A 55662-nucleotide genomic window follows, 5' to 3' on the forward strand; every position below is an offset into this window, starting at 1 on the left:
CGCAAGCGTAGCGCAGACGAGTGGCGCTTTACCAGTCGAGTTCCGTGCCGTCGTACTGGAAGAAGCGGCCGTTGAAGACTTCGCGCGCGGCGGCCGCCTCGGCCACCACTTCGCGCATGCCGGCCACGCTCACGGCCGGGTCGATCGCCGCCTGCGCGCCGCCCATGTCCGTGCGCACCCAGCCGGGATTGAGCGCCACGCAAGTGGCGCGGCGCGTTTGCAGCGAGGTGATCTTGAGCACGTCGTTGAGCGCGGCCTTGCTCGCGCGATAGAGCCAACCGGTCGTGCCCGTGGTCTCCGCGATGCTGCCCATGCGGCTCGACAGCACGCCGAGCACGCCATGAGCCTCGTCGACGAGCGGCAGCAGGATCGGGATCAGCTGCATCGGGCCCCGCACGTTGGTGTTCATCACGTATTCGAAGTCTTCGGCGGAGATGGTTTCCACGCCCTCGGTGCGCGGACCGTACACGCCGGAGACGACGAGCGCGACGTCGAGGCGCCCACCGTCGAGCTTCCAGCCCAGCGCGGCAATGTCCTCGGGCCGTGTGATGTCGAGCTCGAAGGTCTGCGCGCCGATCTCACGCAAGACTTCGAGCGCTTCGGGGTCGCGCGCCGTGGCCAGCACGCGCCAGCCGGCCTTCACATATTGCCGCACGAACTCGAGACCCAGGCCCCGCGACGCGCCCACGATCAACGCTGTTTTCATCCCGTCACCCTTGCCATGTGTGCCTGAAACCGCTGGAGCGCGCCGCTGCCCCGTCGTGCAAAGCGGCGCGCTGTTTCAGGCGCTAGCCTACAGCAGTTCGATGCCCATCGCCGTGGCCTCTCCGCCGCCGATGCACAGCGTCGCCACGCCGCGCTTGCCCCCGCGCGCACGCAGTGCGCCGATCAGCGTGACGAGGATACGCGCGCCCGACGCGCCGATCGGATGGCCGAGCGCACACGCGCCGCCGTTCACGTTGACCTTCTCGTGCGGCAGGTCGTGCTCCTTCATCGCGGCCATCGTGACCACGGCGAAGGCCTCGTTGATCTCGTAGAGGTCGACGTCGCTCGCCTTCCAGCCCGTCTTCGCGAACAGCTTCGCGATTGCGCCCACCGGCGCCGTCGTGAACTTTGCCGGCTCCTGCGCGAAGGTGGAATGGCCCGTGACGCGCGCCAGCGGCGTGATGCCGAGTCGTTGCGCCGTCGATTCGCGCATCATCACGAGCGCCGCCGCGCCGTCCGAAATCGACGACGAGTTCGCCGCCGTCACCGTGCCGGTCTTGCTGAACGCGGGCTTGAGCGCGGGAATCTTGTCGAGGTTGGCCTTGAACGGCTGCTCGTCGCGATCGATGGTCGTCTCGCCCGCGCGCGAGGCCACCTTCACCGGCGCGATCTCCCACGCGAACGAGCCGTCTTCGTTGGCGCGCTTCGCGCGCTTGAGCGACTCGATTGCGAATGCGTCCTGGCGCTCGCGCGAGAAGCCGAACTCGCCCGCGCATTCCTCCGCGAACGTGCCCATCAGACGGCCCTTGTCGTAGGCATCTTCGAGGCCGTCGAGGAACATGTGATCGAGCACCTGGCCGTGACCCATGCGCATGCCGGCGCGCGCCTTGGGCAGCAGATAAGGCGCGTTCGACATGCTCTCCATGCCGCCCGCCACGATCACATCGGCCGATCCCGCCAGCAGCATGTCGTGGGCGAACATCGCCGCGCGCATGCCCGAGCCGCACATCTTGTTGACGGTCGTCGCGCCCGCGGCGAGCGGCAGCCCCGCGCCGAGCGCCGCCTGGCGCGCGGGCGCCTGCCCCTGCCCGGCGGGCAGCACGCAGCCCATCACGACCTCGTCGATCTGCCCGGGCGTCAGGCCTGCGCGCTCGACCGCCGCCGCGATCGCAACCGCGCCGAGCTGCGGCGCCGTGAGCGTCGCGAAGTCGCCCTGGAAGCCCGCCATCGGCGTGCGCGCCGCCGAAACGATCACGATGGCGTCCTGCTTTTGTGTCTCACTCATGTTTGTGCTCCTTGATGAATCCGGGTTGAACGTGTTTGCCGCGCTCATGCGACGCGCACGGCCGGCGCCTCGTCGCGCGCGAAGCGTTCGGGGTAGCGCACGCTAAAGCGTATGGATGTGTCGTAGGGAAAGCAGTCCGGCACCTCGCCCGCGATGAGCCGCGCGCGGCATTCCTGCCAGAGCGCGGGTTCGAAGAAGTCCGCGTGCTGCGCGAGAAATGCACGCTTCACGCGCGGATCGCCTAGCAGGAAGGTGCGGTAGGTTTCGGGAAAGATGTCGTGCGTGCCGACGGGGTACCACGGCTCGCCAGATAGTTCGTCTTCCTCATGACGCGCGGTCGGCACGGCACGTACGTTGCAATCGGTCAGGTACTCGATTTCGTCGTAGTCGTAAAACACGACGCGGCCGTTGCGCGTCACGCCGAAGTTCTTGTAGAGCATGTCGCCCGGGAAAATGTTCGCGCGCAGCAGGTCTTTGACCGCGTTGCCGTATTCGCGTATGCCGTGCTCGATCTCCTCGTCGCTGCCGTTCTGCAGATAGAGGTTGAGCGGCACCATACGCCGCTCGATGTACACATGCCGGATCACGAGGTTGTCGCCCTCGAATTCGATCATCGAGGGCGCGAGCGTTCGCAGCTCGCGCACGAGCGCCTCGTCGAGCCGCGCGAGGGGCAGCGCCACGCTCGAATATTCGAGCGTATCGGCGAGCCGCCCCAGACGGTCGTGGCGCTTCACGAGCTGGTATTTGGCCACCACCTGGTCGCGCGTGGTCTCCTTCGGCGCGGGAAAGCTGTCCTTGATGACCTTGAACACATAGGGATACGAGGGCAGCGTGAACACGATCATCACCATGCCGCGGATGCCCGGCGCGACGATGAACCGGTCGCTCGAATGCGAGAGGTGGTGCAGCAAGTCGCGATAGAACAGGTTCTTGCCCTGCTTCTGCAAGCCGAGCGACGTGTAGATCTCGCCCTTTGCCTTGCGCGGCATGATGGTGCGCAGAAACTCCACGTAGGCGGATGGGACCTCCATATCCACCAGGAAGTACGAGTGCGAGAAGCTGAACAGGATGAGCAGCTGCTCGGTGCCCAGCAGCACCGTGTCCAGCGCAAGCCTGCCCGCGTCCACGTGACGGATCGGCACGACGAACGGCGCGAGCAGATCGCCGTTGATGATGCGCCCGACGATATACGCGCCCTTGTGGCGAAAGAACAGGGACGAGAGGACGTGGATCTGGAAGTTCGGCTTGGGCTCCACCACGCCGAAGTTATCGAGCATCGTCTGCATGATGCAGTCGACGTCGCGCCCGAGATCCTCGAAAGGCGTTTCGAGCTGGAAGTTCGTGACGATGCGTTCGAGCGTCGCCGCGAGACCGTCCTTGCCCGGATAGTAGGCCCGATAGGTGGGCTTCGCGGCGGGCTCGTCGTTCTCGATGTATTCCGTCGAGATGGCGGGCCGCACGAAGATGAAATCGTTGTTGAAGTACGAGCGGTGCAGGATCTTGCAGCACACGGAGTTGAAGAACGTCTCCGCGCATTCGGGCTGTCTGTGCGTCGTGAGCAGGCCGATGTAATGGAGCTTGATCTGCTGCCAGACTTCGTCGTCGATGGATTCAGCGTCGTATTCGTCTTCGAGCGCGGCTACGCACTCCTTCACTCGGTCGTCATAGGAGGCGATGCGCTCGCGCGCGAGCTGCTGCAGGGCGTGCCAGTCGGCCGCCTCGAAGAACGTCCTCGCCCTCACCGCCGCGTCGCAGAAGTTGCGGTAATGGCGGTTGAAGCCGTCGAGCATGGTCTGCGCGACATCGAAACCGATTTGCGACGAAAGCAGTTTCGGAAAGTGTTTCATGGCGGCCATGCCCGTTTCCCACGCGCGAGCGTCAGGTTTTCGCGCGCGCGGCCGGCGCACCACCGTCGTGCTCCGCCGTCTCTCCCGCCGCGCTCCTGTCGAGCAGCGTGCGCGCCTGGGCCTCGTACTGCGCGAGATCTTCGAGCGTCGCATCCAGGTCGGCGCGCTGACGCTCGAGGATCTCGCGGTGGTGCACGACCGTGTCGAGGAAGGCCTGGAGCTGCGGGAGCGTGTCGGTGGGCGACTCGTAGAGGTCGAGCAGCGTGCGGATCTCCGAGAGCGTGAAGCCGAGGCGCTTGCCCCGCAGCGTCAACTTCAGGCGCGTGCGATCGCGCCCCGAAAACACGCGTTTCAACCCGCCCGCGCCTTCGCGGCTCGGCGCCAGCAGGCCCTGGTCTTCGTAGAAGCGGATCGCGCGCGGCGTTACGTCGAATTCCCGGGCAAGTTCGGTAATCGTGTACTGGGTCGTCATGATGAGCGAAGAGCGGCTGGCCCGGCGTTGTCTGCACGACGACGCGAGGGGCGATAGAATCGACGTTTACGTTATCGTCAAGTGCGCGGTTGCGCAACCGGCGACGAAAACGCAGGAGACTCGCTTTGCATGGGGCCGGAGCGCGCTGCGTGAGACCGGAGTAGGCGCCAAAGCGCCAACTCCGCATCGCAAAGTGCTGAAGCACCCACTCCGGCCGACCGTTTTACGTGGGACCAGAGGAAGCGCCTAACTCTGGTCGACAGGAGAAGACACCACCGATGAACGCACTCGAACACCAGCTCGACTACCCCTACGCCGACACCTTGCCGGAGCCCGGCGTCGCCTTCGACGTCGCGCCCGGCGTGAAATGGCTGCGCATGCCGCTGCCGTTCGCGCTCGACCACATCAACCTCTGGCTGCTGCGCGACGAAATCGACGGCCGGCAAGGCTGGACGGTGGTGGACTGCGGCATCACCAACGACACCATCAAGGCCCGCTGGGAAGAGGTGTTCGAGAATCAGCTGGAAGGCCTGCCGGTGCTGCGCGTGCTCGTCACGCACTGCCACCCGGACCACATCGGGCTCGCGCACTGGATCTGCTCGGGCGGCGAAAAGAAGCGCTGGGACGTGCGCCTGTGGACGACGCTCGGCGAATACATGCAGGCGCGCGTCATGGCGGCCGGCGACGGCTCGAACGCGGGCGGCGAAGGTGCCGCGCGCCATTTCGCGCGCCATGGTCTGCGCGATGAAACGTCGCTCGACAAACTGCGCAATCGCCGCGACTACTATGGCAGCCTCGTGCCGGCGCTCCCCCCGCAGTACCGCCGCCTGCGCGAAGCCGATACGGTGGCGATCGGCGGGCGCGACTGGCGCGTCATCACGGGCTACGGCCATTCGCCGGAGCACTGCGCGCTCCATTGCGAAGCGACCGGCGTGCTGATCTCAGGCGACATGGTGCTGCCGCGCATTTCGACCAACGTCTCGGTATTCGACATGGAGCCCGAAGGCAATCCGCTGGCCCTTTACCTCGAATCGCTCGGCCGCTATGAAGCGCTACCCGAAGACACGCTCGTGCTGCCCTCGCACGGCAGGCCGTTTCGCGGCGTGCGCACGCGCATCGCGCAGCTGCGCGCACACCACGACGCACGCCTCGCCGAAGTGATGGAGGCATGCGAGCGGGCGCCGCAAAGTGCCGCCGACATCGTGCCGATGATGTTCAAGCGCGAACTCGACATCCACCAGATGACCTTCGCGATGGGCGAGGCGCTCGCGCATCTGCATCTGCTGTGGCTTGCGGGCAAGGTCAAGCGCGCGAGCGGCGCGGACGGCGTACTGCGGTTCGCGGCCTGATATCGCGACTTGAAAAACGCGTGCGCAGGAAGAAAAACGGGCGGCTCCTTTCGGGGCCGCCCGTTTTCACCTGGCTCGAGGCATGAGAAGTGTCAGTTGCCGCCGCCGGTGATCAAATCAGCGCCCTTGGGTCGCACGAACTTGAAGGTCGAAGCCGGCAGCGACGGGTTCTTTTCAATGTTGGAGAACGTGAGCAGTGTCACGTTGCCGAACACATCGTGCAGCTCCATGGCTTCGAGACTGCCGTCGCGAAAGCCGATGCCCACGCTCTTGAACTGCGTGTCCTTCGACTTCGGAATCAGCTCCAGCCAGTCGATGCCGTTCTTCACGCCCGCATCGGAGAGCGTGAAGTTCTTCTCGAGATCGTTGCTGCCGAACAGGATCGCCGCCGGGCTCGCGCCGAGCGCGCCGCCAAGCTTGCGTTCGGTCACCTGGTTCAGGTCCTTGTCATAGACGTAGAGATTGTCGCCGTCCGACTGCAGCAGTTGCTGATACGGCTTCTCATACGACCAGATGAACTTGCCGGGCCGCGCGAACACGAACGTGCCGCTCGAAGTCTTGGCGTTCAACGTGGCCGTGGCGATGGCGTCGCTGGCGTTCTTCGCACCCGAAGGCGCCTTCAGTTCGCGCTGCACGAAGCTGCCGCGCGCGGAGTGGACCTGCGAGACGAACTGCTTGAGTTGATCGGTGCCGCTCGCATAGGCCTGCGAGACCATCAGGACCGACGCGCCGAGTGTGGCAAAAACGGTGGCGAAAAACGCGCGGCGCGCCATGCGCGCAAAGCGGGTCGGTTGTCCAGCGGGATACTGCATCTATCGTTCTCCAGGAGGGGGCGTTGGCCTTCACGAAGCCGGGCAGGCCAGCAAAGCCAGCGACGCGCAGGCCCGGCGAGGCTTATTCGGCCTCGCCGCGATTGGGCACGAGAATCTCGCGGTTGCCGCTCGACGACATCGCCGAAACGAGCCCGGACTGCTCCATCTGCTCGAGCAGCCGCGCCGCGCGGTTGTAGCCGATGCGCAAGTGCCGCTGCACGAGCGAAATCGACGCACGGCGATTCTTGATCACCACTTCGACGGCCTGATCGTACAGCGGATCGGACTCGTCGCCGGTGCCACTGGTTCCCGCAGCCGTGCCCTCGTCGCCCTCGCCCCCGACGCCGCCTTCGAGTATGCCCTCGATATAGTTCGGCTCGCCCTGTTCCTTGAGCTTGTCGACCACGCGATGCACCTCGTCGTCGCCGACGAATGCGCCGTGCACGCGCACGGGCAAGCCCGTGCCCGGCGGCAGGTAGAGCATGTCGCCCATGCCTAGCAGCGACTCGGCGCCCATCTGGTCGAGAATCGTGCGCGAATCGATCTTCGATGAAACCTGGAACGCGATACGCGTGGGCACGTTGGCCTTGATGAGGCCAGTGATGACGTCCACCGAGGGGCGCTGCGTGGCGAGGATCAGGTGGATGCCCGCCGCGCGCGCCTTCTGCGCGATACGTGCGATGAGCTCTTCCACCTTCTTGCCGACCACCATCATGAGATCGGCGAGTTCGTCGATCACGACGACGATGTGCGGCAGTTTCTGGCACGGCTCGGGATCGTCCGGCGTGAGGCTGAACGGATTCGGGATCTTCTCCTCGCGCTTGTTCGCCTCTTCGATCTTGTTGTTGTAGCCCGCGAGATTGCGCACGCCCAGCTTGCTCATGAGCTTGTAGCGGCGCTCCATCTCGGCCACGGTCCAGTTCAGCGCATTGCCGGCCTGGCGCATGTCGGTCACGACCGGGCAAAGCAGATGCGGAATGCCCTCGTAGACGCTCATTTCGAGCATCTTCGGATCGATCAGGATCATGCGGACCTGCTCGGCGCTCGCCTTGTAGAGGAGCGACAGGATCATCGCGTTGATCCCCACCGACTTGCCCGAGCCCGTGGTGCCGGCCACGAGCAGGTGGGGCATCTTCGCGAGATCGGCGCACACCGGCTTGCCGCCGATGTCCTTGCCGAGGCCCATGGTGAGCGCCGAGGGCGCGTCGGCGTAAACCGCGGAGCCGAGGATCTCGGAAAGGCGTACGGTCTGGCGGCGCTGGTTCGGCAGCTCCAGCGCCATGAAATTCTTGCCCGGAATCGTTTCCACCACGCGGATCGAGACGAGCGAGAGCGAACGCGCGAGATCCTTCGCGAGGTTCACGATCTGGCTGCCCTTCACGCCCGTGGCCGGCTCGATTTCGTAGCGCGTGACGACCGGGCCCGGATAGGCGGCCACCACGGCGACGTCCACGCCGAAGTCCTTGAGCTTTTTCTCGATGAGGCGCGAGGTGAATTCGAGCGTCTCGTCGGAGATGGTTTCCTGCGTGGCCGCTGCCGGGTCGAGCAGCGAGATAGCGGGCAGCGTGGAGTCGCCCGGCAGATCCTTGAAGAGCGGCACCTGGCGCTCCTTCTCCACACGCTCGGAACGCTGCGGCGTGACCACGGGCGGCACGATCGTGACCGGCTCGTGTTCCTCGATCTTCACGCGGCCGCGCTCGACCTTGCCTTCGCGCTTCACGGCCGCGGCTTCGCCGAGCTTGCGGTCGCGGCCCGCCTCGCGGCGCAGCCTCGCCATGGTCACGGCGTTGATGATGTATTCGCCGACCTTTTCCGAGAGCGAGAGCCACGAGAAGCGAAAGTACAGCGAGAGGCCGATGGCGAGCGCGAGCAGCAGCGCGAGCGTGCCGCCCGTGAAACCGAGCGCGTGCGAAACGCCGCGTGCAACGGCCCCGCCCAGCACGCCGCCGGGCGCCTGGGGCAGTTGCACCTTGAGCGACCACATGCGCAGCGCTTCGATGCCGCAGCTCGAAAGCATGACGAGCACGAACGACAGGGCTTCGGCGACCCAGCCGATGTCGCGCGGCGGGTCCTCGTCGTCGGCGTCGATCGCCTCGTGGCGCGTGATGCGCTGGTAGTTCGCGGAAATGAGGCGACCGAGCAGCACGATCCACCAGTACGCAGAAAGGCCGAACAGCAGCAGCAGGATGTCCGAGACGCGCGCGCCGACGCGCCCCGCCCAGTTCGAGATGTGGTCGACCTGGGCCGCGTGCGTCCAGCTCGGGTCATGGCGGCTGTAGCTGATCAGCGCCATCAGCAGGAACACGCCGAGCGCGACCTGCAGAATCCAGCGGATCTCGGTGAAAAGGCGCGACATGCGGTGAGGCAATGCCTGCGCCTGCGCGGAATAGGGAGCTTTGGCCATTGAATCCTGGGCTGATTCTTGATGCGTTCGCGGTCCGCCAGTCCACTCGCCTGCCCGGCAGCGCGGGGCAGACGGACGCGCGGCCGCCTTCGTCAGATCGGGCCTATTGTAAACGCGTTGTTTCGGCCCCGGCGGCCCCTCGCTGTAAATGACGGTAACTGACAACGCCTCGGCGCGCGGCGAGATCGGCCCGCGCCGGGCTCGTCGAGCCGCCGCGCGCACCCGTCCTTGCGGGGCCGAGACTATCGCGCCGATCAGTAAGCTTCATCGAGCGCCCGGTCCCCCCGGCCTTTATAATTGCGGGCTGATGCCCAATTACCTGCGTGAGGCCCGCCGCACGCGCGGCCCGCGCCAAGCAGCGCCTTTCTACGGAATTCGATCATGTCTGCAACCAAACACGCCAAAGTCCTGATTCTCGGTTCCGGCCCCGCCGGCTACACGGCTGCCGTCTACGCGGCGCGCGCGAACCTCTCGCCGCTGCTCGTCACGGGTCTGGCCCAGGGCGGCCAGCTCATGACCACGACCGATGTCGAGAACTGGCCCGCAGACCCGAATGGCGTGCAAGGCCCCGAACTGATGCAGCGATTCCTCGAGCACGCCGAGCGCTTCAACACGGAAATCGTGTTCGATCACATCCATACGGCGAAGCTCAACGAAAAACCCATCCGCCTGATCGGCGACTCGGGCGAGTACACCTGCGACTCACTCATCATCGCGACCGGCGCGTCGGCGCAATACCTCGGCCTGCCGAGCGAAGAGCTGTACATGGGCCGCGGCGTCTCGGCCTGCGCGACCTGCGACGGCTTCTTCTACCGCAACCAGCACGTCGCCGTGGTCGGCGGCGGGAACACGGCCGTGGAAGAAGCGCTGTACCTCTCCGGCATTGCGAAGAAGGTCACGGTCATTCACCGCCGCGACAAGTTCCGCGCCGAGCCGATCCTGATCGACCGCCTGCTCGAGAAGGAAAAGGAAGGCGTGGTCGAGATCAAATGGGAACACGTGCTCGACGAAGTCAAGGGCAATGAAGGCGGCGTGAACGGCCTGCGTATCAAGAACGTGAAGACCGGCGAAACCACCGAGATCGACCTGCAAGGCCTCTTCGTCGCGATCGGCCACAAGCCGAACACCGACATCTTCGAAGGCCAGCTCGAGATGAAGAACGGCTACATCATCACGAACGGCGGCCTGAACGGCAATGCCACCGGCACCAGCGTGCCGGGCGTGTTCGCGGCCGGCGACGTGCAGGATCATGTGTACCGCCAGGCGATCACGAGCGCGGGCACGGGCTGCATGGCCGCGCTCGACGCGCAGCGCTACCTCGAGACCGTGAACGAGCTTGGCCAGGCGCACGTGATGAGCGCCGAAGCCGAACGTTAAAGCGATGCGGGAGCGCCGCCTGCGAGGGCGGCCGATCCCACGCATCGAGCCTTGGGCGTCGCTCCGCTAAAATGGAGGCCTCACGCCCGACGGCACAGTAGCAACGAGGGCCGCGGCCAGCCAGCCTGCGGCCCTTCGTTTTGGTCGTTCGTAGCGGCGCATGCGAGCCGCGCAGCATCCCGCTCACGTGCGTAGCCAAACGATTTACCAGCGTCTTTCGTCATGCCCAAGAACGTGCCCCACCCGGGCGAGCCCAAGCGCCCCACGCCCGCGCGCCCTGCTCCGGCGCCCGCCGCTGCTCCGGTGGCCGAAGAAGCCGCCACCGGCAAGACAGCTTCCGGCTTTGCCGGTCTCGGCAGCCTGCGCGACGCGCTCAAGGTGCAGACGCGCCAGCGCGAGCGCGAACGCGCGGCCGCGCAAGCCGCCCGCGTCGAGGCCGCCGCCGACAGCGACCTCTTTCGCCGCGAGATCGGCCAGGTCGCGCCGCTCAAGCAGCCGCCGCGCGCGCAGCCGCGCCGCGAAACGCCCGTGCCGCTGCCGCTGCAAACGCGGCTCGACGAGCAGGCCGTGCTCCACGAAGCGATCTCCGACGAATTCGACCCCGAAGCGTATCTCGACACCGACGATTCGCTGTACTACCACCGCCCCGGCATCAGCGAAGAAGTCGTGAAGAAGCTTCGGCGCGGCACGTGGATCGTGCAGGCGCAGCTCGATTTGCACGGCATGCGCCGCGAAGAAGCACGAGAGGCGCTGCAAAACTTCATCCGCGAGGCGGGCAAGCGCGGGCTGCGCTGCGTGCGCGTGATTCACGGCAAGGGCCTCGGGTCCGTCGGCAAGGAGCCGGTGCTCAAGGGCAAGGTGCGCGCGTGGCTCGTGCAGAAGGAAGAAGTCATCGCGTTCTGCCAGGCGCGGCCGCACGACGGCGGCGCGGGTGCGGTGCTCGTGTTGTTGCAGCCGCATCCGGTCGGGCACGGGCAGCATCGCGTGCCCTGAGCGCCGCGGTCTTTGCGCCTCGCGACGTAAAAAACCCCGCACGCTGCTCACGCAGCGCACGGGGTTTTTCGCATCGGGCGATGCGCGCGACGATCAGGCGACGCGCTCTTCCGTCTTCGGGTCGAACAGTACGGCCTTCGAAACGTCGAACAGCAGGTCCATGTTGTTGAGCGGTTGCGGATTCGCGCCCGGGTGCACGCGGCTCACGATACGCTTGCCGTTGACCTGCGCGAATACGAGCGTGTCCGGACCGGTCGGCTCGATCACGTCGACCTTCACCGCGTGGCGCTGCAGTTCGTGGCCATGGCCGTCGTGCGAGCTGCGCGCGTCGGTGATGCGTTCCGGACGCAGGCCCAGCACCACTTCCTGGCCAATATGGCCGCGCACCTTGTTCGCCTCGAACGGCAGGTTCAGGACGCTGCGCGCGATACCCGTATCGAGCTCGATGCCGATGCCCGAACCCTGCTCCACCAGCTTGCCTTCGATGAAGTTCATCGGCGGCGCGCCGATGAAGCCCGCGACGAAGAGATTCGACGGCGAATCGTAGATCTCCTGCGGTGCGCCGAACTGCTGGACGATGCCGTCCTTCATCACCGCGATGCGGTCGCCGAGCGTCATCGCTTCGATCTGGTCGTGCGTCACGTAGACGATCGTCGTGCCCACGCGCTGATGCAGCAGCTTGATTTCCGAGCGCATCTCGATGCGCAGCTTCGCGTCGAGGTTCGAGAGCGGCTCGTCGAACAGGAACATCACGGGATCGCGCGCGAGCGCCCGGCCCATCGCCACGCGCTGGCGCTGGCCGCCCGAGAGCTGGCCCGGCTTGCGGTCGAGCAGGTGCTCGATCTGCAGCAGCTTCGACACGCGGCCGACGATCTCCGTCTGCTCGTTCTTCGGCACCTTGCGGATGTTCAGGCCGAACGAGATGTTCTCGCGCACCGTCATCGACGGATACAGCGCGTACGACTGGAACACCATCGCAATGTCGCGGTCCTTCGGCGAGAGGTTGTTCACCACCTTGCCGTCGATGGCGATCTCGCCCTTGGTCACGGTTTCGAGACCCGCGATCATGTTGAGCAACGTCGACTTCCCGCAGCCCGAGCCGCCGACCAGAATCAGGAACTGGCCGTCTTCGATGTCGATGTTCACGCCCTTGAGGACGGGCACCCCGTTCGGGTAGGTCTTGTAGACGTCGCGAATGGAAAGGCTTGCCATGCTATGAATCCTTTAATCGAATGCGCGCACTATCGCGCGGTTAGCCCCGCAGTTAGCCCCGCGGTTAGCCCTTCACCGCGCCCGCCGTGAGGCCGCGCACGAAGTAGCGGCCGGCGATCACGTAGACGAGCAGCGTGGGCAGCGCGGCGATGATCGCGCCGGCCATGTCGACGTTGTATTCCTTCACGCCCGTGGACGTGTTCACGAGATTGTTCAGCGCCACCGTGATCGGCATCGAATCGACGCCCGAGAACACGATACCGAACAGGAAGTCATTCCAGATCTGCGTGAATTGCCAGATCAGGCACACCATGAAGATGGGCAGCGAGATCGGCAGCATGATGCGCGTGAAGATCATGAAGAAGCCGGCGCCGTCGATGCGCGCGGCCTTCACGAGCTCGGCGGGCACGCTCACGTAGAAGTTGCGGAAGAACATCGTGGTGAACGCGATGCCGTACACGACGTGCACCAGCACGAGGCCGCCGATCGTGTTCGAAAGGCCGAAATAGCCCTGCAGACGCGCCATCGGCAGCAGGATGGCCTGGAACGGAATGAAGCAGCCGACCAGCAGCATCGTGAAGAGCGCGTCCGCGCCGCGAAAACGCCAGTGCGTGAGCACGTAGCCGTTGAACGCGCCGATGATCGACGAGATCAGCACGGCCGGGATCACCATCTTCACCGAGTTCATGAAGAACGGCTGCATGCCGTCGCAGCGCACGCCGGTGCAGGCTTCGCTCCACGCCTTGACCCACGGCGCGAAGGTCGGGCTCGTGGGCAGCGAGAGCATGGTGCCCGTGTGGATCTGGTCGAGCGACTTGAACGACGTCGACAGCATCACGTAGAGCGGAAACAGGAAGTACAACGCGAACAGGATCAGCGCCGCATAGATGACCACGCGGCTCACGTTCATCTTAGGCTGCATTGCGCGTGCTCCTCGATTCCAGATACATGAGCGGCACGAGCACGGCCACGACAGTGGCAAGCATCATCATCGACGAAGCTGCGCCGACACCGAGCTGCCCGCGGTTGAACGAAAACGTGTACATGAAGATGGCCGGCAGCGACGACGAGGTGCCCGGGCCGCCCGCGGTCAGCGCGACGACGAGGTCAAACGTCTTGATCGTGATGTGGCAGAGGATCAGCAGCACCGAGAAAAAGACCGGACGCATGCTCGGAATCACGATCTTGCGGTAGATCGTGGGCAGCGTCGCGCCATCCACCTGGGCGGCCTTGAAAATCTCGCTGTCCACGCCGCGCAGGCCTGCCAGGAAGAGCGCCATGCAAAAGCCGGTGGACTGCCAGACGGCGGCGACCACGATACAGAAAATGGCCTTGTCCGGGTTGTTCAGCCAGTCGAGCTGAAAGCTCGTCCAGCCGATGCTGTGCATCACCTGCTGAATGCCGAGGTCGGGATTGAAGATCCACTGCCAGGCCGTGCCCGTCACGATGTACGAAAGCGCCATCGGATAGAGGAACACGGCGCGCAGCGCGCCTTCCTGGCGAATCTGCTGGTCGAGCAGGATCGCGAGGAACAGCCCGAGTGCCACGCAAATCGCGATGAACGGGATGCCGAACCAGCCGAGGTTCTGCGCCGACGTCCACCAGACGTCGTTGGCGAACAGCTCGCGATAACGGTCGAGACCCGCGAATTCATAGCGCGGCATCAGTCGCGAAGTCGAGAGCGACAGGTAGCCGGTAATGAGTATGAAACCGTAGACGAATATGAGGCTGATCAGAATGCTGGGCGAAAGCACCAGCTTCGGGATCCAGCGGTCTGCGAGCGCCGCCATCGGCGACGCGCGGCGTGTAGCAGGCGTCGCCGCCTTGCCTTTGCCGCTAAGAGAAGCAGTCACTGCGCAACTCCTGGTACGGTGCGAAAGGACGCATATGGCCCAAAGCGTCCTTACGCACGATGATGGGGCTCAGAGGTGAACCGTCATGCCCGGGGCGCGCCGCGAGCGGCACACCCCGTCTTGCTTCACAACATTACTTCGCTCACTTCGTCTTCGCAGCCTTCGCGAGCGCTTCCACCGCGCTCTTCGAATCCTGGTTCGAGTTCATGAACTTCGTCACGACGTCGGTGATCGCACCCGCCGCGGCGTCGGGCTGAGCCATGCCGTGCGCGAGCGACGGCACATAGCCGCCGGCCTTGATCGCGATTTGCTCATCCGCGTACGACTTCTTGGCGCACGCGTCGAACTTGCTCATGTCCACGCCGAGGCGCACCGGAATCGAGCCCTTGTACAGGCTGAACTGCTCCTGGAACGACGGGCTCATGATCGTCTTCGCGAGTGCGATCTGGCCAGGCGTCGCGGCCTTTTGGCCCTTCTGCTGGAAGAACACGAACGAGTCGACGTTAAAAGTGTAGGCCTTCGCGGTGCCCGGCACAGCCGCGCAAACGTAGTCCGTATCCGGCTGCTTGCCCGCGTTCGCGAACTCGCCCTTGGCCCAGTCGCCCATGAACTGCATGCCGGCCTTGCCATTGATGACCATGGCCGTGGCGAGGTTCCAGTCGCGGCCCGTGCGGCCGTTATCCATGTACGACTCGATCTTGCGGACCGTGTCGAACACGTTGACCATCTGCTGCGACGTGAGCGTCTTCTGGTCGAGGTCGACGAGCGCCTTCTTGTAGAAGTCCGCGCCCTGCGAGAGGACCACGTCTTCCCACAGCGTCAGGTCCTGCCACGGCTGGCCGCCCGCTGCCACCGGCTGGATGCCTGCGGCCTTCATCTTGTCGGCCAGCGCGAAGAATTCCGGCCACGTGGTCGGCGCCTTGCCGCCCACCTTGTCGAGCGCTGCCTTGTTGATCCACACCCAGTTCACGCGGTGCACCGAGAACGGCGCGGCGACGTAGTGGCCGTCGGCGTGCATGATCTTGTCGATTTGCGGCGGGAGGTTGGCCTTCCAGTCGGTTGCGGCGGAGTCGACGTTGACCAGCACGCCCTGCTCGGCCCATTCCTGGATCAGCGGACCCTTGATCTGGGCGGCCGTCGGCGCGTTGCCCGAGATCACCTGGGTCTTCAGCGCGGTCATGGCCGCCGCGCCCGCGCCACCGGCGACCGCGAAGTCCTTCCACACGTAGCCCTGCTTCTGCATGTCGTCCTTGAGGACGCCGACGGCCTTCGACTCGCCGCCCGAAGTCCACCAGTGCAGGACTTCGAGTGACTCTGCTGCTTGCGCCGTAGCGACGCCGCCCATCAGACCTGCGGCGCACAGGGCGCCCATGATCGCGCGGAATTTCATTGCTTATCTCCTCCAGACACCTGAACAAAAAACGATTGGCCCCTGATCGCCAGGGTGCGGTGGTTGGTCAAACAGGCAAAAAACAGGCAAAACACTGGACGGACGGGAGCCGGAGTGCCGCGCGCGTGCTTTTTCATTAGATGCGCGCGGGCCGCGTGCCGGTTACCGGCCGCAGGACGCTCAAGAGATGAGTGGTTCGGAATGCAACTTGACTGTCTCCTCTTTTGATTTTCACCGGCCATCTGGCCGGCCGAGGTGCCGCTTGCGTCACGCGGCGTTGAAGCCCCATCACGTGGCGAACCGGGCGCACGACTCAGTATCTAGCCGGGCTTTGTCCCGCGATGTTCTCCATTACCATGAGGGGGCATTCCGTCCGCTCGGGAAACCGCACCAGACCGCCTTGAAGGCCGCGCCTCACGCTTTTTTCATCGATTGAACGTTACCTCTTGATTTGGATTGTAGTTAAACTACAATTCAGTGTCAAAAAAAATTTTATCGGACTACGGCCGCCCGATCGCCCCCATCGCGCCCACTCTCAGGGCAACCGATGTACCCTGCTGCGGCCCCTCAGGACAGTGACGGAGACTCATGCAAAACACCGATTCAGGTTTCACGTTCGTGCTCTTCGGCGCCACCGGCGATCTGTCGATGCGCAAGATTCTCCCGGCCCTGTATGAAGCGCACCGTTCAGGCATGCTCGCGGAAACCGGCAAGATCGTGGGCGTTGCGCGTCACGAAGAAGATCGTGCCGAATACGTCCAGTGGGTCGACGATCACGTCAAGCCGCACGTCGCCAAAAACGGCGGCTACGACGACAAGGCGTGGGCCAGCTTTCTCGAGCGCATTGTCTATGTGAAGCTCGATCTCTCGCGCGCCGAAGACTTCACGCACCTGCGCGACGGCATCGCGGCCCTGCCCGGCATCCGCGTGTTCTATCTGGCCACGGGCCCCTCGCTCTTCGTGCCGATCTGCCGCGCGCTCGCCGCCGTGGGTCTGAACGAGAACGCGCGCATCGTGCTGGAAAAACCGCTCGGCTACGACCTCAAGTCGTCGAATGCCATCAACGACGCCGTGGGTGAGATCTTCGCCGAAGGCCAGATCTACCGGATCGACCACTACCTCGGCAAGGAGCCGGTGCAGAACCTGCTCGCGCTGCGCTTCGGCAACGCGCTCTTCGAGCCGCTGTGGCGCCGCGAATGGGTGGAGAGCATCCAGATCACGATTGCCGAGGAACTGGGCGTCGAAGCGCGCGGCGATTTTTATGACAACACTGGCGCGCTGCGCGACATGGTGCAAAATCACCTGTTGCAGTTGCTCTCGATCGTCGCCATGGAGCCACCGCATTCGATGGATTCGGATTCGGTGCGCGACGAAAAGCTTCGCGTGCTGCGCGCGCTCAAACCGGTCAACCCGCTCGATATCGGCAAGGTCGCGGTGCGCGGGCAGTATCACGCGGGCGTGATCCGCGGCCAGTCGGTGCCGGCCTATGCGACCGAGCAAGGCGTGAAGCCCGACAGCCACACCGAGACCTTCGTCGCGCTCAAGGTGGAGATCGAGAACTGGCGCTGGGCGGGCGTGCCCTTCTTCCTGCGCACCGGCAAGCGGCTTGCCGACCGCGTGGCCGAGATCGTCGTGAACTTCCGCCCCGTGCCGCATTCGGCGCTCGGCGCGCCGGCGCTGCGCCCGGGCGCGAACCGCCTCGTGATCCGTCTGCAGCCGAACGAGAACATCCGCCTCTACTGCCTCGCGAAGCAGCCCGGCGAAGGCATGAATCTCGCGAGCGTGCATCTGGATCTCGCGTTCGACCGGTTCTTCCGCGAAGGCCAGATGGAGGCCTACCAGCGCCTGCTGCTCGACGTGATCAACGGCCGCCTCGCGCTTTTCGTGCGCCGCGACGAGCAGGAAGCGGCGTGGAGGTGGGTCGAGCCGATCCTGAACGAATGGGCCGCAACGCCCCGCGCGCCCAAGCCGTACGCGGCGGGCACGTGGGGACCGGCGGCTTCGAGCGCGATGCTCGCGCAGCACGGCACCTGCTGGCTCGAAGAAGAGAACTGATGGAATGACATGGCGGCGCGCCCGGTTCGCGCGACGCCGGAACGCAAAGATGAACGACCCCGTAGACCTACAAGAAAGCAGCATGGAGGAGAAGTGATCGAGCTTCACGTATTCGACGACCCGCGCGTCCAGTCCGACGCGCTGGCGCGAGCCGTGGGCGACGCGCTACAGGCGTCGCTCGCCGCCCAGCAAGCCGCGCCCGGCGCGACGGCGCGCCGGGCAACGCTCGCTGTCTCCGGCGGGACGAGCCCGCGCCCCTTCCTCGAGGCCCTTTCGACGCATCGCTTCGACTGGGCGCACATCGACGTCACGCTGGTCGACGACCGCTGGGTGCCCGAAACCGATCCCGCGAGCAACGCGCGCCTCGCGCGCGAGACGCTGCTCACGCACGAAGCGGCCCACGCGCGCTTCCTGCCGCTCGTGGACGTGGCGCACGATCTCGACGCGCACGTCGCCGCGCTCAACGCCGATCCGGCCCGCATGCTGCCGAACGTCGCCGTGCTCGGCATGGGCGAGGACGGCCACACGGCCTCGATCTTCGCCGACGCCCCCGAATGGCACGAGGCCATCACGACCGCGCGCCCGTTCGTCGCCGTGCATCCGCAGGCGGCGCCGCACGCGCGCGTCTCGTGGTCGATGCAGGCGCTGCGCCAGGTCGATCGCCTGTTCCTCTTGATCGCCGGACAGCGCAAGCTCGAAGTGCTGCAACAGGCCGCCGCGGCCGAACAAAACAACGCCATCTCGAAGCTGGCGAACGACAAGGGAGTGAGACTCGATGTCTACTGGTGCGCCTAATAAAAACGCCCCTGGCGCAGGCCAGCACGCGGACGGACCGAGGCTGCTCGCCGACATCGGCGGAACCAACGCGCGCTTCGCGCTGGAAACGGGCCCGGGCGAAATCGGCCAGGTGCGCGTGTATCCGTGCGCGCAGTATCCGGGCGTCGCGGACGTGATCCAGCAATACCTGAAAGACAACAAGATCGGCCGCGTGAATCATGCGGCCATCGCGATTGCGAATCCGGTCGACGGCGACCAGGTGCGCATGACCAATCACGACTGGACCTTCTCGATCGAAGCGACGCGCCGCGCGCTCGGCTTCGATACGCTGCTCGTCGTGAACGACTTCACCGCGCTCGCCATGGCGCTGCCGGGCCTCACCGATTCGCAGCGCGTGCAGGTGGGCGGCGGCCAGCGCCGCCAGAACAGCGTGATCGGCCTGCTCGGGCCGGGCACGGGTCTCGGCGTATCGGGCCTCATTCCCGCCGACGACCGCTGGATCGCGCTCGGCAGCGAAGGCGGCCACGCGAGCTTCTCGCCGCAGGACGAGCGCGAAGACATCGTGCTGCAGTTCGCGCGCAAGAAGTGGCCGCACGTGTCGTTCGAGCGCGTGTGCGCGGGACCGGGCGTGGAGCTCATCTATCGCGCGCTGGCCGCGCGCGACAAAAAGAAACTGCCCGCGGATATCGACCCGGCCGAGGTCGTGAAGCGCGCCCATGGTGGCGAGCCGCTCGCGCTCGAGACCGTCGAATGCTTCTGCGGCATTCTCGGCAGCTTCGCGGGCAACATCGCGATGACGCTCGGCTCGCTCGGCGGCATCTATATCGGCGGCGGCGTGGTGCCGCGTCTGGGCGAACTCTTCATGCGCTCGTCGTTCCGCCAGCGCTTCGAGGCGAAGGGCCGTTTCGACACCTATCTCTCGAACGTGCCCACCTACGTCATCACGGCCGAGTATCCGGCGTTCCTCGGCGTCTCGGCCATTCTCGCGGAGCAGCTTTCGAACCGCGCGGGCGGCGGTTCGTCGGCCGTGTTCGAGCGCATCCGCCAGATGCGCGACGCGCTCACGCCCGCCGAGCGCCGCGTGGCCGACCTCGCGCTCAACCATCCGCGCTCGATCATCAACGATCCGATCGTCGACATCGCGCGCAAGGCCGACGTGAGCCAGCCCACCGTCATCCGCTTCTGCCGTTCGCTCGGCTGCCAGGGCCTTTCCGACTTCAAGCTCAAGCTCGCCACGGGCCTGACGGGCACGATTCCGGTGAGCCACAGCCAGGTGCACCTGGGCGATACGGCCACCGACTTCGGCGCGAAGGTGCTCGACAACACCGTCTCGGCGATTTTGCAGCTGCGCGAACACCTGAACTTCGAGCACGTCGAGCAGGCCATCTCGCTGCTCAACGGCGCGCGCCGCATCGAGTTCTACGGGCTCGGCAACTCGCACATCGTCGCGCAGGACGCGCACTACAAGTTCTTCCGTTTCGGCATCCCGACGATCGCCTATGGCGACCTGTACATGCAGGCGGCCTCCGCCGCGCTGCTCGGCAAGGGCGACGTGATCGTGGCCATCTCGAAGTCGGGCCGTGCGCCGGAACTGCTGCGCGTGCTCGACGTCGCCATGCAGGCGGGCGCGAAGGTGATCGCCATCACCTCGAGCAACACGCCGCTCGCCAAGCGCGCGACCGTGGCGCTCGAAACCGATCACATCGAAATGCGCGAATCGCAGCTTTCGATGATCTCGCGCATCCTCCATCTGCTGATGATCGACATCCTCGCGGTGGGCGTCGCGATCCGCCGCGCGTCGCCCGAGGCGGACCTGAGCAACGCCGTCGAAAAGGCCCGCGAGCATGCCGACGACGACGCCTCGGCCGTGCTCGACTGGCTGAGCCACGGCGCGTCGTCCACGGCGCGCGACTAAGGCCGGCTCGATCGGGCAATAAAAAATGGGACGCCTCGGCGTCCCATTTTTCTTAGGCGATCCGTCCGACTCAGGATGCTGCCGTTTGCGCGGCGCCCGGGGCCGGCGTGCCATGCCACTTCACGACGAGGGCGCGCCCGAACCATGTCAGCACGCCGCACGCGCCGATCGTCACCCCCATGCCGAACGGCGATACCCCCGGAAACCACCCCACCACGGCGCTGGCGAGCGCGCCGAGGCCGAGCTGCGTCGCGCCGAACACGGCCGCCGCCGCGCCCGCGTTCTTCGGGTAGCGATACATGAGATCGGTCGCGCAGTTGGCACCGAGCAGACCCACCACGCCCACGACGAAGAACAGCCCCGCCACGATCGACCACAGGCCGCCCCAACCGGTCACGCACATCAACGCGACGAAGAGCGACGCGCCCGCGCTCACCGCCGCCGCATGCGAAATCATGCGCAAGGTGCCGAGACGCCCGATCAAGCGCGTGTTGAGGAAGTTGCCGAGCATGATGCCGAACACGTTAGCGCCGAAGAAGAACCCGTAATGCTGCGGCGAAACGTGGAAATACTCGATGTAGACGAACGGCGTGGCCGAAATATAGGTGAACATCGCGGCGAACGCCATGCCGCCGCAGAGCATATGCCCCCAGACGAGCGGATCGCGCAGCAATCGCCCGTAGGCCGCAAACGAGCGCAGCACGGCCGCGCTCTCGCGCTTTTCGGACGGCCAGGTCTCGGGCACGCGCAGGTAGGCTGCCACGCCGCACGCGAGGCCGAACAGGGTGAGCGCCCCGAACACCACACGCCAGCCGCCGATCAGCAGCAACTGTCCGCCGATGAGCGGCGCGAGCAGCGGCCCTATCGCCGTGACGATCGCGACCATCGAGAGCACCTTGGCCGCATCGGATGGCTCATGGGCATCGCGCGCGATGGCCCGCGCGAGCACGGAGGCCGCCCCCGCGCCGAGCGCCTGCAGGAAGCGCACGATCACGAGTTCGCCGACCGAGAACGAGAACCAGCAGCCGACGCTGGCCACCGTGAAGAGCGCGATGCCGCCCAGCAGCACGGGGCGGCGGCCGTAGGCATCGGACATGGGACCGTAGAGCAGCATGCCGATCGAAAAGCCGGCCATGAAGCTCGTGAGCGTCGAAGCTGCTGCGGCGGCACTCACGCCGAATGACTGCGCGATGGCCGGCAGGCTCGGCAGGTACATGTCGGTGGCGAGCGGGCCGCAGGCGGCGAGCGCGCCCAGCAGCAGGATCAGCCGGCCATCGGGCCGGCGGCGCGGGGAATGGGACATGGTGTAGGTGGCGGCGGACGGTGCTCGGCTCGCGCGCGCTCTTGAGGTCGTGGGCCGATTTGTGGCCGATTCTTTGCCGATTCATGGCAGATTCTTTGCCGCCCCGGCACCAGGCGGCGCAAAGCGGCGCGAGGCTGAACGAGAGGCGGCGAAAAAGCGGCAACGGTGCCGCCGAATTGTACCTGACGACTATCGGCTCTCAGACTCCAGTCAACAAGCGGCATCTTCGCAGCTTGCGCCAACCCTTGCCCCGCCCGATCGGCGTGACTCCGGTACAATTTCGTGAGATCGGCCCCGTCGCGCGGGCCCTGGCGCCGCGGCACGGGTTCGTCCCCCCGCGCACTGCAGGCGCGAACGTCGGCGCACCCCGGATGCACAGCGCTCGCTCGCCGGCCACGTCCGCGCGTGCCTGCCCAGCACTCGCCACACCACTTTCGCAGGTCCAGCACTCATGTCCAACACCCAGTCCAGCACGCACAACCGCAACGAAGCCCTCTTCGAACGCGCCCAGCGCACCATTCCGGGCGGCGTGAATTCGCCCGTGCGCGCGTTCCGCTCGGTCGGCGGCACGCCGCGCTTCATCGAGCGCGCCCAGGGCCCGTACTTCTGGGACGCCGAAGGCAAGCGCTACATCGACTACATCGGCTCGTGGGGCCCGATGATCGTCGGCCACGTGCATCCGGAAGTGCTCGAAGCCGTGCAGCGCGTGCTTGCCAATGGCTTCTCGTTCGGCGCGCCCACCGAGGCCGAGATCGAGATCGCCGAGGAAATCTGCAAGATCGTGCCGTCGATGGAGCAGGTGCGCATGGTGTCGAGCGGCACCGAGGCGACCATGAGCGCGCTGCGTCTCGCACGCGGTTTTACGAAGCGCGACCGCATCGTGAAGTTCGAGGGCTGCTATCACGGCCACGCCGACAGCCTGCTCGTGAAGGCCGGCTCGGGCCTGCTCACGTTCGGCAACCCGACCTCGGCGGGCGTGCCCGTCGATATCGCGAAGCACACCACGGTGCTCGAATACAACAACGTCGCGGCGCTCGAAGAAGCGTTCAAGGCGTTCGGCGACGAAATCGCTGCCGTGATCGTCGAGCCGGTCGCGGGCAACATGAACCTCGTGAAGGCCACGCCGGAGTTCATCGGCGCATTGCGCAGCCTCACCGCGAAGCACGGCAGCGTGCTGATCTTCGACGAAGTGATGTGCGGCTTCCGCGTCGGGCTGCGCGGCGCGCAGGCGCTCTATGGCGTCGAGGCGGACTTGGTTTGCCTCGGCAAGGTGATCGGCGGCGGCATGCCGGCGGCGGCGTTCGGCGGCCGTCGCGAAATCATGGATCACCTCGCGCCCAACGGCTCGGTGTACCAGGCGGGCACGCTCTCGGGCAACCCGATCGCCGTCGCGGCGGGCCTGAAGACTCTCCAGCTCATTCAGGCCCCCGGCTTCTACGAGCAGCTCACGGCGAAGACCGCGCGTCTCGCGAAAGGCCTCTCCGAAGCCGCGCAAGAAGCGAAAGTCCCGTTCGTCGCGGATTCGGTGGGCGGCATGTTCGGCCTCTATTTCGCCGACTCGGTGCCGGGCAGCTTCGCCGAAGTCACGAGGAGCGACATCGCACGCTTCAACCGCTTCTTCCATCGCATGCTCGATGCGGGTGTCTACTTCGCGCCCTCGGCCTACGAGGCGGGCTTCGTGTCGAGCGCGCACGACGAGGCGCTCCTCGACGAGACGATCGATGCCGCGCGCCGCGCGTTCGCTGCGGAAGCCGCGGCTGAAAATGTGACGCAATGAAGTGCAGCAAGGCGCGCCACGCCATCGCCGGAAGGCGAGGTGACGCGCCCCGCCGCCCCCCACCCTGACCGCCGCCCGGGAGAAAGCCCGACGATGTTTTCGCAATCCGATTTCGTCCACATGGAGCGCGCGCTCGCCCTCGCGCAGCGCGGCCTTTACACGACTGACCCGAACCCGCGCGTGGGCTGCGTGCTGGTGAGGGATGGCGTGGCGATCGGCGAAGGCTTCACGCAGCCTGCCGGCCAGGATCATGCCGAAATCCAGGCGATGAAGGACGCCCGGGCGCGCGGCCACGACCTGCGCGGCGCGACCGCGTACGTCACGCTCGAACCGTGCAGCCACTTCGGCCGCACGCCGCCCTGCGCGAACGCGCTGATCGAGGCGAAGGTCGCTCGCGTGATCGCGGCGATGGAGGACCCGAACCCGCTCGTGTCCGGGCGCGGACTGGCGATGTTACGCGACGCGGGCATCGACGTGCGCTGCGGGCTGCTCGCCAACGAGGCGCGCGAGCTCAACATCGGTTTCGTTTCGCGCATGACGCGCAAGCGTCCGTGGGTGCGCATGAAGGTCGCCGCATCGCTCGACGGCCGCACTGGCCTGCCCTCTGGCGAGAGCCAATGGATCACGGGCGAAGCGGCGCGCGCCGACGGCCACGCCTGGCGCGCGCGGGCCTCGGCCATCCTCACGGGTATCGGCACGGTGAAGGAAGACGACCCGCGCATGACCGTGCGCGCCGTCGACACGCCGCGCCAGCCGAGGCGCGTGCTGATCGACAGTCGGCTCGACGTCTCACCGCTCGCGCAGATCTTTGTGGGCGCGCCTACGCTAGTGTTTTGCGCCTCGCTCGACGCGAGCAACGAAGAACGCGCCGATGCGTTGCGCGCACGCGGCGCCGAAATCGTCGCGCTCGGCAACGAGCACGGCAAGGTCGATCTGCCCGCCATGCTCGGCGAGCTGGGGGCGCGCGGCGTGAACGAGCTGCACGTGGAGGCCGGCTACAAGCTCAACGGCTCACTGCTGCGCGAAGGCTGCGTGGACGAGCTGCTGGTCTATGTGGCGCCGTCGCTGCTCGGCACGAACTCGCTCGGCATGATCGACGTCGCCGCGCCCGCGACACTCGACGAGCGCACGCGCCTCGCCTTCCATGCCGTCGACCGCATCGGCAACGACCTGCGCATTCTGGCGCGCGTCGTCACGACGCAGGACGCCTGACCTCACAGATGCACTAAACACAAGGAACAGCACGATGTTTACCGGAATCGTCGCGGCAGTGGGCCGCATCGAATCGATCCGCCCGCTCGGCACGGATGCCGACGCCGGCGTGCGCCTCACCGTCAACGCGGGCAGCCTCGGCCTCGACGACGTGCAGCTCGGCGACAGCATCGCGATCCAGGGCGCATGCATGACCGTCATCGAGAAGTCGGCGGTGAGCTTCGACGTCGACGTCTCGCGTGAAAGCCTGAACCGCACCGTGGGCCTCGCGGCAACGGGCGAAGTGAATCTCGAAAAGGCGCTGCGCGCGCACGACCGCCTGGGCGGCCACATCGTCTCGGGCCACGTGGACGGCCTCGGCACGGTCACGCGCTTCGCCCCTGTCGGCGAGTCGCACGAACTGCGCATTCTCGCGCCGGCCGATATCGGCCGCTATCTCGCCTACAAGGGCTCGATCACCGTGAACGGCGTGAGCCTGACCGTCAATTCGGTCGACGACCGCGCCGACGGCTGCGAATTCTCGATCAACCTGATTCCGCACACCGTGGAAGTGACCACGCTGAAGCATCTTCAGGCCGGCACGAAGGTGAATCTCGAGATCGATCTGATCGCGCGGTATGTGGAGCGGATGCTCTCAGCCGAGAAAGCCGCCAACGCGGCCGCGCAAGACTGACGAACCGCGGGCCCAGCGCCACGCATGCCCTGGGCGAGTGCAAGCAGGCTCGCCTGGGCGCTGATAGAATCTAGCCTTTCTCACGCGCTCGCCGCACGGCGCGCCGCGTTCCACTCACCACCCGCATCGAACAAGGAGGCCCAGTTGGCAACAATTGAAACGAGCGCCGCCATGCCGATGGTCCGGGTGATGTTGCATGTCGCGTCTTGCAACGCGACCTTCCCGCTCCCAGCGCTGCCATAGCGCGCGCGGCGCGGCATGTTTTCGAACGCCGCGCGCCGCAGTTCCACGAATTTATCCGCGACTTCGAGGTTGGGCCGCCGGGCAATGGCCTGGGCGCGCGAATCCGTTTTTCGCGTTTTTTCACGTTAACCGCTTCATTCCGTTCAGGAGAGTCCTCGGGCGTCACGTCCGGGACACGCTGTCCATGACAGAACCAGACAATCAACCCGATTCCGGCGGACAAACGTTCCGCAAGGTCCTCGGCTTTACCTTCCGGCACTGGTCCCGCCAGCCGGTGCGCGTCGCGGCTGTGGCCCTCGCCTCGCTGTTCGGCGCGCTCGCCGATGTGCTCACGCCGCACTACGCGGGCCAGCTGGTCGACGCCCTGAGCCGGGACGGCGCGGCCGGCAACGCCGCCGCGTGGCATGCGGCCGTCGTCGCGTTCTGGGCGCTCACGGCGCTGGGGCTCGGCGGCACGATCATGCGCCAGGCGGCCTACCGCAACATCATCGCGCTCACGCTGCGCATGATGAGCGAGATCGCCACGCACGCGTTCCACCGCGTGCAGCGCTTCTCGACCGACTGGCATGCGAACAGCTTCGCCGGCTCGACCGTGCGCAAGGTCACGCGCGGCATGTGGGCGCTCGATCTGCTCAACGACACGCTGCTCGTCGCCCTCTTCCCCTCGCTCATCATGCTGGTCGGCTCGACGGTCCTGCTCGCCCTGCAATGGCACGTGATGGGCCTCGTGGTCGGGCTCGGCTCCGCAATGTATCTGGGGATCACGGTCTCGCTCTCGCTCTTCTACGTCGCGCCCTCGGCACGCCTGGCGAACCAGTGGGACACGAGGATGGGCGGCGCGCTCGCCGACGCCATTTCGTGCAATGCCGTCGTCAAGGCCTTCGGTGCGGAGGCGCGCGAAGAGGCGCGGCTCGCGCGCGTCGTGTCGAAGTGGAGCAGCCGCACGCGGCGCACCTGGCGGCGCGGCACGCTCAACGGCGGCGTGCAGGGCGCGTTGCTCGTCGGCATGCAGGCGGCCATCCTCGGGGCCGCGCTCCTGCTGTGGGCGCGGGGCCTGGCGAGCGTCGGCGATATCACGTTCGCGCTGACGCTGTTCTTCCTGCTCAAGGGGTATCTGCGCGACGTCGGCATGCACGTGCGCAACCTGCAGCGCTCGGTCAACGACATGGAGGAACTCGTCACGCTCGACGCGGCGCCGCTCGGCATCGAAGACGAGCCCGACGCGCCGCCCATCGTGATCGATCAGGGCGACATCCGCTTCGAGAACATGACGTTCCGCTACGGCGCGGACGAAAGGGCGCTCTATGAAAACCTGACGCTACGCATCGCGCCGGGCGAGCGCGTGGGACTGGTGGGGCATTCCGGCTCCGGCAAGACCACGCTGATCAAGCTGATCCAGCGCCTCTACGACGTTACCGGCGGCCGCATCACGATCGACGGACAGGACATCGCGCGCGTCCAGCAGGCGTCGCTGCGCTCGCAGATCGCCATCGTTCAGCAGGAACCCGTGCTGTTCCACCGTTCGCTCGCCGAAAACATCGCTTACGCGCGGCCGGGCGCGACGCATGCCGAAATCGAGCGCGCGGCGAGACTGGCGAGCGCCCACGATTTCATCATGGCGCTGCCGCACGGCTACGACACGCTCGTGGGCGAGCGCGGCGTGAAGCTCTCGGGCGGCGAGCGCCAGCGCGTGGCGATCGCGCGCGCATTCCTCGCGAATGCGCCGATCCTGATTTTCGACGAAGCGACCTCCAGCCTCGACAGCGAAAGCGAAGTGCTGATCCAGCAAGCCATGGAGCGGCTCATGGAGGGGCGTACGACCGTGGTGGTCGCCCACCGGCTCTCGACCGTGCGCGCGCTCGACCGGCTGCTCGTGCTCGAGCGCGGGCGGGTGGCGGAGGAAGGCACCCACGACGCGCTCGTGCGCCGCGAAAACGGCTTGTACCGGCGACTGTTCGAGCGCCAGGCGCTGGAACTGACCAAGGGGCTGGCCGACGACGTGATCCTGCGCTGAAGCGGCGCGTTCTGGGCGACGCGCCCGTCCGCGTGGCGTAAAATGTGGCCTTTCAGTCAGAATCGCAGCCAGAATCCCAACATGACGCTCGCCTCCACCCCTGAGATCATCGCCGAACTCAAAGCCGGCAAGATGGTCATCCTCGTCGACGAAGAAGACCGGGAAAACGAGGGCGACCTCGTCATCGCTGCAGAGTTCGTGACGCCCGAGGCCATCAACTTCATGGCGAAGTACGGCCGCGGGCTGGTCTGCCTCACGCTCACGCAGGAGCGCTGCAAGCTGCTCAACCTGCCGCTCATGACCTACCGCAACGGCACGCAGTACGGCACCGCGTTCACGGTCAGCATCGAGGCCGCGGAAGGCGTGACGACCGGCATTTCCGCCGCCGACCGCGCCCGCACGATCCAGACGGCCGTCGCGCACGACGCGCGCGCCGAGCACATCGTGCAGCCGGGCCACGTGTTCCCGATCATGGCGCAGCCCGGCGGCGTGCTCGTGCGCGCGGGCCACACCGAGGCGGGCTGCGACTTCACCGCGCTCGCGGGCCTGACGCCGGCCGCGGTGATCTGCGAAGTCATCAAGGACGACGGCACGATGGCGCGCCTGCCCGACCTCATGGAGTTCGCGCAGGAGCACGGTCTGAAGATCGGCACCATCGCCGACCTGATCCACTACCGCAGCCGCACCGAATCGATCGTCGAGCGCGTGGCCGAGCGCACCATGCAAACCGCGCACGGCGCGTTTCGCGCGATCATGTACGTCGACCATCCCACGCGCACGCCGCATATCGCGCTCGTGCGCGGCACGCCCAAGCCGGGCGTCGACACGCCCGTGCGCGTGCACGAGCCGCTCTCGGTGCTGGATCTGCTCGAAACGGGCGCATCCACGCACTCGTGGACGCTCGACGCCGCCATGCGCGAGATCGCCGCGCGCGACCTGGGCGTGATCGTCATGCTCAACTGCGGCGATACCAAAGAACACCTGATCGACGTCTTCAAGGCGTTCGACCAGAAAGAGCGCGCGGAGGCGCTCGCACGCCGGCCCGTGGACTTCAAGACCTACGGCATCGGTGCGCAGATCCTCCGCGAACTCGGCGTGGGCCGCATGCAGGTGCTCTCGAAGCCGCGCCGCCTCGGCAGCATGTCGGGCTACGGTCTCGAAGTCACCGGCTTCGTGCCGATGCCAGGCAGCGAAGCGCAAGCACCCTGCCTGCCGGAAGCCGCTGATCCTGCTTCGTCGCGCGCCTGAAGTCGCGTCGCGCTCCTTTTACGCGTCACCACGCTCAACCGAACCTACGGACACCACATGGAAATCGGACAATACCAACCGAACCTCGACGGCGACGGACTGCGCATCGGCATCGTCCAGTCGCGCTTTAACGAACCCGTCTGCAACGGCCTCGCCGACGCCTGCATCGAAGAGCTCGAGCGCCTCGGCGTGACGGGCGAGGACGTGCTGCTCGTCACCGTGCCGGGCGCACTCGAGATTCCGCTCGCGCTGCAAAAGCTCGCCGAAAGCGGCCAGTTCGACGCCCTGATCGCGCTCGGCGCGGTCGTGCGCGGCGAAACGTACCACTTCGAACTCGTCTCGAACGAAAGCGGCGCCGGCATCTCGCGCGTTTCGCTCGACTTCAACGTGCCCATCGCGAACGCCGTGCTCACCACCGAGAACGACGAGCAGGCCGTGGCGCGCATGACCGAGAAGGGTCGTGACGCCGCGCGCGTGGCCGTCGAAATGGCCAACCTGACGGTGGCGCTGGAGCAGCTCGACGGCGGCGACGACGACGAGGAAGACGAGGAAGACGAAGAGGAACAGCAATGAAGAGCGCGCGCCGCCGCTCCCGCGAACTGGCCACGCAGGGGTTGTATCAGTGGCTGCTGTCGGGTGTGCCCGCCGGCGAGATCGACGCGCAGCTGCGCGGTTCGCAGGGCTACGACAAGGCCGACCACGAGCATCTGGATGCGATCCTGCACGGCGTGATCCGCGAGTCGGACGAACTGTCCGCCGCCATCGCACCGTGCCTCGACCGTCCGATCGAGCAGCTTTCGCCCGTCGAACGGGCGGTGCTGCTCGTCGCGACCTACGAGTTCAAGCATCACGTCGACATTCCGTACCGCGTCGTGATCAACGAGGCGGTCGAGCTCACCAAGACCTTCGGCGGCTCGGACGGCTACAAGTACGTCAACGGCGTGCTCGACAAGCTCGCGGCGCAACTGCGGGCCACCGAAGCGCAAAACGCCCGCAAGTCGTAACAACGCGAGCAGCCGGGGCAACAAGGGGGCGCTAAAAAGCACTGAGCGCCCCGCCCCGCGCGTCGCGTGATCTGTCAGTACTGGAAACACCCGCATGAACACCGTTGCCGAACCGCTCCTGCGGCTAGCCGCGCGCGTCGACGAAATCCAGCCTTTCTACGTCATGGAACTGGCGAAGGAAGCCGCGAAGCTCGAACGCGCAGGACGCGACATCATCCACATGGGCATTGGCGAGCCGGATTTCACGGCGCCCGAGCCCGTGGTCGAGGCCGCGGCCGCGGCGCTGCGCCGCGGCGTCACGCAATACACGAACGCCCTCGGTATCCACGCGCTGCGCGAGGCGATTGCCGCGCACTACCAGTACGCGTATGGCCTTACGGTCGACCCGGCGCGCATCGTCGTGACGGCGGGCGCCTCGGCGGCGCTTCTGCTCGCCTGCACGGCGCTCGTGGACCGCGACGACGAAGTGCTGATGCCCGACCCCTGCTATCCCTGCAACCGGCACTTCGTGGCCGCCGCGGAAGGCAAGCCGGTGCTCGTGCCGAGCGGCCCGGAGGCGCGCTTCCAGCTCACCGCCGCCGACGTCGAGCGCTTGTGGGCGCCGCGCACGCGTGGCGTGCTGCTGGCTTCGCCGTCGAACCCCACGGGGACTTCGATCGAGCCCGACGAGCTCAAGCGCATCGTGCAAAGCGTGCGTGCGCGCGGCGGCTTCACGATCGTCGACGAGATCTATCAAGGGCTCTCGTACGATGCGCCGCCCGTCTCCGCGCTCTCGTTCGGCGACGACGTCGTGACCGTCAACAGCTTCTCGAAGTACTTCAACATGACCGGCTGGCGGCTGGGCTGGCTCGTGGTGCCACCCTCGCTCGTGGGCGCCTTCGAAAAGCTCGCACAGAACCTTTTCATCTGCGCCTCGGCGCTCGCGCAGCATGCCGCGCTCGCCTGCTTCGAGCCGGAGACCTTGAAGATCTACGAAGCGCGCCGGCTCGAATTCAAGCGGCGCCGCGACTTCATCGCGCCCGCGCTCGAATCGCTCGGCTTCACGGTGCCCGTAATGCCCGACGGCGCGTTCTACGTCTACGCCGACTGCTCGAACGTCGCGCACCCCGCCGCCGGCGACAGCGACGCGCTCACCCGCGCGATGCTGCACGACGCAGGCACCGTAATGGTGCCGGGCATGGACTTCGGCCTGGCCGCGCCGCGCCAGTATGTGCGCCTCTCCTATGCCACGGCATACGAGCGCCTGGAAGAAGCGGTCGGCCGGCTGCGTACCTTCTTCGGACGCTGATCCGCACCGATCGGAACTGGTCAAGCAATAGAAAAAGGCACCCTCGGGTGCCTTTTTCATGCTTTTTCGTTTGACCGCTCTTTCAGCCAGACGCCCGCGACGCTCACGCGCCCATTTCGGACGAACCGTGCTTCTGGGCCGCCGTGCTCGCGCTGGCGTCGTCCTGACCGGACGCGCTCTTCGGCGACGACGTCTTGTCATCCAGCGCGTGAGCGCTGTCGAGCGTCACGTGCACGCGCTTGTCGCCTGTGATGCTGGCCACTTTCTGCGGCGCGGGCGCGCTGGCCGTGCTGGTGACCGGCGCCTGCGGTGCGTTGACCGGCACATTGCGGCCGCGTGCGACGTCGCGCAGACGGCCGCGCTCGGCCATCACCTTGGCGCCATAACCACCGTCGTCCTGCGAGGTCGATCCGACGTACAGGCGCAGACCGCCCGGCAGCGAGCCGCCGCGCGCGATGCAATCCTTCAGCACCAGGGCGCCAACCTTGATGTTCGCGAGCGGATCGAGCGCCGCGCGCTGCCCGCCGAAGTACTGGAACTTGTCCGAGTGGACCTTCGACATGACCTGCATGAGGCCCTTCGCGCCCACACCGCTTTCGGCGAACGGGTTGAAGCCCGATTCGATCGCCATCACGGCGAGGATCAGGAGCGGATCGATCCCGACTTCGCGGCCGGTGTCGAACGCCGCCTTCACGAGCTCGCCCACTGGCTCCTGCGCCACGCGGTAGCGTCGCGCCAGATACGTGGCGACGAGCGCCTGCTCGCGCGCCGAAACGAGCGCGCGGTCGTCGCGTGCGTCGGCCGCGATGCGCTGGGGCGGAATCATGCGCGCGAGCGAACCCACACTCGGCAGCGCGCGCGGATCGAGGCCGTTGAGCGTCACGGCGTCGAGCGTGGCGATACCGCCGTTCGACACCGAGGTCGCAACCTTCGCGACAGTGCTGTCCGAACCCGCGGACGAAACGCCTGCATTAGCCGCCACATTGACCGCGTTGGGCAGATTGCGCGTATCGGGCACGAGCGCCGTCGGCAGCATCGCGCCATCGGCGTTGTCCTCGTGAGTGGCTACGCCCGGGGGCGCGAATGAGGGCAGCGGATTGCCTTGCAGCAGACGTGCCGGACCGGCCTGCACCGCCGCCGAGACGAACGGCATCAGGCGCGCGGCCAGCGTGCCGCGCCACGTGGGTAGCAGCCACAGGGCAAGCGCGAGCAGAACGGCACAACCGCCAACAATGCTGAACAGGTGGTGGCTCAAGCGGGTGCCACGACGCAGCAGCGCACGGAATCCAAGAGCTACACGCTCATCGGCGCGCCACCACGATAACCAGGTATTCATCTACAGATCTCCCATGTTGCATGATCCGGCAGATGGGTCGGCAGAAGCAGACGGCCAATCGCAGGATCAAGACACCGCGCGCCCTGGCTGGTGCGGCAGCGGCGTCGGGAAAACGGCAAGAATGCCGTGGGTGGAACTCCTCTCGACAATCAGGCACGCAATGTGCGCGCAGCGGGAGTTCTCACGCGAACAGCCAGCGCATGAGGAGCGCTGACGAGGAAAACCAATCTAGACCGTATGCAAGCCGTGCAGGGATTCGGCAAAACGGCGACGCGTTGCGTCTGAAGGACCGGGAAGGTGGCTAAAAATTTCAAACCCTGCAACCAATGTGGACGGATTCTAGCAGCCTGTTATAGATCGTCAATACTATAGAAATTCAAATCTATAACTATTTGTTATGATAAACGGTGTTCATCGGGCTCCAAACCGCGCGCCAGGCGCCGCAGCGCCCGGTTATGCGGACTCGCCGCGAACGAGCGCCACCCGACACAGGTAAAATCGACAATCGTAACCTTCTGTTACGGTCGCCCTTGTTGCTGGCCGTAATGCGCAGCCACCGATACGGCCCCGGAATCCTGCCGTGCGAATGGGCCTGCCGGTTGCCCACCGAGTTACAGTTGCCACGACCGACCCCGATGAAATACAAAGACCTGCGCGACTTCGTTGGTCGCCTGGAGACGCTCGGCGAATTGCGCCGCGTCCCGCAAGCTGTCTCCCCGGTGCTGGAGATGACCGAACTGTGCGACCGCGTCCTGCGCGCCGGCGGTCCCGCCCTCCTTTTCGAGAACCGTTCGACCCACGCGTTCCCCGTGCTCGGCAATCTGTTCGGCACACCTCGGCGCGTCGCGCTCGGCATGGGCATCGACACGCCCGACACCGCCAAAGAGGGCGACGGTGCCGCGCTCGAATCGCTGCGCGACGTCGGACGCCTGCTCTCGGCGCTGAAAGAGCCCGAACCGCCGCGCGGCCTGAAGGATGCGGGCAAGCTCCTCACCCTTGCCAAGGCCGTCTGGGACATGGCGCCGAAGACCGTGAGCGCGCCGCCCTGCCAGGAGATCGTCTGGGAGGGCGACGACGTCGATCTCGCGAAGCTGCCCATCCAGACCTGCTGGCCAGGCGACGCCGGCCCGCTCGTCACCTGGGGCCTGACGGTGACGCGCGGGCCCAACAAGACGCGCCAGAACCTCGGCATTTACCGCCAGCAGCTGATTGGCCGCAACAAGCTGATCATGCGCTGGCTCGCTCACCGGGGCGGCGCACTCGATTTCCGCGAGTTCGCGCTGAAGCACCCCGGCAAGCCCTATCCCGTCGCGGTCGTGCTCGGCGCCGACCCGGCGACGATCCTCGGCGCCGTTACGCCGGTGCCGGACACGCTTTCCGAATACCAGTTCGCGGGCCTGTTGCGCGGTGCCCGCACGGAACTGGCGAAATGCCTCACGCCCGGCGTCGACACGCTCCAGATTCCCGCACGCGCCGAGATCGTGCTCGAAGGATTCATCTACCCGCAGGCGGGCGAGCCCGGCCCGGCGCCCGCCGGCGCACCGCCGCGCCCCGCCAGAGGCGCGAGCGCCGCCTACGAGCACGCGCTCGAAGGCCCCTACGGCGACCACACGGGCTACTACAACGAACAGGAATGGTTCCCCGTGTTCACGGTCGAACGCATCACCATGCGCCGCGACGCGATCTACCATTCGACGTACACGGGCAAACCGCCCGACGAGCCCGCGGTGCTCGGCGTGGCGTTGAACGAAGTGTTCGTGCCGCTCTTGCAGAAGCAGTTTCCCGAGATCACCGACTTCTATTTGCCGCCCGAGGGATGCAGCTACCGCATGGCGATCGTGCAGATGAAGAAGAGCTACCCCGGGCACGCAAAACGCGTGATGTTCGGTGTGTGGAGCTTCCTGCGCCAGTTCATGTATACGAAGTTCATCGTCGTGGTCGACGATGATGTCGATATCCGCGACTGGAAGGAGGTGATCTGGGCGATCACCACGCGTATCGATCCGGCGCGCGACACGGTGCTCGTCGAGAATACGCCGATCGACTACCTCGACTTCGCGTCGCCGGTGGCGGGCCTCGGTTCGAAGATGGGGCTCGATGCAACCAACAAGTGGCCCGGCGAAACGGACCGCGAATGGGGCCGGGCAATCGAGATGGACCCGGCCGTGAAAACCCGCGTCGACCGTCTCTACGACGAGTTGGGCTTGAGCCGCGGCTAGCGCTCAGGCGCCGCGCGACCGGGCATGATCCGGCGCGGCGCCCCACCCGAGGGGCCGGCCGATTCATCCGCGACGCCTGTTTCGCGACGCCGCGCTTACCGCATCGCGCCTCGCACACGGCAAGAGCCGCGACGCCAGGTGAACCTGAGGAGAGACGATGATGATGTTGTCCGCATCGGAGCGCCTGACGCAACTGAATGATCCCGCGCTCTTCAAGACCCGCGCGTACATTGACGGCGAGTGGAGCGGTGGTGCGGCGACGTTCGCCGTGCTCGACCCCGCCGACAACGCCGAAATCGCCCAGGTGCCCGACTTCGGCGCCGACGAGGCGAGGCGCGCCATCGCGGCCGCCAGTGCCGCGCTGCCGGCGTGGCGCGCGAAGACGGGCAAGGAGCGCGCGGCCGTGCTGCGGCGCTGGTTCGACCTCGTGATCGAGCACGCCGACGACCTCGCCGCGATCATGACCGCCGAGCAAGGCAAACCGCTCGCCGAAGCGCGCGGCGAAGTGGTGTATGGCGCGTCGTTCCTGGAATGGTTCGCCGAGGAGGCCAAGCGCGTGAACGGCGACGTGCTCGCGAGCCCCGCGAGCGACCGCAAGCTCGTCGTGCTCAAGCAGCCGATCGGCGTGTGCGTCTCGATCACCCCGTGGAATTTCCCGATCGCGATGATCACGCGCAAGGTCGCCCCCGCCGTCGCCGCGGGCTGCACGATCGTCGTGAAGCCGGCCGAGCAAACGCCGCTTTGCGCACTCGCGCTCGCCGAACTCGCGCAGCGCGCGGGCGTGCCCAAGGGCGTGTTCAATGTCGTCACCGCCGACTCGGCGAACTCCATCGAGGTCGGCCGCGCGCTGTGCGAGAGCGACGTCGTGCGCCATCTGTCCTTCACGGGATCGACGCCGGTGGGCCGCATCCTCATGCAGCAGTGCGCGCCGACAGTCAAGAAGATCGCGCTCGAACTGGGTGGCCACGCGCCCTTCATCGTGTTCGACGACGCCGATCTCGACGCCGCCGTGGAAGGCGCGATCATCTCGAAGTACCGCAACGCGGGCCAGACCTGCGTCTGCACGAACCGCTTCTACGTGCACGACAAGGTATACGACGCCTTCGTCGAAAAACTCGCGGCCGCTTCGCGCAAGATCAAGGTGGGCAATGGCTTCGAGAGCGGCGTCAACCAGGGGCCGCTGATCGACGATGCAGCCGTCGCCAAGGTCACGCAGCACATCGACGATGCGACGGCCCAGGGCGCGAGACTCGTCGCGGGCGGCAAGGCCAGTTCGGGCCGCTATGTCGAGCCCACCGTGCTCGCCGACGTCACGCGCGAAATGCTGATCGCCCGCGAAGAAACTTTCGGCCCCGTCGCCGCCGTGTTCCGCTTCAGCGACGAAGCCGAGGTGATCGGCCTTGCCAACGACACGGAGTTCGGCCTCGCCTCGTACTTCTACAGCCGCGACCTTGGTCGCGTCTGGCGCGTGGCGGAAGCGCTCGAGTACGGGATGGTCGGGATCAACACGGGGCTCATTTCGAATGAGGTCGCGCCGTTTGGCGGCGTGAAGCAGTCGGGTCTCGGACGCGAAGGTTCGAAGTACGGCATCGACGAATATGTCGAGCTCAAGTATCTGTGTATTGGCGTCTAAGGCACGTTTAAGGCGCGCTTGAGCCGCGCTTGAACCGCATTTGACGCCAACGTTCATGTCGCCCGCTTTCGCTCGCGCGGGTGGGCCGGCGCGGCATGCAATCCATACCAACAAGAAATCGTTTTCATGTCTCACGTTTCTCTGCTGTCCGATGGTTTTTTCCTGTCGCTTTCGCTTTGCCTCGACATTGGTCTCGTCAACGTCGCCATCATTTCGCTCACCCTCACACACGGCTTTCGGCCGGGCTTCTGGCTTGGCCTCGGCTCGTGCTTTGGCGATCTCATCTATGCCGCGCTGGCGCTGGCGGGCATGGCCGCGCTGCTGCAGTTTTCGGCGGTCCGCTGGATCGTGTGGATCGGCGGCTCCGCCCTGCTGCTCATGCTGACCTGGAAAATGGCACGCGAAGCGCTCTATCCTGCCTCGGCGCCGCCCGTGGAAGGCGAAGCCGATAGCGCCGCGCCGCTGCCGAAACCGTGGCGCAGCTTCGTGCGCGGCGTGGTGCTCGCGCTGTCGTCTCCGAGCGCGATTCTCTGGTTTGCGGCCGTTGGCGGCGCGCTCATCGCCAAGTCGGGCGCGACGAGCGCAAGTGCGGCGTCTATCTTCCTGCTGGGCTTTTTCGCGGGAGGCCTCGGCTGGACGCTTTTCCTGTGCAGCCTCGCGAGTCATGGCCGCAAGCGCGCCGGCGCCGGCTTGCTGCGCGCCTGCCACATGCTCTCGGCGCTGTTGTTCGCATACTTTTCGTACAGCGTGATCGTGCACGGCTACCACGATCTGATTCTGCAAGGCGCCGGCTCAACGTGATGGGGGTCAGGCATGTCCGGCTCGGCGCAATAGGAAACGGCGCAACGCGGCGTGAGCCGGCGTTGCGCCGTTTCTAAAGCCAGGATCGGGCGGCTGCCGCCCGTCAGCTTAGTGGCGGTAATAACCGTGGCCGTAGTAGCCGCGGTAGTAGCCACCATGACGCCAATACGGATGGCCGTAGTAGCCGTAGCCGCCATAGACGACGGCGGGCGGCGGCGCATAGACCACGGGCGGCGGGGCGTAGATGACAGGCGGGGGCGGCGGCGCGTAGACTGGCTCCGCATAAACCGGATAAGCCGGAGCAACCGGAATGCCAATACCGATACCCACCGAAACGTGCGCCTGGGCCGCGCTGACGAACCCCATGCCTAGCGCAGCGGCAACGATGAACGGAACGGTCTTTTTCACTTCTCTTCTCCTGGCGGCCGCCAACGGCGCCTTTCAATAACGGGCACTGCCCACGCGTTCAATGTATCGAAAATAGTGACCGGCATTGGTAGCCATTTGTTTCGAATTGCAATCCCCGCTGCGGGCAATCCGAACGGGCATCGGGCCCAGCGGGCGCGGCTGCGGCGAAAAATCGCCGAAGGGCCGCCGGATCGGGGCGGGGAATGGCTGGAGGCAGGGCGAGCTTTCATTCTTACCGGCATGGAGGCGCGGAAACGCCACTTTCCCGGTAATGTTCGATTACAAATTAGTCGCGGGGCCGCCGCCGCCCGAGGCACGTCCCGCGCTGTAAACGACAATGCCCGGTCGCGGGACCGGGCATCTTATTCAACCGGCGGCGGTACCAGCGCCGCCGCTGCAATGCGCGAACCTGGCTATCCGACCTTCACGTAGGTGAATTCGCGCGTGACGCTCGGCGGTACGTAGGCGCCGCTGATGCGCACGCGCGGCGTCAGGCGCTTCTTCTGGTCCCACCAGCAGCGGCGTTGAACCGGCGTGAGAAACCGCAGATGCTTTCGGTAAGCGAAGATGCTCATGGTGAACTCCCCGAATCGGACTACCGACAGGAACAAACCCAATTGCACGACTGCAACAACGAAACCAAACGATGAAAAGTATTGTGCTGAGATTCCGCGACAAGAATTGCACTGTTGCGCGATAGCCTCATGTGCGCCGTATATGCGCTGCGCACTGTTCGTTGAGGCCACCTCATGCTGGTCTCAGCCGCCGAGGGTGTGCCGTCGGTCCGCCAGCATAAATCGTGCCACCTCAAGAACGCGCCCTCGTTGCCTCCAGCGTCATTTGTAGTCGCACCATAGGGGCGTGATCGGTACGACAACGAACATTGGGCGCGACGCGCGGCTCAATACAACGTCTGTGCCGCTATGCGCATGGCAAGCACAATCTGACAGAAACACTGTAGCTGTTCACAGAAAACCGTGATGTGTGCCAAGACTAGTGACTTTCAGGTCCGCGCCAGGACAGGACGGCCACCGCGCATGCGCCTACCCCGCGCGGCAGTATCGATCGCGGATACTGGCGACGCGTAAGCCGTGGTAATGTGGCGACGGCGCGCGCAGCGCGCCCACAGGACTCACCGACGAGAACGCACAATGATCAAGGTCAGCATCCTCTATCCGTATCGCGAAAACGGGCGTTTCGACACCGGATACTACTGCACGCATCACATGCCGCTCGCAGCCAAGCTTTTCGGCGACTCGCTCAAGGGCTGGTCCGTCGACATCGGCATCAATGCGGGGCCGCCGGGCACGCCGCCGCCTTACGTCGCAGCCGGGCACTTCCTGTTCCAGTCGGTGGATGCGTTCTACGCGGCATTCCAGCCGCATGCCGATACGCTGCTCGACGACATTCCCAACTACACCGACGGCGGAAATGGCACGATTCTGATTAGCGAGATCAAGGTGTCAGTCTGACCTGTTCCGCAATAGGGAACGGGCAGCCTCGACACCCTTTTCGGCCGCCACACGCCAGACGCGCCGCAACTCAACACACGAAGGAAACGACACCGATGTTCGGCGATATCGCCCGCTTTCTGCTCAATACGGTCTTCACATTGTTCGGCGCCGCTCTGCTGGTGCGCGCCTGGCTTCAATACGTGCGGGTGCCGCCGTACAACCCCGTGACTCACGCCATCCAGCAGGTCACCAACTGGCTCGTGCTGCCGCTGCGGCACGTGATCCCCAGCGTGCGCGGCATCGACTGGGCGAGTGTGGTCGCCGCGCTGCTTGCGGCCATCGCGTATGTGCTGCTGATGGTGTGGATTGCGGGAGTCGACCCCTTGGGCCTTCTGCCGACGCTTCTGATCGTCGCGTTGCTCACGCTCGTGAAATGGGCGCTCAATTTGTTGATCTGGCTGACGATCCTGATGGCTTTGCTCTCGTGGCTCAACCCGCGCTCGGCGGCAATGCCGGTGCTTTATCAGCTGACGGCGCCGTTCCTCAATCCGCTGCGACGCATCCTGCCGAATCTGGGCGGACTCGACCTCTCGCCGATCCTGCTCTTCGTGATCGTTCAGGTGCTGCTTATGGTGGTCACACGCGCAGCCGTTTCGCTGACGCTATTCGGCATCTGAGGGCACCCCCTCAGCGATTCGCACCATCGGCGGCGCGTTCCTCGCGCCGCTTCCTTCGACCGCGTCATTGCGCAAACCCGTCGAAACCGCGTAAAATGGCGCGCTCTGCGGGCGTCGTATAATGGCTATTACCTCAGCTTCCCAAGCTGATGACGTGGGTTCGATTCCCATCGCCCGCTCCACTTAGGCAGGTAGGCACGCAGGGTCGCCCACCGCCGCGCGAGACCACGGTGTTTTAGCCGCGCCCCCCTCCCCGGCCGCCATGCCTGCCTTGCTGGCGCTTGTCCGGCGCATGCCCGGCGCGATCTGAATTCCACTGTTGCACAATGCACTCTGGCGCGCGTCGTGTTCTGCCGTATGCGCCGCGAGCGGGTCCGCCGGCGAGCCCGAAGGATTTCGCAGGATCGCCGCAACGACTCGCCGTGCGCCTCTGGCGCACCAGTCCCCCGATGGATCAATTTTTCATGTCCCGGCCGAGCGCGATCGCCTTGATCGTGCGCTCGCGCAAAGCCCTTTTGATTGACGCCGATGAACGCATGCCGGCCGAGGCCGAGCGCCTGCGCGCCGCAGCCGAGGACCTCACGCAACTGCTGTTCGACGTACGCGCCGGGCGTGTCGATGCGTTCGATCTGTACGAACCCACGCGCATGCGAGTTGTCGTTTCGGCGGATTGAATCGATGACCCCGGCGCTGCGGCGGCCAACTGGCGCTCCCGGGCTGGTGCCCGGAGCCCTCCGGCCGCGCTGATATAATGCGCGACGGCCTCGGAGCCACCGGGCCTCAAGCGCGCCGCGCTCGCCCTGGCGGCCGAACTGGCTACGGCAGACAGCTGCCGTTTCGGGCGGACCGGCAACCCGGCCATTGCGGCCGCCGCGCCCACCGGGCAACGGCCGAAAGCGGCGCACGTCGCATTCGGCCCGGCACAGCCGGGGCCCCGCCGCCACATGGCATCGCATGCCGATGGCGCAAGCCGCCCGCATTTTCGAAAGCCGCGAAATCCGCCGCTCTCACACCTATCCGCGAAGATGAATCACGATCCCAACGACGAAGTCCGTCCCGACTGCGCGCCGTCAGACGCAGAAGACGCCGCCTCCGATGCGAACGAGCAACCCGACGCCCAGGCAGGCGACGCGCTGCACCTGCGTCGCATCCGCAGCTTCGTGACGCGCGCCGGCCGCGTCTCGACCGGCCAGCGCCGCGCGCTCGACGAACTCGGCCCGCGCTTCGTGGTGCCCTACCAGCCCGAGGCCGCCGATTGGGACGCCGTGTTCGGCCGCCACGCGCCGCGCGTACTGGAGATCGGATTCGGCATGGGCGCCAGCACGGCGGAAATCGCAGCACTGCGCCGCGAGGAGGATTTCCTCGGCGTCGAGGTCCACGAGCCGGGGGTCGGCGCCCTGCTGAAGCTGATCGGAGAGCAGAATCTCGAGAACATCCGCATCATCCAGCACGACGCCGTGGAAGTGCTCGAGCACATGATCGCCCCCGCTAGCCTCGACGGGGTGCACATCTTCTTCCCCGATCCGTGGCACAAGGCGCGCCATCACAAGCGCCGCCTGATCCAGCCGAAATTCGTCGCGCTGCTCGTCTCGCGCATGAAGCCCGGTGCTTATCTGCATTGCGCGACCGACTGGCAAAACTATGCGGAGCAGATGCTGGAAGTGCTAGGCGCGGAGCCGGCGCTGGAGAATACGGCCGCCGACTATGCACCGCGCCCGGACTATCGCCCAGTGACCAAGTTCGAGCGCCGCGGTTTGCGGCTCGGCCACGGTGTGTGGGATCTGGTGTTCCGCCGCCGCGCCGACTGAATCCGCGAGTTGCAACGAGAAACGGGCGCCGCGCTGTCATGCGGCGCCCGTCGCTTTTAGTCGTCCCAGCCAAGCCCGCCGCCGTAGCCGAACAACAGGATCACGAGGCCGAAGGCGATTCGGTACCAGGCAAAAGCGGTGAAATCGTGCGACGCAATGAAGCGCAAGAGCCAGCGCACGCACGCGAAAGCGCTCACGAACGCGGCCACGAACCCGACACCGAAGAGCCCGAGTTCATCCACGGAGATCGTCTGCCAGCTCTTGTGCAGTTCATAGAGCGTCGCGCCGAAAATGATCGGGATGGCGAGAAAGAACGAAAACTCGGTCGCGACGCGCCGCTCGAGGCCGAACAGCATTCCGCCGATAATGGTCGAGCCCGAGCGGGACATACCCGGAATCAGCGCGAGACACTGCGCGCAACCGACCTTGAATGCATCGAGCGGCGTGATCTCGTCGAGCGACTTCACACGCGCGTCGTGCTGTGCGGCGACCGGCAGCCCCTGCGGGCCCCGCATCCGGCTTTCGACCCACAGGATGACGAGGCCGCCCCCGACGAGCGCGAACGCCACGGGCACCGGCGCGAACAGAACCGATTTGATCGCCTTCTCGAACAGCAGGCCCAGCACGACCGCCGGGATCGTGGCGACGATCACGTTGAGCGCGAAGCGCCGGGCATCGGGCCGCGTGGGCAGCCCTACGACGACATCGCCGATCTTGCGGCGGAACTCCCAGCACACCGCGAGAATCGCGCCGAACTGGATCGCCACATCGAAGGTCTTCGCAAAGTCGCCTTCGAAATTGAGAAGGCTGCCCACGACGATCAGATGGCCCGTGCTCGAAACGGGCAAAAACTCCGTGAGCCCCTCGACGATGCCGAGAATCAAGGCCTTGCAGGTCAATATCCAGTCCATCCCTTCTAGTCCTCTTATTCGTGAAAGCGGGCGTCAGGACGGCGCACGAAGCCTCGCGGCACGACCCGCGGCGGCCGTGCGCGCCGGCGTTTCGTCTGCTTACTTCTCGACGATCTGTACGCGTATGCCGTTTGTAAGGATGGTGATTGTACCGGGTTCGTAATTCACGCCGGCAAACTGAAGCTGGTCGGGCTTGAAGGTGTAGACCGGATAGTTGTTGAGCAACTGGGTGGCGGCGAGCGCCGCGATCGCGTTCACCTGCGGCGCGTACGCGGCGGCGTTGCCGGCCATGTCGACGCCGTCGACCGATGGCGACCGGAGCACCACGGCGCGGCTCGCGGCGTCGTACGCAAGCTCGCTCGATACCGTGAACGCACCGCTTACGGGCTGCTGCATCAGCGGACTTTCGAGGTGCGCGTCGAGCCGCACGGCCACGCGGTTGCGATCGGGCTGCAGCGTCACGACGGGGTTCGTGAGCGAGACGTCGAAAATCTGCTGCATCGAGCGGTGATACGGAAACTTGCGCTGCACCGCGTCCTGCACCTGCTGCTGCGAAAACGTGTAGTGGTCGGGAATGAACGGGAATATCCCCGTCGCACACGCGCCGAGCGACATCGCCGTCCCCGCCGCGGCACAGGCTGCGTACAGGAAGGCGCGCCGGGAAACGCGCGTTGCGGTGTGGATCATGCGGATTCTCCTTTTGGGCGGGCTGGCCGGTTAGCCGACCTTACGCGGCGACGTCCGGGCGGCGCCGTCATTCTGGCGCATACCGCCGGGCGGACGCAGTTTGCGCCTCGCTCAGCGAGAGGCCAGCGATTTTGGCGGCGGCGCAGTTTGCGCTTCGAGACGCGTGAGCCAGACGATCGCCTCCTCGCGCGAGCCCCCGCACATGTCGGGCTGCGGCTGCAGCCCCGAGCAGCAAGCCGGACGTAACGGCGAGCCGAAGATCATGCAGCGCAGATCCTCGCCAAGCTGAACGCAGCGCACGCCGGCCGGCTTGCCATTCGGCATGCCCGGAATCGGACTCGTAATGGACGGCGCGATGCAGCAGGCGCCACAGCCGGGACGGCACGCATGCGCGGAAACATCGGCGGGAAAAACGGGACTCACATCGGTTTCCTGAAACGCTCACGGATTGGGTCCGGACGCGGCAGCGCGCGCATCGAAGGACCAGACGTATTGTGCCATCGCCGATATGCGACCTTTTTACACAATCGCATGCACTGACGGGCTCTTACACTCTGTGCATCTGGCGCTCCAGGACACGCCACCCGTGCACGGCGTTCCGCGTCGCGGGGCGAGCCCGCCAAGGCGCCGCCTTCCCAGTGAGCTTTACATGAGCGACGCCGACCTGCTCTTTCGCCCCGACCTGCTCGCCAAATACGGCGCCAACGGCCCACGTTACACGTCCTATCCGACAGCCCTGCAGTTCCGCGACGACTTCGATCCCGCGGACTACCGCCGGGCCGCCGCCGATCCGGGCGCGAGCGAAACCGATCTCTCGCTGTACTTCCATATCCCCTTCTGCGACACGGTCTGCTTCTATTGCGGCTGCAACAAGGTCATCACGAAGAACCGTGGCCGCGCGAAACCGTATCTCCAGCAGATGATCCGCGAAGTGGCTCTGCAGGCCCGACTGTTCGACACGAAGCGCCCGGTTTCGCAACTGCATTGGGGCGGCGGCACGCCCACCTTTCTGTCGCTCGACGAAATGAGCGCGCTCATGGCCGCCACGCGCGAACACTTCACGCTGCTGCCCGACGACGAAGGCGAATACTCGATCGAGATCGATCCGCGCGAAGCCACGGCGCAGACCGTCGCCCATCTGCGCTCGCTCGGTTTCAACCGGCTGAGCCTTGGCGTGCAAGACTTCGATCCCGTCGTGCAGAAAGCGGTCAACCGCATCCAGCCGCTCGAACTCACCGTCGACGTCATGAACGCCGCGCGCGCGAACGGCTTCGAATCGATCAGCGTCGATCTGATCTACGGCCTGCCGCACCAGAACGTCAGTACCTTTCGCCGCACGCTCGAGACGATGCTGCTGCTCGCACCCGATCGCATCTCGGTATTCGGTTACGCGCATATGCCGCATCTGTTCAAAATGCAGCGTCAGATGGACGAAACCACCCTGCCGCCGCCCGCGCAGCGCATGGCGCTGCTGCAACTGGTAATCGAGCAGCTGACCGACGCGGGGTACGTGTACATCGGCATGGATCATTTCGCACTACCTACCGACGAACTCGCGCGCGCCCAGGTGCAACGCACGCTGCACCGCAATTTCCAGGGGTACAGCACACGCGCCGATTGCGACCTGATCGGCTTCGGCGCGTCGGCGATCGGCAAGGTCGGCGACGTCTACGCGCAGAATGCCAAGGACCTGACCGGATACGGAGCGGCCATCGACGCGGGAGAGCTGGCGATCAGGAAAGGCGTTCGCCTCACCGCCGACGACCGTCTGCGCCGCGACATCATCACCGAGCTGATGTGCAATCTCGAACTGCGCTACGACGAGTTCGAGGCCGCGTATGGCGTGCGCTTCCCGGCGGCTTTTGCCCCCGAACTCGAACGCCTGCGCGAGTTCGAACGCGACGGGCTCGTCGCGCGCAGCGCCGATCGCCTCGAGGTGCTGCCTGCAGGACGCATGCTGGTGCGCAACATCGCGATGGTTTTCGATCGTTATCTGGGCGCACAGCAGCGCGAAAGCTTCTCGCGGACCATTTGACGGGCTTGCCGGCGCATGGTTGCCTGGCTGGGCGATTTGCGTCATAATCACCGGCTACTTCGGGCGCCTGCAGACTGGCGCACGGATGTGCTGCAAGCGAGTAGCGACAAGCAGGCAGCAAGCGCCTCGGTGGTGAAATTGGTAGACGCGCCGGACTCAAAATCCGGTTCCGAAAGGAGTGCCGGTTCGATTCCGGCCCGAGGCACCAGAATGCTTTTTGCGCGTTCTTCGCAAAAGCCGGAATCCTGAAACCCGCGAAAGTTCATCGCTTCGCGGGTTTTTTGTTGCCGCTCGAATCCAGTCGGACGCGCGCACGACGCCTGCCGACGCAACCCAATTGGACAAAGATCAAGCAACCTGCGACTGCGCCGCCTCTCGCGTGAGCGCGATGCTATCGTTATCGCGAGATTATTGAGATAACAAGCGGGGAACGCACGATGGACCGCATTTTCATGAGGCGAGAGGAAGCCATTCGCAACCTCATCGAGGCCCACGAGTCCGCCTCCGGGCGCACTGCGGCGACGTTGATCAAATCGGGCGGCGAGCGATCCGCGAGCCTGGAAGCGCTGGACCGGCTGCTGCTCGACGTCCGCGCGGGCCGGGTCAACGAATTTCGCGCCAGCCCCGACGACAGCACGCGCGTTTCCATCACCGACTGACCCAGGACCGCTGCACTTCGCAGCGCGGGCACCGTTCTAGCGCGGATTCGTCTGCGGCCAGGCTGCGCCACCTCGTCCCCGCGGCCGCTCAGCACCGCGCGGGCTGGACTTGCCGGTACCCCAAACCAGGTTACGCGATCTTCCGGATATGAGCGGACGAGGCGCGCGGCGGGAGCACAGGGGTGTGGCCCGCGTGCGCGCGGCTACAATACCCGCTCCGCGCTGTTCGCCGTCCGTCATGAATCTCGAAAGCATTCTCTTCACCCAGGGTTTCGGCTCGCGCCGCCAATGCCGCGCGCTGATCGCCGAGGCGCGCGTCGCCGTCACCGGCGAGCCGTGCACCGACCCACACGCCACCTTCGATACGTCCGGCCTCGCCTTCACCGTGGACGGCCAGCCGTGGCCGTTTCACGAACGCGCTTACATCGCGCTCAACAAGCCCGCGGGCTATGAATGCTCGCGCGACCCGCAGCATCATCTGAGCGTGTTTCACCTGCTGCCGCCGCAGTTCGCCGAACGCAACGTGCAGTGTGTGGGCCGACTCGATCAGGATACGACCGGCCTCTTGCTGCTTTCCGACGATGGCCAGTTCGTTCACGCCTTCACTTCGCCCAGGCGCAAGGTACCGAAGGTCTACGTCGCGACGACGCGCCATGCGCTTGACGAAGCCCAGCTGAAAGCCCTGCGCGAAGGCGTCCTGCTGCATGGCGAGCGCGAGCCGAGCGCCGCTGTCGCGGCAAGCGCGCGTGGGGAACGTGAACTCGAATTGACCGTGCTCGAAGGCAAGTACCATCAGGTCAAACGGATGGTGGCGGCGGCCGGTAATCGCGTCGAGGCGCTGCATCGCGAACGCATCGGCGGCTTCGCTCTGCCCGCGGGACTCGCGCCGGGCGCCTGGCAGTGGCTCGACGCCGCAGCGCTCGACGCCCTGCGCAGCAAGGGCTGAACCCCCTCGCGCCGCGCACGCTTTGCCGCTCATCGGTGCGTTGCCGCACCAAGGCGCGCAGCCGACCGCCGTTTTCGCCGCGCCGCAGCATGTCCTTGCCGGCCTTCCGCCCTATACTGCCCTCAAGAACGATTACAAGCTGCAAGGAGGGGCATCATGATCATCAACGGCACACTCGAAATTTCCTTCCTGTTGATGGCATTCGTGGCGCTTGGGGCGGTGCTGATAGGTGGCCTGCTCGCGTCGATGCATATGCGGCATCAGTATCATCCGAACCTGATCGGGGCGCTCATCGGAGCGCTGCTTTGCTTCCTCCTGCTCGAAGCGCTGCCGGCCATCACGTGAACGGCACGCTTTGCGCCGCGCCGCCCGCCCGAAGTCACGGGTGCGGCGGCAGCGCGCGCAAGAACGCATCCACGTCGGGATAACGCAACCTCACGCGCAACTCGCGCTTGAGCCGCGTATTCGCGAGCCGGCGTGACTCCCGCATGAAAGAGAGCAAGACTGGCTCGAGTTCACGCTCGGCCTCGGCGAGGCTCACCCGCGGGGGCCGCGCGAGGCCATAGGCGTCGGCTACGCGGTCGAAGTACTCCCCCATCTTCAGTTCGCTGTCGTCCGTTGCGTGGATGGTGCGCCCGGCGCGGCCATGGGTCGCGAGGCGCAGGAGGATTGTCGCGAGGTCGTCTGCATGAATGTGGCTCGTATAGACGTCATCGCGCGCGACGAGCGCGGGCGTGCGCTTTGCGAGCCGCGCGAGCGGCAGACGGTTCGCCGCGTAAATTCCGGGAATGCGCGCGATCGTGGCGTTCAGCGCACCGCGCGCCGTTGCGCGCCGCAGTTGCCGCTCGGCCGATACGCGGCGTACCGCACGGGCGTTGGCGGGTTGCACCGGGCGGGTTTCGTCAATGCGGGCACCGCCGCAGTCGCCGTATACCCCCGTCGTGCTTGCATAGACGAGCGTCGGGCGCTTAGGGCGCCTGCGCTGGGTGCGGGAGGCCCGCCGGATGCGCTCGGGTACAATGGCGGACGGACCGAAACCCGTGGACTCGCCAGAAGCGAGGCGCAAGGTGGGGGACGTTCTGAACGCCAAACCGCGCGCGAGCACCGGACGCGAGGCCGCACGGCGGCGCGCCGTGAGCGCTGCGATCAGGCGGCGGGTGCGCAGGTCGTCGGCACCGTCTTTTTGTGGCGGCGCGAGATGCAACACCGTGCTCGCCACGCCGCCGAGCCGCGCGAGGCTGCGGCGCGAGTCGAGGTCGCCGCGCAAGGGCACAGCGCCCGCGGCGCGCACCGCTTCCACGCGCTCGGAGCGGCGCGCGAGCGCGAAAACACGCGCGCGGTCCGGCCGCTCGCGCAACTGGGCGACGCAGCGCAGGCCAACGTCGCCGCAACCGACGATCAGGATGCGCGCACGGCGCAAGTTTCGTGTGGCAATCATAGTGGAACCATTTTAGCGGCCCGCGCCTTGCGGCGAAGGGCGGCAAGGAAACGCGGGGAATGACCCAGCGACTCCCGCGACCCGATTTCAACCCTCGGATACAGATTTACGCTTCCCTGAATATGGCTTTCAACGTAACGCTCAAGAAAAGCGGCCGGCAGTTCCAGGTCGAGCCTGACGAACCCATTCTCAACGCGGCCCTGCGTCAGGGCATCGGCCTGCCGTATGGCTGCAAGAACGGTGCGTGCGGCTCATGCAAGGGCACCGTCTGCAACGGCGAAGTCGAGCAGCGCGCTCACGCGGCCTCAGCGCTTTCGAACGACGAAAGAACGCGCGGCATGGCCCTCTTCTGCTGCGCGACGGCGCAAACGGACCTCGAAATCGATATCCGCGAAGTGGCGGGCGTGGGCGACGTGCAGGTTCGCAAGCTGCCTACCCGCATCGCCGCGATCGAGCGCAAGGCCGACGACGTTATCGTGCTCAAGCTGCAGCTGCCCGCGAACGAGCGCCTGCAGTATCTCGCCGGCCAGTACCTCGAGTTCATCCTCAAAGATGGCACGCGCCGCTCCTACTCCATGGCGAACGCCCCGCACGACGAAGGCCCTATCGAGCTGCACATCCGCCATATGCCGGGTGGCAAGTTCACCGACCACGTCTTCACGCAGATGAAGGAGCGCGACATCCTGCGCTTCGAGGCGCCGCTCGGCACCTTCTTCCTGCGCGAGGAATCGGACAAGCCCATCGTGCTGCTCGCTTCGGGCACCGGCTTCGCGCCGATCAAGGCGATCGTCGAGCACGCGGTCCACAAGAACCTGAACCGTCCGATGACACTCTACTGGGGCGCGCGCCAGAAGAAGGACCTGTACCTGATGGATCTCGCCGGGCAATGGGCGAAGGAGATTCCGAACTTCCGCTTCGTGCCGGTGCTCTCGGAGCCCGCCGCCGAAGACAACTGGACTGGCCGCACGGGCTTCGTACACCGCGCCGTGATCGAGGATCTGCCCGACCTGTCGGGCCACCAGGTCTATGCGTGCGGCGCGCCGGTCATGGTGGAGTCGGCCCAGCGCGACTTCTCGCAGCATCATGGCCTGCCCGAAGACGAGTTCTACGCAGACTCGTTCACGAGCGCCGCGGACCTCGCGAACCCCGTCTGACGCGCGCGCCCTTTGGATCGATGCACGGGTCGTTGCGTGCGCAATGCAGCGGCTCCGATCGATCCAAAGGGCGAGAGTCATGAAAAATTCTTCGGCGGACTGAAAAAATTCGCCACATTGACGGTTTACAGCGCCATTCGGCTTGTCGTATTCTTGCGCCCATGAACTGCATGCTGTCCGCCCTCCGACGTCGCCGCGCGCCCCATCCCTAGGGCCTGGCTAGTCGCGGACGCGCGCTGCACTTCTCAACGCACAGCAAGTTCGAAACACGAAAGCCACGGCCAGTCCGTGGCTTTTTGTTTTTCCGCCGTATCCCTTTCAACCTGTTTGCAGCCCCAACGCGGAGCCCGTTGCCATGAATTTTTCCGAATACCCGATCGAGTCGCTGATGTACATCACCAACCGGCCCGAAATCGTTTTCACGCATGGCAAGGGGTCGTGGCTCTACGACAACGAAGGCAAGCGCTATCTCGACTTCATCCAGGGTTGGGCGGTCAACAGCCTCGGGCACTGCAATGAGGGGATGATCGAGGCGCTGGAAAAGCAGGCGCGCCTGCTCATCAACCCGTCGCCGGCCTTCTACAACGAGCCGATGGCGAAGCTCGCGGGCCTCCTGACCGACCACAGCTGCTTCGACAAGGTGTTCTTCGCCAACAGCGGCGCCGAAGCCAACGAAGGCGCAATCAAGCTCGCGCGCAAGTGGGGCAAAAAGCATCGCGACGGCGCCTGGGAGATCATCACGTTCGACCACAGCTTCCACGGCCGCACGATCGCGACGATGTCGGCGAGCGGCAAGCCGGGCTGGGACACGATCTACGCCCCGCAGGTGCCGGGCTTCCCGAAGGCCGACTTGAACGACATCGCCTCGGTTGAAAAGCTCATCAACGCGAAGACCGTGGCCGTGATGCTCGAGCCGATCCAGGGCGAAGGCGGCGTGATTCCCGCCACGCGCGAATTCATGCAGCAGTTGCGCGCGCTCACGCAAAAGCACGGCATCCTCCTGATCGTCGACGAAGTTCAAAGCGGCTGCGGCCGCGCGGGCACCCTGTTCGCGTACGAACTCTCGGGCATCGAGCCGGACATCATGACGCTCGGCAAGGGCATCGGCGGCGGCGTGCCGCTTGCGGCGCTGCTCGCGAAGAAGGAAATCGCCGTGTTCGAGGCGGGCGATCAGGGCGGCACGTACAACGGCAATCCGCTGATGACGGCGGTTGGCTATTCGGTGATCTCGCAACTGGTTGCGCCCGGCTTTCTCGAGGGCGTGCGCGCACGCGGCGAATATCTGCGCGAGAAGCTGCTCGAACTTTCGGCCGAACGCGGTTTCCAGGGTGAGCGCGGCGAAGGTTTGCTGCGCGCGCTGCTGCTCGGCAAGGACATCGGGCCCGAGATCGTCGAGAAGGCGCGCCTCATGCAGCCGGACGGCCTGTTGCTCAACGCCGCACGCCCGAACTTGCTGCGCTTCATGCCGGCGCTCAACGTGACGACGCAGGAGATCGACCAGATGATGGCGATGCTGCGCACGATTCTCGACTCGCTGTAATCGGGCGGAGCACGAGCGATGTCCGTCACGATACGCGCGTTCACCGAGGGCGACACCGAAGCGGTGCTCGCGCTCTGGCTGCAGGCTTTTCCCGAGTACAACGACGCGAGCCGGCCGCACCGCGATCCGCGCCTGTCGATCGCGAACAAGCTCGGCACGCAGCCGGAGCTTTTCTTCGTCGCGCTTCGTCACGATGGCGATGCAGGCGGCGATGATGACGGCGTGCTCATCGGTACGGCGATGGCGGGCTACGACGGCCATCGTGGCTGGCTCTATTCGGTCGCCGTCGCGCCCGAGGCGCGGCGCCATGGCGTCGGCACGCGGCTCGTGCGTCACGCGGAACGCGCGCTCGCCGCGATGGGCTGCCTCAAGCTCAACCTTCAGGTGCTCACCGACAAGGCCGAGGTACTCGCGTTCTACGAGCGGCTCGGCTATCGCGCCGACGCGGTCGTGAGTCTCGGCAAGCGTCTCGCCGCACAGGAATCCGAAGCACTCGCTACCTGAGTGGCATGCTCAGCATCATGAAAAAAGCCGCATGGTTTTCGCACCATGCGGCTTTTGTCTTTATGCGGCCGCGAGGACCGCAATGCGATGCCTTACTCGCCCAGATACGCGGCGCGCACCTTCGGATCGTCGAGCATCTGCTTCGCCTCGCCTTCCATCGTCACGAGGCCCGAGTCCATCACGTAGCCGCGATTGGCTGCCTGCAGCGCGAGACGTGCGTTCTGCTCCACGAGCAGCACGGTGATGCCTTCCGACGAGATCGTGCGCACCACTTCGAAGATCTTCTCCACCATGATCGGCGAGAGACCCATCGAAGGCTCGTCGAGCAACAGAAGCTTCGGCTTGCTGATGATCGCGCGCGCCATGGCCAGCATCTGCTGCTCGCCACCCGAGAGCGTGCCCGCGAGCTGCGTGGCGCGCTCCTTCAGGCGCGGGAAGAAGCCGAACATGCGGTCGACGTCCTTCTGGATGCCTTCCTTGTCGTTGCGCAGGTACGCGCCCATCTGCATGTTCTCGACGATCGACATGCGTGCGAAGATGCCGCGGCCTTCCGGCACCATCGCGAGGCCGCGCTTCAGAAGCTCGTACGCCGGCACGCCCTTGATCGACTGGCCGTTGTACTCGATGTCGCCCGCCGAGTACGGCTTCAGACCCGTGATGGCCTTCATGGTCGTCGTCTTGCCCGCGCCGTTCGCGCCGATCAGCGTGACGAGTTCGCCCTGGCGGACTTCCATGTCCACGCCCTTGACCGCCTGGATCCCGCCGTAATTGACCTGCAGACCCTTGATTTTCAGGACCGGTGTAGACATCAGTGAACCCCTCCACCCAGATACGCCTCGATCACCTTCGGGTCTTTCTGCACGTCGTGCGGCAGCCCTTCGGCGATCACCTTGCCATAGTCGAGCACTGTCATCCGGTTGCACAGGCCCATCACCAGTTTCACGTCGTGCTCGATCAGCAGGATGGTCTTGCCATCGGCGCGGATCTTGTCGAGCAGGCGCGTGAGTTCGACCTTCTCGGTCGCGTTCATGCCGGCCGCCGGCTCGTCGAGCGCGAGCAGCTTCGGATCGGTCGCGAGCGCGCGCGCGATCTCGAGGCGGCGCTGGTGGCCGTACGAGAGATTGCGTGACGTGTAGTCCGCATACTGCGCGATGCCCACGTATTCGAGCAATTCGAGCGCGCGCTCCTTGATCTCGCGCTCTTCCTTGCGCTCGGCCGGCGTCTGGAACACGGCGCCGAAAAGCCCGTGCTTCGTGCGCACGTGGCGGCCCACCATCACGTTTTCGAGCGCGGTCATGCCGCCGAACAGGCGAATGTTCTGGAACGTGCGCGCGATGCCCGCCTTCGCCACCTGATAGACGGCGGTCGGCGTATAGGCCTCGTTGTCGAGCTTGAACTCGCCCGAGTCGGGCGTGTAGAGGCCGGTGATCACGTTGAAGAACGTGGTCTTGCCTGCACCGTTCGGGCCGATCAGGCCGTAGATCGTGCCTTCCTCGATCTGCAGGCCGACATCCGAGAGCGCCTGCAAGCCGCCGAAGCGTTTGTTCACGCCCTTCACGGACAGGCGGATAGATTTGCTGCTCATATTCTGTTCTCCCCGTTATGCGCGAATCGGCTTCTTGCTGGCGCGCTTGGCGATCTTCGCGATCTTGTCTTCGTGCTTCGCCGCGGGCCACAGGCCTTCGGAGCGATAAAGCATGATGACGACCATGGCGAGACCGTAAAGGAGCTGGCGAATCACTTCCGTATCGACGACTTCATGGCCGAACAGCATGTGCTGGAGCGGGCCCATCGTCGAGCGCAGGAACTCGGGGAAAATGGCGAGCAGCACGGCGCCGAGAATCACGCCCGGAATGTGGCCCATGCCGCCCAGCACCACGCAGGCGAGCACCACGACCGATTCCCAGAACGTGAACGATTCCGGCGACACGAAGCCCTGGAACGCACCGAACATCGCACCCGAAAGGCCGCCGAACGACGCGCCCATCGCGAACGCGAGCAGCTTGACGTTGCGGGTGTTGATGCCCATGGCCTTGGCGGCGATTTCGTCTTCGCGGATCGCGGCCCATGCGCGGCCGATGCGCGAGTGCTGCAGGCGCGTACACACCCAGATCACGAGCAGCGCGCAGATCACGAACACGTAGTAGTACATGTAGACCTGCGTGAACGTGAAGCCGAGGATCTCGTGCGGCTGCGCGAAGTTGAAGCCGAAGACCTGCAGCGGCGCGACGCCCGTGATGCCCTGCGGCCCGTTGGTGATGTTCACCGGACGGTCGAGGTTGTTCATGAAGATACGAACGATTTCCCCGAAGCCCAACGTCACGATGGCGAGGTAGTCGCCGCGCAGACGCAGCGTCGGTGCGCCGAGCAGCACGCCGAACAGCGCGGCGAGCGCCATCGCGCACGGGATCACGATCCAGTACGGCGTATGCATGCCGCCCGGGAACATGTTGGCGATCCACGTGAACTGGTTCGCGAGGTGCGGCGAGGTCAGCAGCGCGGCCGTATAGGCGCCCACCGCGTAGAACGCGATGTAGCCCAGGTCGAGCAGGCCGGCGAAACCCACCACCACGTTCAGGCCCAGCGCGAGCATCACGTACAGCATCGCGAAGTCGAGCACGCGCACCCAGTAGTTGCCGCCCGTGGCGCCCACGACGAACGGGAGCGCCGCCACGAAGATCGCGGTCACGATGCCCACGGCGAGCGTCTTCGTCGTGTTCTTTTCGGGGATGAGCGTCGTCGACGGCTCGATCGGTTGGATTGAAGTCATGTTCTGCTACTCCCTCTTATGCGCGGTCCGCGACACGTTCGCCCAGCAGCCCCGACGGACGGAACACGAGCACGACGATCAGCACGATGAATGCGAAGACGTCCTGATAGTTACTGCCGAACACCCCGCCGGTCAGGTTGCCGATGTAGCCTGCGCCAAGCTGCTCGATCAGGCCGAGCACCACGCCGCCGACCATCGCACCGCCGAGGTTGCCGATACCGCCCAGCACCGCGGCCGTGAAGGCCTTCATGCCGGGGATGAAACCCATGTAGAAGTGCGCGTTGCCGTATTCCGAGGCGATCATCACGCCGGCCAGCGCCGCGAGTGCCGAGCCGATCATGAACGTGGCCGAGATCACGAAGTTCGGATTCACGCCCATCAGCGAGGCATTGTTCGGATTCTCGGCGATGGCGCGCATGGCGCGGCCGAGCTTGGTCTTGTGCACGAGGAGCAACAGACCCGCCATCACGACGAACGCGACGACGATGATGACGATTTCCGTCATCGAGATCACGGCGCCCACGCCGGTTTCAGTCGGCTTGATGACGTTGATCGGATCGGTCGAGATGAGCTGCGGGAAGGCCAGCGGATTGCGGCCCCAGACGATCATGGCGAGTGTCTGCAGCAGGATCGACACACCGATCGCGGTGATCAGCGGTGCGAGGCGCGGCGCGCGACGCAGCGGCCGGTACGCCACCTTCTCGATTGTGTACCCGACGGCAGCACACACGACCGCGGCGACTGCAAGGGCAATGCACAGCGTGGGGATGTTCCCGAGGCCCGGGAAGTGATTGTGCAGGACGTTGATCGCGGAGAGCGCGACCATGGCGCCCACCATGAGCACGTCGCCGTGCGCGAAGTTGATGATGCCCAGAATCCCGTACACCATGGTGTAACCGAGCGCGATGATGGCGTAAATGCTGCCAAGCACCAGCCCGTTCAGGATCTGCTGGATGAAAATATCCATTTAATGCTCCTTAGCCCGTGCAACCGGATTCACGCTCGTCATCGGCCGGTGGGCGATGGTTCACGGAACCGCAACGACACTTTCGGGTATTGAAGTAAAAACCGGTAACGGTTGGCCGCCCTGGTCCGCGTTGTCGCTGTGTTGCAGCGGCAGGCTCGCCAGAAGCGGATGCAAAAACGGCACCGTCGGATGGTTCGGTGCCGTCGGGTTCAATCAACTACGCGCCATATTCGCGGCGACGTATTCGCGATATGCCCCACGGCTGGCCATCGTGAATGCGTCGAACGTCATGACTCCCTCGTCCCGGCCGCCCGCGCACGCCGCCGCCTCAGCACTGAGATGCGTCGTAACAAAAGGGCGGGCCGGCACAACAACGCCGGTGCATGCACAAGCAAGCTGCATGCCAGGAACAATCGCTGTTGCGCCCATGCCGGTCTCGACAACGGAGGCTTGCCATGCGCCGCATGACACAGCCCCATTTGCCGACGACGCGGCAAAAGCAGACTC

The 55662-nt window shown here is 65.7% G+C and carries 52 protein-coding genes and 2 tRNA genes (1 of these 54 cut by a window edge); 30 read left to right on the forward strand and 24 right to left on the reverse strand.

Annotated features, from left to right (window positions below; all coding sequences use genetic code 11):
• Nucleotides 1-28: 28 nt before the first annotated feature.
• The 4 genes from BMI01S_RS10820 to BMI01S_RS10835 all read right to left on the reverse strand — a co-directional run bounded on the left by BMI01S_RS10820 (nucleotide 29) and on the right by BMI01S_RS10835 (nucleotide 4309).
• Entirely contained in the window at nucleotides 29-706 is a 678-nt protein-coding gene (locus tag BMI01S_RS10820) for an SDR family oxidoreductase (protein WP_028211589.1), read from the reverse strand.
• A gap of 87 nt (nucleotides 707-793) precedes the next feature.
• Nucleotides 794-1990 carry an acetyl-CoA C-acetyltransferase gene (locus BMI01S_RS10825; protein ID WP_028211588.1) on the reverse strand — a complete coding sequence of 399 codons (1197 nt, stop codon included), beginning with the start codon at nucleotides 1988-1990 and terminating at the stop codon, nucleotides 794-796.
• Nucleotides 1991-2034: 44 nt separating this feature from the next.
• Nucleotides 2035-3837 carry a bifunctional isocitrate dehydrogenase kinase/phosphatase gene (aceK, locus tag BMI01S_RS10830; RefSeq protein WP_028211587.1) on the reverse strand — a complete coding sequence of 601 codons (1803 nt, stop codon included), beginning with the start codon at nucleotides 3835-3837 and terminating at the stop codon, nucleotides 2035-2037.
• 31 nt (nucleotides 3838-3868) lie between these two features.
• On the reverse strand, nucleotides 3869-4309 hold the full coding sequence (locus BMI01S_RS10835) for a MerR family transcriptional regulator (RefSeq protein ID WP_028211586.1): 441 nt from the start codon (nucleotides 4307-4309) through the stop codon (nucleotides 3869-3871).
• Between the two features lie 278 nt (nucleotides 4310-4587).
• Here BMI01S_RS10835 and BMI01S_RS10840 point away from each other — a divergent pair, with 278 nt between their 5' ends.
• Nucleotides 4588-5658 carry an MBL fold metallo-hydrolase gene (locus BMI01S_RS10840; RefSeq protein WP_028211585.1) on the forward strand — a complete coding sequence of 357 codons (1071 nt, stop codon included), beginning with the start codon at nucleotides 4588-4590 and terminating at the stop codon, nucleotides 5656-5658.
• A gap of 92 nt (nucleotides 5659-5750) precedes the next feature.
• Here BMI01S_RS10840 and lolA read toward each other — a convergent pair whose 3' ends face one another.
• Nucleotides 5751-6431, reverse strand: coding sequence for an outer membrane lipoprotein chaperone LolA (gene lolA / locus BMI01S_RS10845; RefSeq protein WP_042289200.1), 681 nt, complete (start codon nucleotides 6429-6431; stop codon nucleotides 5751-5753).
• A 121-nt stretch (nucleotides 6432-6552) separates the two neighbouring features.
• Entirely contained in the window at nucleotides 6553-8874 is a 2322-nt protein-coding gene (locus tag BMI01S_RS10850; RefSeq protein WP_028211583.1) for a DNA translocase FtsK, read from the reverse strand.
• 381 nt (nucleotides 8875-9255) lie between these two features.
• On the opposite strand from BMI01S_RS10850, the gene trxB reads away from it, so the two are divergent.
• Nucleotides 9256-10251 carry a thioredoxin-disulfide reductase gene (gene trxB / locus BMI01S_RS10855; protein WP_028211582.1) on the forward strand — a complete coding sequence of 332 codons (996 nt, stop codon included), beginning with the start codon at nucleotides 9256-9258 and terminating at the stop codon, nucleotides 10249-10251.
• 222 nt (nucleotides 10252-10473) lie between these two features.
• A complete protein-coding gene (locus tag BMI01S_RS10860) occupies nucleotides 10474-11244 on the forward strand; it encodes a Smr/MutS family protein (RefSeq protein WP_028211581.1) in 771 nt (256 codons plus the stop codon).
• A 93-nt stretch (nucleotides 11245-11337) separates the two neighbouring features.
• Here the strand turns inward: BMI01S_RS10860 and BMI01S_RS10865 are convergent, their stop codons facing one another.
• The 4 genes from BMI01S_RS10865 to BMI01S_RS10880 all read right to left on the reverse strand — a co-directional run bounded on the left by BMI01S_RS10865 (nucleotide 11338) and on the right by BMI01S_RS10880 (nucleotide 15699).
• Nucleotides 11338-12456, reverse strand: coding sequence for an ABC transporter ATP-binding protein (locus tag BMI01S_RS10865; protein WP_028211580.1), 1119 nt, complete (start codon nucleotides 12454-12456; stop codon nucleotides 11338-11340).
• Between the two features lie 64 nt (nucleotides 12457-12520).
• Nucleotides 12521-13378 carry a carbohydrate ABC transporter permease gene (locus tag BMI01S_RS10870; protein WP_028211579.1) on the reverse strand — a complete coding sequence of 286 codons (858 nt, stop codon included), beginning with the start codon at nucleotides 13376-13378 and terminating at the stop codon, nucleotides 12521-12523.
• Nucleotides 13368-14309 carry a carbohydrate ABC transporter permease gene (locus tag BMI01S_RS10875; RefSeq protein WP_028211578.1) on the reverse strand — a complete coding sequence of 314 codons (942 nt, stop codon included), beginning with the start codon at nucleotides 14307-14309 and terminating at the stop codon, nucleotides 13368-13370. The genes BMI01S_RS10870 and BMI01S_RS10875 overlap by 11 nt, the downstream gene beginning before the upstream one ends.
• Nucleotides 14310-14451: 142 nt before the next feature.
• The gene (locus tag BMI01S_RS10880) at nucleotides 14452-15699 is read right to left on the reverse strand and encodes an ABC transporter substrate-binding protein (RefSeq protein ID WP_028211577.1); all 1248 of its coding nucleotides are present in this window, start codon (nucleotides 15697-15699) and stop codon (nucleotides 14452-14454) included.
• A 588-nt stretch (nucleotides 15700-16287) separates the two neighbouring features.
• On the opposite strand from BMI01S_RS10880, the gene zwf reads away from it, so the two are divergent.
• The 3 genes from zwf to BMI01S_RS10895 all read left to right on the forward strand — a co-directional run bounded on the left by zwf (nucleotide 16288) and on the right by BMI01S_RS10895 (nucleotide 20446).
• Complete coding sequence (gene zwf / locus BMI01S_RS10885; protein WP_028211576.1) at nucleotides 16288-17754, forward strand: glucose-6-phosphate dehydrogenase; 1467 nt, start codon at nucleotides 16288-16290, stop codon at nucleotides 17752-17754.
• Between the two features lie 93 nt (nucleotides 17755-17847).
• Complete coding sequence (gene pgl / locus BMI01S_RS10890; RefSeq protein ID WP_028211575.1) at nucleotides 17848-18549, forward strand: 6-phosphogluconolactonase; 702 nt, start codon at nucleotides 17848-17850, stop codon at nucleotides 18547-18549.
• Complete coding sequence (locus tag BMI01S_RS10895) at nucleotides 18530-20446, forward strand: bifunctional transcriptional regulator/glucokinase (protein ID WP_028230521.1); 1917 nt, start codon at nucleotides 18530-18532, stop codon at nucleotides 20444-20446. Before pgl ends, BMI01S_RS10895 begins: the two co-directional genes overlap by 20 nt.
• A 70-nt stretch (nucleotides 20447-20516) precedes the next feature.
• Here the strand turns inward: BMI01S_RS10895 and BMI01S_RS10900 are convergent, their stop codons facing one another.
• Nucleotides 20517-21749: a Bcr/CflA family multidrug efflux MFS transporter gene (locus tag BMI01S_RS10900; protein ID WP_028211573.1), complete on the reverse strand. Its 1233-nt coding sequence runs from the start codon at nucleotides 21747-21749 to the stop codon at nucleotides 20517-20519.
• A 451-nt stretch (nucleotides 21750-22200) separates the two neighbouring features.
• Between BMI01S_RS10900 and hemL the strand changes: the two genes are divergently transcribed.
• The 3 genes from hemL to BMI01S_RS10915 all read left to right on the forward strand — a co-directional run bounded on the left by hemL (nucleotide 22201) and on the right by BMI01S_RS10915 (nucleotide 25411).
• Nucleotides 22201-23526, forward strand: a complete 1326-nt coding sequence (gene hemL, locus BMI01S_RS10905) for a glutamate-1-semialdehyde 2,1-aminomutase (protein WP_028211572.1) — start codon at nucleotides 22201-22203, stop codon at nucleotides 23524-23526.
• Nucleotides 23527-23619: 93 nt separating this feature from the next.
• Entirely contained in the window at nucleotides 23620-24738 is a 1119-nt protein-coding gene (ribD, locus tag BMI01S_RS10910) for a bifunctional diaminohydroxyphosphoribosylaminopyrimidine deaminase/5-amino-6-(5-phosphoribosylamino)uracil reductase RibD (protein ID WP_028211571.1), read from the forward strand.
• Nucleotides 24739-24772: 34 nt separating this feature from the next.
• Entirely contained in the window at nucleotides 24773-25411 is a 639-nt protein-coding gene (locus tag BMI01S_RS10915) for a riboflavin synthase (RefSeq protein WP_028211570.1), read from the forward strand.
• 80 nt (nucleotides 25412-25491) lie between these two features.
• On the opposite strand, the gene BMI01S_RS10920 is transcribed toward BMI01S_RS10915, so the two are convergent.
• Nucleotides 25492-25701 carry a hypothetical protein gene (locus BMI01S_RS10920; RefSeq protein WP_028211569.1) on the reverse strand — a complete coding sequence of 70 codons (210 nt, stop codon included), beginning with the start codon at nucleotides 25699-25701 and terminating at the stop codon, nucleotides 25492-25494.
• 137 nt (nucleotides 25702-25838) lie between these two features.
• Here BMI01S_RS10920 and BMI01S_RS10925 point away from each other — a divergent pair, with 137 nt between their 5' ends.
• The 5 genes from BMI01S_RS10925 (at nucleotide 25839) to BMI01S_RS10945 (ending at nucleotide 31208) form a co-directional block, all read left to right on the forward strand.
• Entirely contained in the window at nucleotides 25839-27668 is a 1830-nt protein-coding gene (locus BMI01S_RS10925) for an ABC transporter ATP-binding protein (RefSeq protein ID WP_036018814.1), read from the forward strand.
• 81 nt (nucleotides 27669-27749) lie between these two features.
• Nucleotides 27750-28916, forward strand: a complete 1167-nt coding sequence (ribBA, locus tag BMI01S_RS10930) for a bifunctional 3,4-dihydroxy-2-butanone-4-phosphate synthase/GTP cyclohydrolase II (RefSeq protein WP_028211568.1) — start codon at nucleotides 27750-27752, stop codon at nucleotides 28914-28916.
• A gap of 57 nt (nucleotides 28917-28973) precedes the next feature.
• Nucleotides 28974-29489 (forward strand): 6,7-dimethyl-8-ribityllumazine synthase, encoded by a 516-nt coding sequence (gene ribH, locus BMI01S_RS10935; RefSeq protein WP_028211567.1) that lies wholly within the window; start codon nucleotides 28974-28976, stop codon nucleotides 29487-29489.
• Nucleotides 29486-29920, forward strand: coding sequence for a transcription antitermination factor NusB (gene nusB / locus BMI01S_RS10940; RefSeq protein WP_028211566.1), 435 nt, complete (start codon nucleotides 29486-29488; stop codon nucleotides 29918-29920). Before ribH ends, nusB begins: the two co-directional genes overlap by 4 nt.
• Before the next feature lie 94 nt (nucleotides 29921-30014).
• The gene (locus tag BMI01S_RS10945) at nucleotides 30015-31208 is read left to right on the forward strand and encodes a pyridoxal phosphate-dependent aminotransferase (RefSeq protein ID WP_028211565.1); all 1194 of its coding nucleotides are present in this window, start codon (nucleotides 30015-30017) and stop codon (nucleotides 31206-31208) included.
• 103 nt (nucleotides 31209-31311) lie between these two features.
• Here BMI01S_RS10945 and BMI01S_RS10950 read toward each other — a convergent pair whose 3' ends face one another.
• The gene (locus BMI01S_RS10950) at nucleotides 31312-32544 is read right to left on the reverse strand and encodes a lytic transglycosylase domain-containing protein (RefSeq protein WP_028211564.1); all 1233 of its coding nucleotides are present in this window, start codon (nucleotides 32542-32544) and stop codon (nucleotides 31312-31314) included.
• Nucleotides 32545-33179: 635 nt separating this feature from the next.
• Here BMI01S_RS10950 and BMI01S_RS10955 point away from each other — a divergent pair.
• From BMI01S_RS10955 to BMI01S_RS10965, 3 genes are all read left to right on the forward strand, one after another.
• Complete coding sequence (locus BMI01S_RS10955) at nucleotides 33180-34763, forward strand: UbiD family decarboxylase (protein ID WP_028230520.1); 1584 nt, start codon at nucleotides 33180-33182, stop codon at nucleotides 34761-34763.
• A gap of 157 nt (nucleotides 34764-34920) precedes the next feature.
• Complete coding sequence (locus tag BMI01S_RS10960; protein ID WP_407668967.1) at nucleotides 34921-36396, forward strand: NAD-dependent succinate-semialdehyde dehydrogenase; 1476 nt, start codon at nucleotides 34921-34923, stop codon at nucleotides 36394-36396.
• A 126-nt stretch (nucleotides 36397-36522) separates the two neighbouring features.
• Nucleotides 36523-37197: a LysE family translocator gene (locus BMI01S_RS10965; protein WP_028211561.1), complete on the forward strand. Its 675-nt coding sequence runs from the start codon at nucleotides 36523-36525 to the stop codon at nucleotides 37195-37197.
• Nucleotides 37198-37305: 108 nt separating this feature from the next.
• Here BMI01S_RS10965 and BMI01S_RS10970 read toward each other — a convergent pair whose 3' ends face one another.
• Both BMI01S_RS10970 and BMI01S_RS41900 read right to left on the reverse strand, forming a co-directional pair.
• Entirely contained in the window at nucleotides 37306-37605 is a 300-nt protein-coding gene (locus BMI01S_RS10970; protein WP_028211560.1) for a hypothetical protein, read from the reverse strand.
• A 413-nt stretch (nucleotides 37606-38018) separates the two neighbouring features.
• Nucleotides 38019-38180 carry a hypothetical protein gene (locus tag BMI01S_RS41900; RefSeq protein ID WP_167334412.1) on the reverse strand — a complete coding sequence of 54 codons (162 nt, stop codon included), beginning with the start codon at nucleotides 38178-38180 and terminating at the stop codon, nucleotides 38019-38021.
• Between the two features lie 576 nt (nucleotides 38181-38756).
• On the opposite strand from BMI01S_RS41900, the gene BMI01S_RS10975 reads away from it, so the two are divergent.
• The 5 genes from BMI01S_RS10975 (at nucleotide 38757) to trmB (ending at nucleotide 41544) form a co-directional block, all read left to right on the forward strand.
• Nucleotides 38757-39077, forward strand: coding sequence for an EthD family reductase (locus tag BMI01S_RS10975; RefSeq protein WP_028230519.1), 321 nt, complete (start codon nucleotides 38757-38759; stop codon nucleotides 39075-39077).
• Between the two features lie 95 nt (nucleotides 39078-39172).
• Nucleotides 39173-39736, forward strand: a complete 564-nt coding sequence (locus BMI01S_RS10980) for a YggT family protein (protein ID WP_028211558.1) — start codon at nucleotides 39173-39175, stop codon at nucleotides 39734-39736.
• Nucleotides 39737-39843: 107 nt separating this feature from the next.
• Nucleotides 39844-39918 (forward strand) — tRNA-Gly (locus tag BMI01S_RS10985).
• 240 nt (nucleotides 39919-40158) lie between these two features.
• Nucleotides 40159-40410 carry a hypothetical protein gene (locus BMI01S_RS10990; protein ID WP_154671193.1) on the forward strand — a complete coding sequence of 84 codons (252 nt, stop codon included), beginning with the start codon at nucleotides 40159-40161 and terminating at the stop codon, nucleotides 40408-40410.
• A 351-nt stretch (nucleotides 40411-40761) separates the two neighbouring features.
• The gene (trmB, locus tag BMI01S_RS10995) at nucleotides 40762-41544 is read left to right on the forward strand and encodes a tRNA (guanosine(46)-N7)-methyltransferase TrmB (RefSeq protein ID WP_028211556.1); all 783 of its coding nucleotides are present in this window, start codon (nucleotides 40762-40764) and stop codon (nucleotides 41542-41544) included.
• A 56-nt stretch (nucleotides 41545-41600) separates the two neighbouring features.
• On the opposite strand, the gene BMI01S_RS11000 is transcribed toward trmB, so the two are convergent.
• The 3 genes from BMI01S_RS11000 to BMI01S_RS11010 form a co-directional block, all read right to left on the reverse strand.
• The gene (locus BMI01S_RS11000) at nucleotides 41601-42455 is read right to left on the reverse strand and encodes an undecaprenyl-diphosphate phosphatase (RefSeq protein WP_028211555.1); all 855 of its coding nucleotides are present in this window, start codon (nucleotides 42453-42455) and stop codon (nucleotides 41601-41603) included.
• 99 nt (nucleotides 42456-42554) lie between these two features.
• Nucleotides 42555-43142 (reverse strand): DUF1439 domain-containing protein, encoded by a 588-nt coding sequence (locus BMI01S_RS11005; RefSeq protein ID WP_028211554.1) that lies wholly within the window; start codon nucleotides 43140-43142, stop codon nucleotides 42555-42557.
• Between the two features lie 111 nt (nucleotides 43143-43253).
• Nucleotides 43254-43565: a YkgJ family cysteine cluster protein gene (locus BMI01S_RS11010; protein WP_028211553.1), complete on the reverse strand. Its 312-nt coding sequence runs from the start codon at nucleotides 43563-43565 to the stop codon at nucleotides 43254-43256.
• Between the two features lie 226 nt (nucleotides 43566-43791).
• On the opposite strand from BMI01S_RS11010, the gene hemN reads away from it, so the two are divergent.
• The 5 genes from hemN (at nucleotide 43792) to BMI01S_RS11035 (ending at nucleotide 47127) form a co-directional block, all read left to right on the forward strand.
• Entirely contained in the window at nucleotides 43792-45177 is a 1386-nt protein-coding gene (gene hemN, locus BMI01S_RS11015) for an oxygen-independent coproporphyrinogen III oxidase (protein WP_028211552.1), read from the forward strand.
• 123 nt (nucleotides 45178-45300) lie between these two features.
• Nucleotides 45301-45385, forward strand: a tRNA-Leu gene (locus BMI01S_RS11020).
• 229 nt (nucleotides 45386-45614) lie between these two features.
• Entirely contained in the window at nucleotides 45615-45836 is a 222-nt protein-coding gene (locus BMI01S_RS11025; RefSeq protein WP_028213361.1) for a hypothetical protein, read from the forward strand.
• Between the two features lie 238 nt (nucleotides 45837-46074).
• Nucleotides 46075-46782 (forward strand): pseudouridine synthase, encoded by a 708-nt coding sequence (locus BMI01S_RS11030; protein ID WP_028213362.1) that lies wholly within the window; start codon nucleotides 46075-46077, stop codon nucleotides 46780-46782.
• Between the two features lie 156 nt (nucleotides 46783-46938).
• Nucleotides 46939-47127 (forward strand): hypothetical protein, encoded by a 189-nt coding sequence (locus tag BMI01S_RS11035; protein WP_028213363.1) that lies wholly within the window; start codon nucleotides 46939-46941, stop codon nucleotides 47125-47127.
• A 34-nt stretch (nucleotides 47128-47161) separates the two neighbouring features.
• Here the strand turns inward: BMI01S_RS11035 and BMI01S_RS11040 are convergent, their stop codons facing one another.
• On the reverse strand, nucleotides 47162-48220 hold the full coding sequence (locus tag BMI01S_RS11040) for an NAD-dependent epimerase/dehydratase family protein (RefSeq protein WP_028213364.1): 1059 nt from the start codon (nucleotides 48218-48220) through the stop codon (nucleotides 47162-47164).
• Nucleotides 48221-48342: 122 nt separating this feature from the next.
• On the opposite strand from BMI01S_RS11040, the gene BMI01S_RS11045 reads away from it, so the two are divergent.
• From BMI01S_RS11045 to BMI01S_RS11055, 3 genes are all read left to right on the forward strand, one after another.
• Complete coding sequence (locus tag BMI01S_RS11045; RefSeq protein WP_028213365.1) at nucleotides 48343-49374, forward strand: CDP-6-deoxy-delta-3,4-glucoseen reductase; 1032 nt, start codon at nucleotides 48343-48345, stop codon at nucleotides 49372-49374.
• A gap of 355 nt (nucleotides 49375-49729) precedes the next feature.
• Complete coding sequence (locus BMI01S_RS11050) at nucleotides 49730-50914, forward strand: acetylornithine transaminase (RefSeq protein ID WP_028213366.1); 1185 nt, start codon at nucleotides 49730-49732, stop codon at nucleotides 50912-50914.
• An 18-nt stretch (nucleotides 50915-50932) separates the two neighbouring features.
• On the forward strand, nucleotides 50933-51418 hold the full coding sequence (locus BMI01S_RS11055) for a GNAT family acetyltransferase (RefSeq protein WP_028213367.1): 486 nt from the start codon (nucleotides 50933-50935) through the stop codon (nucleotides 51416-51418).
• A 92-nt stretch (nucleotides 51419-51510) separates the two neighbouring features.
• On the opposite strand, the gene BMI01S_RS11060 is transcribed toward BMI01S_RS11055, so the two are convergent.
• The 5 genes from BMI01S_RS11060 to BMI01S_RS11080 form a co-directional block, all read right to left on the reverse strand.
• A complete protein-coding gene (locus BMI01S_RS11060) occupies nucleotides 51511-52227 on the reverse strand; it encodes an ABC transporter ATP-binding protein (protein ID WP_028213368.1) in 717 nt (238 codons plus the stop codon).
• Complete coding sequence (locus tag BMI01S_RS11065) at nucleotides 52227-53003, reverse strand: ABC transporter ATP-binding protein (protein ID WP_028213369.1); 777 nt, start codon at nucleotides 53001-53003, stop codon at nucleotides 52227-52229. Before BMI01S_RS11065 ends, BMI01S_RS11060 begins: the two co-directional genes overlap by 1 nt.
• A gap of 15 nt (nucleotides 53004-53018) precedes the next feature.
• Nucleotides 53019-54188 (reverse strand): ABC transporter permease subunit, encoded by a 1170-nt coding sequence (locus BMI01S_RS11070; RefSeq protein WP_028213370.1) that lies wholly within the window; start codon nucleotides 54186-54188, stop codon nucleotides 53019-53021.
• 16 nt (nucleotides 54189-54204) lie between these two features.
• On the reverse strand, nucleotides 54205-55155 hold the full coding sequence (locus tag BMI01S_RS11075; protein WP_028213371.1) for a branched-chain amino acid ABC transporter permease: 951 nt from the start codon (nucleotides 55153-55155) through the stop codon (nucleotides 54205-54207).
• Nucleotides 55156-55368: 213 nt separating this feature from the next.
• Nucleotides 55369-55662, reverse strand: the 3' portion of a protein-coding gene (locus BMI01S_RS11080) for a hypothetical protein (RefSeq protein ID WP_028230518.1). It continues 9 nt past the right edge of the window; 294 of the gene's 303 nt are visible here — the last part of the coding sequence; its start codon lies off the right edge, out of view; the stop codon is at nucleotides 55369-55371.

The sequence above is a fragment of the Paraburkholderia mimosarum LMG 23256 = NBRC 106338 genome (assembly GCF_000739815.1).
GTDB classification, from domain to species: Bacteria; Pseudomonadota; Gammaproteobacteria; order Burkholderiales; family Burkholderiaceae; genus Paraburkholderia; species Paraburkholderia mimosarum.

Excerpts from the sequence above, each read along its gene's own strand:
- BMI01S_RS10820 (WP_028211589.1), bottom strand. The coding sequence starts at position 706 with ATGAAAACAGCGTTGATCGTGGGCGCGTCGCGGGGCCTGGGTCTCGAG.
- BMI01S_RS10825 (WP_028211588.1), bottom strand. The coding sequence starts at position 1,990 with ATGAGTGAGACACAAAAGCAGGACGCCATCGTGATCGTTTCGGCGGCG.
- aceK (WP_028211587.1), bottom strand. The coding sequence starts at position 3,837 with ATGAAACACTTTCCGAAACTGCTTTCGTCGCAAATCGGTTTCGATGTC.
- BMI01S_RS10835 (WP_028211586.1), bottom strand. The coding sequence starts at position 4,309 with ATGACGACCCAGTACACGATTACCGAACTTGCCCGGGAATTCGACGTA.
- BMI01S_RS10840 (WP_028211585.1), top strand. The coding sequence starts at position 4,588 with ATGAACGCACTCGAACACCAGCTCGACTACCCCTACGCCGACACCTTG.
- lolA (WP_042289200.1), bottom strand. The coding sequence starts at position 6,431 with ATGGCGCGCCGCGCGTTTTTCGCCACCGTTTTTGCCACACTCGGCGCG.
- BMI01S_RS10850 (WP_028211583.1), bottom strand. The coding sequence starts at position 8,874 with ATGGCCAAAGCTCCCTATTCCGCGCAGGCGCAGGCATTGCCTCACCGC.
- trxB (WP_028211582.1), top strand. The coding sequence starts at position 9,256 with ATGTCTGCAACCAAACACGCCAAAGTCCTGATTCTCGGTTCCGGCCCC.
- BMI01S_RS10860 (WP_028211581.1), top strand. The coding sequence starts at position 10,474 with ATGCCCAAGAACGTGCCCCACCCGGGCGAGCCCAAGCGCCCCACGCCC.
- BMI01S_RS10865 (WP_028211580.1), bottom strand. The coding sequence starts at position 12,456 with ATGGCAAGCCTTTCCATTCGCGACGTCTACAAGACCTACCCGAACGGG.
- BMI01S_RS10870 (WP_028211579.1), bottom strand. The coding sequence starts at position 13,378 with ATGCAGCCTAAGATGAACGTGAGCCGCGTGGTCATCTATGCGGCGCTG.
- BMI01S_RS10880 (WP_028211577.1), bottom strand. The coding sequence starts at position 15,699 with ATGAAATTCCGCGCGATCATGGGCGCCCTGTGCGCCGCAGGTCTGATG.
- zwf (WP_028211576.1), top strand. The coding sequence starts at position 16,288 with ATGCAAAACACCGATTCAGGTTTCACGTTCGTGCTCTTCGGCGCCACC.
- BMI01S_RS10895 (WP_028230521.1), top strand. The coding sequence starts at position 18,530 with ATGTCTACTGGTGCGCCTAATAAAAACGCCCCTGGCGCAGGCCAGCAC.
- BMI01S_RS10900 (WP_028211573.1), bottom strand. The coding sequence starts at position 21,749 with ATGTCCCATTCCCCGCGCCGCCGGCCCGATGGCCGGCTGATCCTGCTG.
- hemL (WP_028211572.1), top strand. The coding sequence starts at position 22,201 with ATGTCCAACACCCAGTCCAGCACGCACAACCGCAACGAAGCCCTCTTC.
- ribD (WP_028211571.1), top strand. The coding sequence starts at position 23,620 with ATGTTTTCGCAATCCGATTTCGTCCACATGGAGCGCGCGCTCGCCCTC.
- BMI01S_RS10915 (WP_028211570.1), top strand. The coding sequence starts at position 24,773 with ATGTTTACCGGAATCGTCGCGGCAGTGGGCCGCATCGAATCGATCCGC.
- BMI01S_RS10925 (WP_036018814.1), top strand. The coding sequence starts at position 25,839 with ATGACAGAACCAGACAATCAACCCGATTCCGGCGGACAAACGTTCCGC.
- ribBA (WP_028211568.1), top strand. The coding sequence starts at position 27,750 with ATGACGCTCGCCTCCACCCCTGAGATCATCGCCGAACTCAAAGCCGGC.
- ribH (WP_028211567.1), top strand. The coding sequence starts at position 28,974 with ATGGAAATCGGACAATACCAACCGAACCTCGACGGCGACGGACTGCGC.
- nusB (WP_028211566.1), top strand. The coding sequence starts at position 29,486 with ATGAAGAGCGCGCGCCGCCGCTCCCGCGAACTGGCCACGCAGGGGTTG.
- BMI01S_RS10945 (WP_028211565.1), top strand. The coding sequence starts at position 30,015 with ATGAACACCGTTGCCGAACCGCTCCTGCGGCTAGCCGCGCGCGTCGAC.
- BMI01S_RS10950 (WP_028211564.1), bottom strand. The coding sequence starts at position 32,544 with ATGAATACCTGGTTATCGTGGTGGCGCGCCGATGAGCGTGTAGCTCTT.
- BMI01S_RS10955 (WP_028230520.1), top strand. The coding sequence starts at position 33,180 with ATGAAATACAAAGACCTGCGCGACTTCGTTGGTCGCCTGGAGACGCTC.
- BMI01S_RS10960 (WP_407668967.1), top strand. The coding sequence starts at position 34,921 with ATGATGATGTTGTCCGCATCGGAGCGCCTGACGCAACTGAATGATCCC.
- BMI01S_RS10965 (WP_028211561.1), top strand. The coding sequence starts at position 36,523 with ATGTCTCACGTTTCTCTGCTGTCCGATGGTTTTTTCCTGTCGCTTTCG.
- BMI01S_RS41900 (WP_167334412.1), bottom strand. The coding sequence starts at position 38,180 with ATGAGCATCTTCGCTTACCGAAAGCATCTGCGGTTTCTCACGCCGGTT.
- BMI01S_RS10975 (WP_028230519.1), top strand. The coding sequence starts at position 38,757 with ATGATCAAGGTCAGCATCCTCTATCCGTATCGCGAAAACGGGCGTTTC.
- BMI01S_RS10980 (WP_028211558.1), top strand. The coding sequence starts at position 39,173 with ATGTTCGGCGATATCGCCCGCTTTCTGCTCAATACGGTCTTCACATTG.
- trmB (WP_028211556.1), top strand. The coding sequence starts at position 40,762 with ATGAATCACGATCCCAACGACGAAGTCCGTCCCGACTGCGCGCCGTCA.
- BMI01S_RS11000 (WP_028211555.1), bottom strand. The coding sequence starts at position 42,455 with ATGGACTGGATATTGACCTGCAAGGCCTTGATTCTCGGCATCGTCGAG.
- BMI01S_RS11005 (WP_028211554.1), bottom strand. The coding sequence starts at position 43,142 with ATGATCCACACCGCAACGCGCGTTTCCCGGCGCGCCTTCCTGTACGCA.
- hemN (WP_028211552.1), top strand. The coding sequence starts at position 43,792 with ATGAGCGACGCCGACCTGCTCTTTCGCCCCGACCTGCTCGCCAAATAC.
- BMI01S_RS11025 (WP_028213361.1), top strand. The coding sequence starts at position 45,615 with ATGGACCGCATTTTCATGAGGCGAGAGGAAGCCATTCGCAACCTCATC.
- BMI01S_RS11030 (WP_028213362.1), top strand. The coding sequence starts at position 46,075 with ATGAATCTCGAAAGCATTCTCTTCACCCAGGGTTTCGGCTCGCGCCGC.
- BMI01S_RS11035 (WP_028213363.1), top strand. The coding sequence starts at position 46,939 with ATGATCATCAACGGCACACTCGAAATTTCCTTCCTGTTGATGGCATTC.
- BMI01S_RS11040 (WP_028213364.1), bottom strand. The coding sequence starts at position 48,220 with ATGATTGCCACACGAAACTTGCGCCGTGCGCGCATCCTGATCGTCGGT.
- BMI01S_RS11045 (WP_028213365.1), top strand. The coding sequence starts at position 48,343 with ATGGCTTTCAACGTAACGCTCAAGAAAAGCGGCCGGCAGTTCCAGGTC.
- BMI01S_RS11050 (WP_028213366.1), top strand. The coding sequence starts at position 49,730 with ATGAATTTTTCCGAATACCCGATCGAGTCGCTGATGTACATCACCAAC.
- BMI01S_RS11055 (WP_028213367.1), top strand. The coding sequence starts at position 50,933 with ATGTCCGTCACGATACGCGCGTTCACCGAGGGCGACACCGAAGCGGTG.
- BMI01S_RS11060 (WP_028213368.1), bottom strand. The coding sequence starts at position 52,227 with ATGTCTACACCGGTCCTGAAAATCAAGGGTCTGCAGGTCAATTACGGC.
- BMI01S_RS11065 (WP_028213369.1), bottom strand. The coding sequence starts at position 53,003 with ATGAGCAGCAAATCTATCCGCCTGTCCGTGAAGGGCGTGAACAAACGC.
- BMI01S_RS11070 (WP_028213370.1), bottom strand. The coding sequence starts at position 54,188 with ATGACTTCAATCCAACCGATCGAGCCGTCGACGACGCTCATCCCCGAA.
- BMI01S_RS11075 (WP_028213371.1), bottom strand. The coding sequence starts at position 55,155 with ATGGATATTTTCATCCAGCAGATCCTGAACGGGCTGGTGCTTGGCAGC.